This window comes from Arthrobacter sp. NPDC058130 (genome assembly GCF_042884475.1).
Taxonomy (GTDB): domain Bacteria; phylum Actinomycetota; class Actinomycetes; order Actinomycetales; family Micrococcaceae; genus Arthrobacter.
In genome coordinates this window covers 57,006-108,552 of sequence record NZ_JBHVTV010000013.1, presented here as the reverse complement: position 1 = coordinate 108,552, position 51,547 = coordinate 57,006, and the positions used below count along the sequence as shown (strand labels likewise).

Below are 51,547 nucleotides of genomic sequence, written 5' to 3'. Positions count from 1 at the left end.
TTCCCTCCGGGATAAATACACCCCGGCGCCCGCGGGGGGGGGGGGGGCGCCCGCTGGCGGGGGGGGGCGCGGCCCAAAACTTTGGGGCCCCCCGCCGCCCCTCCCCGGCCCGGGCCGAAGTCCAGTTTCTTCGCAGGTCAGCGGCATTCTGCCCTCACCCTGGTCCGCTCGGCGTCGCCGTCGGGCGGCACCCACTCAGCGGCACCGACTCAGTAGCGCCGTCTCAGCAGCACCGGTTCAGCAGCACCGCCCCTGGGGCGAGGTGTCCTGCCGGTCGGTCCGGTCACGCCAGAACTCCCGTTCTGTCAGGGGCGGGCTGGTGTGCCCGGAGGCCTCGTGGTGCTGCAGGTACTTCTTGTAGGCGTCGGCGCCCAGGACTCCGCCGAGGTACCCGGCGAATCCGCGGAACCCGGCGAGTACCGCGTTCACGTCAGGTTCCGCATCAGTGGTGCCCGGACTTTTCGAACCGTTCGCCGGCCGGGAGCTGGTTCCACTCGGTCACGAGTTCGCGTTCGGCCGCTGTGGGAACGAAACCTGCGGGGGCGAAGACGCGGGAGGCCCTGGCGGGGTCTTCATGCTCGACGTTGGGGAGCCCCGCCGCGGTGTTCCGCAGGGCCTTGATGGTCGCCATGACTGCGGTGATGATGACGATGATGCTCAGCACCACGAAGATGATCGACAGCCATCCCTGGATCATGGTGTTGCGGACCACGGCCTCCATGGCGGCCTGGGTCTTGGCGGTTCCGAAGGAGGTCTTGCCGTCCGCCAGCGCCTTGGCGAAGGCTGCGTTGTTGGCGAAGTACCCCACCGCAGGAACGGGCGAGAAGATCTTGTAGAAGCTCGCCGTGATGGTCACGACGGCGGCGAACGCCAGGGGCACGGCCGCGATCCACAGGTACTTCAGGGCGGTGCGTTTGGCGGCAATCGCCAGGCAGACCGAGAGGGCGATGGCCGCGAGCAGCTGGTTGGCGATGCCGAACAGCGGGAACAGGGTGTTGATGCCGCCCAGCGGGTCGGTGACGCCCATGATCAGGACCGCGCCCCAGGCCGCCACCATGACGGCGGTGCAGAGCCAGGCGCCGGGACGCCAGGAGTGCTCCTTGAACTTCGGGACGAAGTTACCGATCGAGTCCTGCAGCATGAACCGGGCAACCCGGGTGCCGGCGTCGACCGCCGTGAGGATGAAGAGGGCCTCGAACATGATGGCGAAGTGGTACCAGAAGGCCATCATCGCGGTGCCGCCGATGAACTGCTGCATGATGTGGGCCAGGCCGACGGCGAGGGTGGGCGCACCGCCCGAGCGGGACACGATGCTCTGCTCCCCCACGTCCTTGGCCGTCTGCGCCAGATCGCCGGCCGTGATGTTGACCCCGGACAGGCCCAGGCTGTTGACCCACGCCGCCGCGGTCTCGACGGTCCCGCCGGTGAGCGCCACCGGGGCGTTCATGGCGAAGTAGATGCCGCGGTCAATGGAGATTGCGGCCACGAGGGCCATGATGGCCACGAAGGATTCCATGAGCATGCCGCCGTAGCCGATCAGGCGCGTCTGGCGTTCCTTCTCAATCAGTTTCGGCGTGGTGCCGGAGGCGATCAGGGCGTGGAACCCGGACAGGGCGCCGCACGCGATCGTGACGAAGAGGAACGGGAACAAGGCGCCGGAGAACACCGGACCGTTGTCGCGGCTGGCGAACTCGCTGAACGCCGGCACGGTGATCTCCGGGCGGACCACAATGATGGCCAGGGCCAGCATCACGATCACGCCGATCTTCATGAAGGTGGAGAGGTAGTCGCGGGGCGCCAGGAGGAGCCAGACCGGCAGGATCGCCGCGATGAAGCCGTAGATGATGAGGCCCCACGCGATGGTGACCTTGTCCAGGTGGAAGAACGCGGCACCCCATTCGGTGCCTGCCACCGCGCCGCCGCCGACGATGGCGGCCATGAGCAGCACGAAGCCGATGAGGGAGACCTCCATGACCTTGCCCGGCCGGATGTAGCGCAGGTACACGCCCATGAAGAGGGCGATCGGGATGGTCATGCCTACCGAGAAGACGCCCCACGGGCTTTCGCCGAGGGCGTTGACGACCACCAGGGCCAGGATGGCGACGATGATCACCATGATGAGCAGGGTCGCGATCAGGGCGGCGGTACCGCCGATCACGCCGAGTTCCTCGCGGGCCATCTGGCCCAGGGAACGCCCGCCGCGGCGCATGGAGAAGAACAGGACGAGATAGTCCTGGACGGCGCCCGCGAGGACGACGCCGATGATGATCCAGATCGTGCCGGGCAGGTAGCCCATCTGCGCCGCGATGACGGGGCCCACCAGGGGACCTGCGCCGGCGATGGCGGCGAAGTGGTGGCCGAACAGGACGTTGCGGTCCGTGCGGACGTAGTCCTTGCCGTCGGCCTTGTATTCGGCCGGGGTGGCGCGGCGGTCGTTGGGTTTGAGCAGGTAGCGCTCAATGACCTTGGAGTAGAAGCGGTAGCCGATCAGGTACGTGCAGACCGAGGCGAACACAAACCAGATGGCGTTGACGGTCTCGCCACGGATGATCGCGAGCATGAACCAGGCGACGCCGCCCAGCAGCGCTATGGCCGCCCACAGCGCGATCTTGGCGGGCGTCCAGGTGCGGTCCGCGGAATCACGGACCGACTCATCCACCGACGTCGGCGGGAGGGACGGGTCCGGATCGATCCCGTCGTCGAGCTGTGCGGTGCCGCGCGTGCTGCTGTAGGTGCTGTTGTTTGTGTTGTCGCGTTGTGTGCCGTCGCCTTGTGTGCCATCTGGCATTGTGCCCATGTCTCCTCCTTGAGAAACCCAGCTGGGCAGTCCACCGGTACAGAGTCCACCGGTACAGAACTGCCCCACGCACCCTACCAATGGGGCCGCGATCTGGAGTCGGTCCTGCGCCAGGCGGCCCTGATGGCGCGACGAGCGGTCGGCCGGTTACCTCTGGAGGTTGCTGAGCTGCATCATGCGGGCCTCGCAGAGGTCCAGCCAGCGCACTTCGGCCTCGGTCTGGAAGATCAGGGAGTCCAGCACCAGGAGTCTGGCCGTGTCGGCAGGGCGCTGGAGCCCGGCGGTATCGCGGCGGGACTTGGTGTAGTCCTGCAGCGCGCGGACGGAGACGGCCCGCTGGGCCTGGATGATGGCGCCGACGTCGGTTCCGGGAATCGTGAGGCCGAGGGAGAGCTTGATGGCCAGTTCATTGCGGGGCGGATTCGCGCGGGACACCGGGGCCGCGAACCAGTCGCTGACTTCAGCCTGGCCGGCAGGGGTGATGCTGTAGATGACGTGCCCGTCGCCGTCGCCGCCGTCGTTGCGGACCAGACCGTCGCGTTCCAGCCGGTCAAGGGTGGTGTAGACCTGCCCGATGTTCAGCGGCCAGGAGGAACCGGTTCGGTCCTCGAATTCTGTTCTGAGCTGGTAGCCATAGCGCGGGCGGTCCTGCAAGAGGGCAAGGAGACTGTGGCGGATAGACATGGCACTCCCGGAGGTCAGGAAACCACACAGCATACACGCGCCCCAAGACGCGTGTATACCGCGTATAGACCCAACCTATCGTGATTGCCGCCCATGCCGCAAAACAGCGCATGCTCCGGACGGAATAAGTCGCCTCCGGCCTGCGGCTTAGGCAGTTCGGTACCGCGGCGGCCGCTACATGACCAAGAGGACCTTGCCCACGTGATCGCCGGAATCGAAGTAGGTGTGCGCGGCGGCGACCTGGTCCAGCGGGAAGGTCTTGGCCACGAGGGGCCTGATCCTGCCATCGGTCAGCATCGGCCACACGGCGTCGCGGACGGCGTTCATGATCACGGTCTTTTCCTCGACCGGGCGCGGACGCAGCGCGGTGGCGATGATGGCGCCCCGTTTCCGCAGCAGCTGCCCAAGGTCCAGTTCCGCCCTGGCGCCGCCCTGCAGCCCAATCACCACAAGGCGCCCGTAGTCGGCGAGCGCATCGATGTTCTGCTCGAGGTACTTGGCCCCGACGACGTCGAGAATGACGTCGGCGCCTTTGCCGCCGTTCTGCGCGCGCAGGCTCGCCGGGAACTCTTCCTCCGCGTAGTTGATGGCGATGTCAGCGCCGAGGAAGGCCCTGGCCGTGCCGATCTTCTCCGCGTTGCCGGCCGTCGTGGCCACCCGGGCACCGACGGCCTTGGCCAGTTGGATGGCCATGGTGCCGATACCGCCCGTGGCTCCATGGATGAGGACAGTTTCGCCCGGCTGCAGCTGCGCCGTCATGATCAGGTTGGAATACACCGTCGCCGCGACCTCGGGCAGCGATGCCGCCGTGACCAGGTCCACGCCGTCGGGGATCCTCAGAACCTGTCCCGCGGGCACGGCCACCTGCTGGGCGTAGCCGCCGCCGGCGAGCAACGCCACCACCTTGTCTCCCACGGAGAATGCCTTGGTCACGCCCGGGCCGAAGCCGGCAATCCTGCCGGAGACTTCCAGTCCGGGGATCTCGGAGGCGCCCGGGGGCGGCGGGTAGAACCCCTTGCGCTGCTGCACGTCCGCACGGTTAAGGCCAGCGGCCACGACGTCGATCAGCACCTCGCCGGGTCCGGCCACGGGGGCCTGGACCTCACGGACTTCCAGGACCTCGGGTCCGCCGGGCTCTGAGATGTAGACAGCCTTCATGGAGTACTCCCGATTCCTAACTGGCTCCGCGCACGTTCGCCGCGGTCACCAGGTCCTATCAACACTCCCCAGAATATGGCGGGGAGTTGCACGCGTCCGCAAGCGAACGGTTTTTCTTGGTTTTTGTGGCAGCCGACCGCCTATGAAAGACTACTCGTTAGGGAAGGTTGTCCGAGCGGCCGATGGAGCTGGTCTTGAAAACCAGTGTGCGGTGACCCCGTACCAAGAGTTCGAATCTCTTACCTTCCGCGAGAGCGCCAGTTTGTGCGGTTCGAAATTGGTGCAGCTTGAGGCAGTGCAGAGGCCGGTTGAGACAATCGAGAGATTGCCGCAGCCGGCCTCACTCGTCCCCGCAGTCCGCCTTTGCGCCGAATTGTGACCGACGGTCGCCTGCTTTCCGCAAGATCAGCGCAGTCTTGGCTCACCCTTAGCATCCTGGCCCGGAAATGGCAAAGCGGTCCTGTACGATCAGCCTCGTGAACAAGACCACCACCAGTATCACCAGCATCTTTGGCCTCAGCCTTGCACTCGCCTTTGGTGCCGCGGCGGTGGCTCCGGCGGCCAACGCTGCCACCCAAACGGCCGCAAGCAGCCCCGCACGCACGGCGGCCGCGCTCACCGGCGCTCCCATGACCAGAGCCGCCTACAACGCAGCCTTCACCATCCTGGCCGCTGACTACCAGGCCGCCGCGCAGCGCTTCGTTGACGGGCAAGCCGCCGAGAGGGCGTTCCAGCAGAACCTGCGGCCCAATCTGGACAAAGCGCTGGCGGCCAAGAAAGCCGGCTTCGCTACCAAGTCCGCCGACTACCAGAAGGCGTCCGCCGCGCTGACCACGGCGAACAGCACGAAACGGCCGGCCCTCGACAAAGCCGTCGAAGCCGAAAAGGCAGCCTACAGACTCAAGGCTGCGGCTAACACGAAAGCCCTGGAAGCGCTCAGCGCGGCCCAGGACAAGAAACGGCCGGCCCTCGACGCCGCCGTCGCGGCCGAAAATGCTACCTTCGACCGCAAGACCCAGGACTACTCCAAAATCGTCTCCGACCTGACCGAAGCGAACAACCGCAGGAAGCCGGCGTTTGATCAGGCCGTCGCCAACGAAATGGCGAACTACGGGGTAAAGCGAGGGGCGTACGACGCCGCCGTTGCGAAAGCGAAAGCCGCGCGCGCCGCCAAGCAGGTTGCCTATGCCCGGGATTATGCCGCTGCGACCACGATGGCCGCCAAGAATGCCTTGAGGGAGGCTTACACGAAGGCGGTAGCCAGCTACGAAGCCGAACTCGCGGCCCTCAATGCGGCGTACGCCAAGGAAGCCCCGGCCAGGGACGCCCGCATCAAAGTTTTGCGGGACGCCTACGTCAAATCCAGGGAAGATTACGTAGCGACCAAAGCCCAGCTGAAGACTCAACACGACGCCGAATACCGCGCCAAGGGTGACCGCATCGAAGCCCTCAGGGTCGCCTACACCCAGTCCAAAGTCGATTACGAGGCGGCCCGGGACCGGCAGAAGAAGGCCTATGCCAAGGAAGCTCCTGCCCGCGACGCAAGAATCGCGGCGCTCCGCGACGCGTATGCCAAGTCCCAGGCCGACTACGCGGTCAAGAAGGCCGAATTGCGGGAAGCCTATGCCAAGGCTGAAGCAGGCTACAAGGCCAGCACGCTCTCGCTTCGCAACAAGTATGCCCGGACCGTCGCCGGGAACGAGGCCCGGTTGGCGGCCACCGTTACGGACTTCGCGGCAGCCGGCGCCAGGTACACCGCCGCCCTGGCCGTGCTGCGCGCCGGCTATCCGGCCTACAAAAGCTAGCCTCCGAAGCGACACGGGCCCGCCACGCGGCGCGGCCCGGGCAACGCCCCGACCTGATGAAGGAACACATGGAACGCCGACAATTTCTCACACTCCCGCTGGCTGCCCTGGCGGTCCCGGGCGCCATCGCTGCCGGTGCCGGGTCGGCCCAGGCTGCCACTCCTGCCCGGGCGCTGAAAGGCGTATCCAACGGCGGCAGCGACGCACTGGCCTTCCGGCAGATCAGGGGCCTCAACCCCGACTGGTACTACACCTGGCAGGCAACCCGGACGTACACGGGCAAACCCTTCGTCCCGATGATCAAAGACGCCAGGCGACTGCTCCAACAGGACGCTCTCGGCTTTGTGAACCGGGAACTGCCCCAGACCAAAACCAGCAACCTCCTCGGCTTCAACGAACCCGACCACCCCGACCAGGCCAACATGTCCGTCGATGAGGCTGTCCGGCTGTGGCCGCTGCTGCAGACCACAGGCCTGCGGCTGGGATCTCCGGCTACCGTCAGCTCGACTTCGCCCTGGCTGGAGCAGTTCATGCTCCGCGCCAAGCGGGAGAACCTCCGCGTCGACTTCATGACCATGCACTGCTACGCCTGGCCCAACTCCGACAGCTTCCTCCGCAAGGTCGCCGCCCTGCACGAGAAGTACCAGCGCCCCGTCTGGGTGACCGAGTACGCCGTCGCCGACTGGAAGGCCACGAAGACGCGCAAGAGCATCTACACACGCCCCATGGTGGAGAAGTTCATGCGCGAGACCGTGGCCGGCATGCGCAAAATGCCGTACGTGGAACGGTTCGCCTGGAAGGTCCGTCCCATCACCGATCCCATCATGGGCACGTCATCCATGTTCAACCTGGACGGAACCATGACCTCAACGGGCAGGCTCTACGCATCGCTCTAGACGCATGCTGTGCGCAAGCCTTCAGCAGTCCGCCCACAGCACTCCGCTGAATTACGCCACGGACGGACGCCTCCCCATTGAAACTGTCCGTGCCCCGTCATAGTCTCTCTGTGTCCCCACCCAGTCTCCACCAACAGTCTCTACCAAACAGCCTCCAGCAAACCGTCTCCATCAAACACAGAGTCCGGCGGCCGCGCCTGCATGGCTGAGCCGCCACAGAGAGCAGGAGCTCCCATGCCTACACCCGACCACTCCAACGGCGCACCGTGCTGGATCGACCTCATGACTTCCGACGCCGAAAAGGCCAAGTCGTTCTACGGTGCACTGTTTGGCTGGACGTACCAAACCGGCGATGAAGAAAAATACGGCGGCTACATCACGGCCTGGAAGGACGGAAAGTCCGTGGCCGGCCTGATGCAGAAGCAGGAAGATCAGGGCGCGTGGCCGGACATGTGGTCCACCTACCTGCGCTCGGAGGACGCCGCGGCCACCGTCAAGGCCGCGACCGAGCACGGCGGCCAGGTCTACATGCAGCCCATGGATGTCCCCGAGCAGGGCAGCATGGCCATGATCGCCGACGCCACCGGCGCGTCGGTGGGCGTGTGGCAGCCTGCCGAAATGAAGGGGTATGAACTGGCGGCCGAGCCCGGCGCCCCGGCCTGGCACGAGCTCCACACCAAGGACTACGCCACCGCCGTCAAGTTCTATCAGGACGTGTTCGGCTGGGACACCGATGTCATGAGCGACACCCCGGAATTCCGCTACACCACACTGGGCGCCGGGGAGGCTGCCAAGGCCGGGATCATGGACGCTTCGGCTTACCTCCCGGCCGAGGTCCCGTCCAACTGGCAGGTCTACTTCGCCGTTGAGGATGCCGACGCCACGATCGAGAAGGCAGTGTCCCTCGGCGCCAAGGTGATCGATGGCCCCGACGACACTCCCTTCGGCAGGCTCGCCACTTTGGCCGATCCGACGGGCGCGATGTTCAAGATCGTGGCTGACACCGGACAGGGAAACCAGCCCGCCGCCGACGCTTAACCTGCCAGGGCCACGGCCCTGCCCAGATAATTACAAAAATTGTTGTAGGAAATACCGGCCAGACCCTTCCCCAAGGGCTACTGGCCGGTATTCTGCTGTGGAGCGTCCGGTGGAGGCACCCGGACACCGCTCACCCGCATCACCAGTCACCGTTGCCCGGGGCTCTCGAGCCGCTCCGGGAAGGCTGCGGTTCGTCTCGCTGGGGGACGTCCCGCCGAATGCACGTTTAATCCATACGTTGTTCATTCACCCCTGTTTGGATGGGCCCGGCGCGACTTGACCAGGAGTTCAGGCCGGCCACTGTCCGCTGCACCCTGCGGACGCACTGCACTCTGCCATTTAACTGCACTGCCCTTACCCGGGGCACCCTAATGAGAGTTAGAGCGGATGAAACCAACACCCTGGAAAACAGTGCTGGGCACGGCCGTATCGGCGGCGCTCATAGCGGCTCCGCTGGCGGCCGTGCCGGCCAATGCCACGGAGGCCTCGCCGGCAGCAACCGGAACCTCGCCGGTGGTCATCAACGAGGCCTACCTCAGCGGCGGAAGCTCCGGCGCGGCCTTCAAGAACAAGTTCGTCGAGCTCTACAACGGCTCCGACGCGCCCGTCTCGCTGGACGGTTGGTCCCTTCAGTACCGCTCGGCCACGGCGGCGGTGGCGCCAAGCTCGGTGGCAGCCCTGTCCGGCAGCATCCCCGCCAAGGGCTACTACCTGCTCAAGGGCGGCAGCAACGGCACGGCCGGCGCCGAGCTGCCCGCCGCGGACGCCACCGCCACCGGGTTCAACCCGGCCGGGGCCGGCGGCACAATCGTGCTGGCCAAACAGGCTGCCGCCCTCAACCCGTTGTCAACAGGCTCGGTCATAGAACCGGCCAACGTCGCGGACCTGCTCGGCTACGGCACGTCAAACACCTTCGAGGCCCAGGCCGCCGCTGCGCCGTCGGGCAACACCGACGTCAAGAGCCTGAACCGCAGCAACGGTGCGGACACCAACAACAACTCCGCCGACGTCACGCTCAACGCTGCCATCACGCCGAAGACCGCCAATGGCGCGGGTCCCGGCCCTGTCGACCCGCCGGTCGACCCGCCAGTGGACCCGGGCCCCGGCACACTCCCCGCCAGCAAGACCATCGCCGAAATCCAGGGCACCGGCGCCGCGAGCCCGCTGGCCGGATCATCGGTCACTACCCGCGGCAGGGTCACTGCGACGTTCCCCACCGGCGGCTTTGCCGGCTACTACATCCAGACCCCCGGCACAGGCGGCGATCTCACGCCGGCCAACCACGCGGCGTCGGACGCTGTGTTCGTCTACTCGCCGTCGACGGTGGACTCCGTCAGGATCGGCGACTATGTCGAGCTCACCGGCGCCGTCAGCGAATTCTTCGGCATGACCCAGGTGAGTGTTGCCGCGGCGGCCGATCTGAAGAAGCTCACCGAGGCCGCCCCCGAGGTCAAGGCCACCGGCTTCGCGCTCCCCGCCGATGAGGCCTTCCGTGAGTCCCTCGAGGGCATGCTGCTCACCCCGCAGGGCCCGGTCACCGTGGCGGACAACTTCTCGCTGAACCAGTACGGCGAGATCGGCCTGGCCGGCGGCACCGCCGCGTTGGAACAGCCCACCGCCGTCGCGCCGTTCGGTTCCGCCGGATACACCGCGACTGTGGCCGCGAATGCCGCCCGCGGCATCAAGCTCGACGACGGCGCCACCACGAACTTCCTCAAGGACGCCGCCACCAAGGCCCAGGTGCTCCCGTACCTGACCACGGCGGACCCCGTGCGGGTCGGCTCACCGGTGACATTCAAAACCAACGTGGTGCTCAGCTACGCGAACAGCGCCTGGAAGTTCCAGCCCCTGACCCAGCTGACGGCCGCCAACGCGGACGCCGTGCAGCCCGCAAGCTTCGGCGCCACCCGCGCGGACGCCCCGGCCGCCGTCGGAGGCAACCTCAAACTCGCCTCCTTCAACGTGCTCAACTACTTCCCCACCACCGGCGACCAGGTTCCGGGCTGCAAGTTCTACAACGACCGGGCGGGCAACCCCATCACCGTCAGCGGCGGCTGCGACGTCCGCGGCGCCGCGAACGCGGAGAACCTCAAACGGCAGCAGGACAAGATCGTCGCCGCCATCTCCAAGTCCGGGGCCGACGTCGTCACCCTGATGGAGGTCGAGAACTCGGCCCAGTTCGGCAAGAACCGGGACGATGCGCTCGCCAAGCTGGTGGATGCGCTGAACATCGCCACCCCCGGGATCTGGGACTACGTCCGCACGCCCGCCAACGCACCGCCGCTGGCCGACGAGGACATGATCCGCACCGCGTTCATCTACAAAAAGGCCGCCGCGGAGCCAATCGGCGAGTCCATCATCCACAACGACACTGTCGCCTTTGCCAGCGCCCGCAAGCCGATGGCCCAGGTCTTCAAGCCCGTGGGCGCCTCCGATGACAAGAAGTTCATCGCGATCGCCAACCACTTCAAGTCCAAGGGCTCGGCCGCCACGCCGGAGGACACCGACAAGGGCCAGGGCGCCTCGAACCTCGCCCGCACCGCCCAGGCCAAGTCACTGCTGGCGTTCTCTGACGAACTGCAGAAGTCCAAGGGCACGGACAAGGTCTTCTTGATCGGTGACTTCAACTCCTATGCCAAGGAGGACCCGATCAACGTCCTCACGGGCGCCGGGTACGTCAACCAGGATGACAAGGCCAAAAACGCCGACGGCTCCGCCAAGCATTCCTACCTCTTCGGCGGCCTTGTGGGCTCGCTGGACCACATTCTCGCCTCGCCGGCGGCCAACGCCGCCGTGACCGGCGCTGACATTTGGAACATCAACTCCGTGGAGTCCGTGGCACTGGAGTACAGCCGCTACAACAACAACGTCACCGATTACTACGCTCCGGACCAGTTCCGGGCGAGCGACCACGATCCGGTGGTGGTGGGCCTGAACTTACCGGTCACCCCGGCCAGTGTGGAACTGAATTTCCTGGGCATCAACGACTTCCACGGCCGCATCGACTCCAACACCGTGTTCTTCGCGGGGACCATCGAGAAGCTGCGTGCCGCCGCCGCCCCGGGCGCCACGGCGTTCATTTCGGCCGGCGACAACATCGGCGCCTCACTGTTCGCCTCGGCCTTCGCCAAGGACCAGCCGACCATCGACGTGCTGAACGCGCTGGAGTTGCGCACATCCGCGGTGGGCAACCACGAGTTCGACGGCGGCTGGGCGGACCTGCGCGACCGCGTCACCGCCGGCGGGACCAACGCCAAGTTCCCGTACCTGGGCGCCAACGTCTACACGAAGGGCACCACCACACCGGTCCTGCCCGAGTACACGGTCCTGGACATGAACGGTGTGAAGGTCGCCGTGATCGGCACTGTCACGCAGGAAGTGCCCTCCCTGGTCACGCCGTCGGGCATCGCGGACCTTGAGTTCGGTGACCCCGTCGACGCCATCAACCGGGTCGCGGCGAAGATCAAGGCGGACAAGCTGGCCGACGTCATCATTGTGGAGAACCACGACGGCGCCGGGTCCGGCGCGCCCGACGGCGCCACGTTGGAGCAGGAGATCGCCGCCGGCGGACCCTTCGCCAAGATGGTCCAGAAGGTCACCCCGGATGTTGCCGCGATCTTCAACGGCCACACCCACAAGCAGTACTCCTGGGACGCCCCGGTCCTGGATTCGTTCGGCCAGCCCACCGGCAAGACCCGCCCGATCGTCCAGACCGGAAACTACGGCGAGTTCATCGGCCAGATCCAGCTGACCATCGACACCAAGACCATGTCCGTCACCGGCTACAAGGCCGGCAACGTCCAGCGCACCACGAGTGCCGCGCAGCCCGCCGCCGATCTCGTGGCGCAGTACCCCCGGGTCGCGGCCGTCAAGACCATTGTGGACAAGGCCCTGGCCGACGCCGCTGTGGTCGGCAACCAACCTGTCGGCAAGGTCACGGCGGACATCACGACGGCGTTCGCGGGCTCCCCGGCCGTGCGCGATGACCGGTCCAGCGAGTCCACCCTCGGCAACCTGGTGGCGGACTCCCTGGTGGATGCGCTGAAGGCGCCGGAACTCGGCGCCGCCGAAATCGGCGTCGTCAATCCGGGCGGTCTGCGCAACGAGCTGTACTACGCACCGGACGGCACCATCACCTACGCCGAGGCCAACGCGGTGCTGCCGTTCGTGAACAATCTGTGGACCACGTCCCTGACGGGCGCGCAGTTCAAGACCCTGCTGGAGCAGCAGTGGCAGACCAACCCGGACGGCACGGTTCCCAGCCGCGCCTACCAGCAGCTGGGCCTGTCCAAGAACGTGAATTACACCTACGACGCCGCCCGCGCCGCCGGCGACCGCATCACCTCGATCCGGGTCAACGGTGCTGTGATCGACCCGGCGAAGTCCTACCGGATCGGAACGTTCAACTTCCTGGCCACGGGTGGCGACAACTTCCGCATCTTCAAGGATGGCGCCAGCACCAAGGATTCCGGGCTCGTGGACCGCGACGCATGGATCAAGTACCTGCAGGCCCACAACCCGGTCTCGCCCGATTTCGCACGCCGCTCGGTGGCCGTTGTGAACTCGACGGCGGCCCAGGTCAAGGGCGGGGAATCCATGTCCCTGGCGGTCTCGAAGCTGGACCTCACCTCGCTGGGCAGCCCGGTGAATGCCTCGCTGCGCGTCGAGTTCACGGATGCCGCCGGTACCGTGACGTCCCTTGGCACGGCTCCGGTGACCGCCGGCGCCGCCACGGTGAGCGTGTTGGTTCCCGCCGGAGCCGCCGCGGGCACGGGCACCCTGGCGCTCACCGCCGTCGAATCCGGCACCGTGGTGAAAGCGGCGGTGAAGGTCGCGGCCGGCACGCCCGTCCCGCCGACCTGCACCGCACCGGTCCCGCCGAAGAAGTGGTACGACGTCTTCGGCTGGATCAGGTATTCGATTGCGTGGATCCAGTACCAGAAGTGCCTGAAGGGGTAGCCGCATAGCCCCACCCGCTGGACATGCCCACCCCTGGCCCGCAGCACCGGACATAAGCACCAGCAGTCCTCTGCTCGGCGCCAAGGGAGGGCATGTCCATTCTTCAGAGACGGGCGAGCCACGGCACATGCCCACCACTGGCCCGCAGCACTGGACATAAGCACCAACTGTCCATTGCCCGGCGCTAAGCGAGGGCATGTCCACTCTTGGGCGGGCGGGCGGTTAGCGGGCCAGGATGTCGCGGGCGATCTCGTCGGCGTCGCGCAGGGTCCGCTGGCCGCTGCGGTAGACGGGGCCCGACTTCGGCAGGGCCTCGGCGGCGATGGCCGTGCCCCATTGCGTGGCGGAGAGCTGGAGCCCGAGCACATACAGTCCCGGGGTCACGGACCCGTTGGCCCCCAGAGGCCGATACGGATGTGCGACCACGTCCAGCCCGGAGGTCTGCACCGGGGTTCCCTCCACGGTCATCATGAGCCGCGGACGCACCAGCCCCTCGGCGAGCAGCTGTTCCAGCAGTGGCGAGGAGTTGACGGCCACACGGTTGGCCGGTGCCAGCGCCTCGATCATCGCCGCCGCGGACACTGCGCCCGGCACGGCGTTCTCGGTCCGCGCCCTCGCCGTTCCCCCGCCCCGTGCACCGGCGCTCAGTATGGCGGCGCCACCCACAGCTCCACCCGCAGCACCAGCAGCACCAACGGAGCCCACGCCCCCAGCGACTGCACCAACAGAGTCCCGTTCCGCACCACGTTTGCCGGCGCCCTCCGGTTCTTCGCCGGCGCTTTCATCGGTTTCGCCGCCCACCCAGGGCGACGCCGCCGTGAACGTCCGGGCCCGGCGGTCCACGCCAAACTTGGGGTCCGGGCCCACGAAACGCACCACCCCCGCCCGAGCCAGTGCCGCGAGCTGCGCTGCGCGCAGCGCCGGCGGGCCGCTCGCCAGGCCTTCCACGAAGGACTCGAACCAGCCGCGGAGGCCCGCGACCCAGGATTCGTCAGTGATGCCGCTGTCGGCCACAGCGGTCTTGAGCACCGCCCGGCCGTGGTGCAGGGCGCCGATCGCCATCTTCACGGGGTCGTCCTCGCCCAGTGCAGAGCGCCGTGCGTCGTCGAGCAGGTAGTCGACGACGGCGGCGTCCAGTTCAGCCCGGGAGCCAAACGAACGCCCGGCCAGGGGCGCCGCGAGGCCGGGCAGGTCCAGGCGGCCGGTTGCCCGGACATGGACAGCAATCACCGAATCCGCGGCGTTCTCCCACTTTCCGGTTGAGTGCGCGTGCGGCCGCAGGGACTCCTCCAGGGCGCGCAGGAACTCGGCCGGGTCGGTCAGGATGGCGTCGGGCTGCGAGCGCGCGAGCGTCGAATAGTAGGCCCAGATCGCGTCCCGGTGCAGAAGGGGCCAGAGGTCGTAGTCGAATGACGGCCGGATTCCGGAGCCAGCGAACTTCGCGATCGCGCGTTCGGTGCAGTAGCGCAGCTGGACTGCGCCGGGGTAGTAGCCGGTGAGGGTCGCCTTCGCCCGGTAGGGGGTTCCGCGGCGTGAGGCTGCGATGATCAGCGGTTCGCGGCCGGACGGCACATACGTCAGCTCACCGTTGCCCTCCCCGGCAAGGAACCGGCCGCCCCGCCCTTCAGTCAGTTGTCCCATCACGTCAAAGAAGTTCAGGCCCATGCCGCGCACCAGGACCGGCTTGCCGGCCGGCACCACGGACCAGTCGACGTCGGCCGGCGCCGCCGGCGGCACGTACAGAAGCCCGAGTTCCTCCGCTGCGGAGAGCAGCTCCCGCTGTTCGGCGTTCAACTGCGCGTCGAGATGCCCCATGGCCAGCACCACGGAGTCGACGGTCAGCACCGTGCCGTCGTCGAGCACGACGTCGAACCGCGCCGGCGGTTCCGTCTGTTCGGCTAATTCCACCGGTTCGGCAAATTCCGTCTGTTCGCCTAATTCCCCCGGTTCGGCCGCCGGACCAGTGGGCCCCCCGGCAGGGCGGACGGACGCCGCCGTCGCCTGGTGGAAGTCCACGGTGACGCCGGCCGGCAGGGCGGTGAGCAGCTCCTCGAGCGTGCACCGCAGGTAGCGGCCGTACAGGGCGCGGCTGGGGAAGTCCGTCTCGCCGAGCCCTGACACCTCGGCCCGTTCCTCGTCAGTAAGTGTTGGAACCGGGCGCCGTTGCTGGAGTTCGCGCCACTGGTCGAACGTGTGCCCGGCCAGCGGCGGGGCAAGCTCCCGGTCCTCGGGGATGACCGTGGGGTAGAAGGATTGCGTGTTCATCAGGTACAGCCGCGACTGTCCGGGCTGCCAGACATGCCCGGGGCCTGCCGGGTAAGGGTCGATCACGTCGATGTGCAGGGTTCCCGCGGAGCCGGCGGAGACCCAGTTCGCGAGCAGCCGTTCCAGCACGCTCGTGCCCCGGGGACCGGCGCCTATCAGTGCCGTCCGGCTGCTTCGCGATGTGCCCACGGCATCCAGAGTATCGGCAACCCGGCCGCTGGCTTGACGCCCGCGTGACTTGCTACTGCCGCACCGATGTTCTTGGATTGAAAAATGACCACCACAGAAGCTGATCACCCGTCCGCGTCCGGCCAAGCCACCGGCGCCCTCCCGACTGGAGGGACTTCCCCCGAACCTGTTGACGAGAACATCTGGCTGGAGGACATCTACGGCCAAGAACAGCTGGCGTGGGTCCGTGAACAGAACGCCCGCACCGAGGAACTCCTCGAGGATGCCGAGTACACCGACCTGGAAGGCAGGATCCTGGAGGTCCTCGACTCCACTGACCGGATCCCCATGGTGGGCAAGCACGGCGAGTGGTATTACAACTTTTGGAAGGACCGCGACAACCCCAGGGGCCTGTGGCGGCGGACCAGCTGGGACAGCTACCGGGCCGGGACTCCCGCGTGGGATGTCCTGCTGGATGTCGACGCCCTCGCCGCCGCCGAGGGCCAGGACTGGGTCTTTCACGGCGCCAACTTCCTCCGCCCGGCCCCGGGCGAACCCCACCGCCGGGCCCTGCTGGCCTTCTCCCCCGACGGCGGTGACGCCAACCGCCACCGGGAGTTCGACGTCGAGGCGCGCGGCTTCGTGGACCCCGCCGACGGCGGCTTCGACCTGCCCACCGGCAAGGGCAACGCCTCCTGGCTGGATGGGGACACCTTGCTCGTCGCCACCACCGCGCAGGGCCTGCCCCGGACCACCTCGTCGTACGCGCGGACCGGTGTAAAGCTGCGCCGTGGAGATTCCCTCGCGCAGGCCGAGCAGCTGTTCGACATCCCCGAGGACCACATGATGGCGATCGTGGCCCACGATTCCACGCCGGGCTTCGAGCGCACGTTTGCGGTCGACTGGATCAGTTTCTTCGAGAAGAACACCTCCGTGCTGCGCGACGGTCAGTGGGTGCAGCTCGACGTGCCCGCAGACGTGAACCTGAGCTCGCACCGCGAATGGCTGCTGTTCCGCCCGCAGCGCGACTGGACCGTCAACGGCACCACGCACCCGGCCGGTTCCCTGCTCGCGGCCGGGTTCGAGGACTTCCTGGCAGGTTCCCGGGAACTCGCAGTGCTCTTCACCCCCGATCCGCACACCTCCCTGCAGTCCTGGAGCTGGACGCGGGACTTCCTGCTGCTGAACCTGCTCCGGGACGTGTCCTCCGAGATCCACGTCCTGGATCCGCGGCGGCCGGGGACGGATGCCGCGTGGGAGGCCACCGTGCTGGACGCCTGCCCGCCCCTGCACGACGTCAATGCCTTCGCCGTGGATGACGAAGACGACGCCGACGGCTCGGACGACGACGGCACCGGGGGCGCCGCCTCGGTGGCCGAGGGCGAGGCTCCAGGCGCAGGGAACGACTTCTGGCTCGTGGCCACCGGCTTCACGACGCCCACTACCCTGACCCGCGGGACACTCGCCCGCGACAGTGGCTCCGGGGCCGGCGTGACCAGCACACACGAGGTGATCCGGACCGCGCCGTCGTTCTTCAACGAGGCCGACTACGAAGTCCAGCAGCACTTCGCGGTGTCCAGCGACGGCACCAGGATTCCGTACTTCCAGGTGGCCGCCAAGGATCTGGTCCTGGACGGCCAGAACCCGACCCAGCTGTCCGGCTACGGGGGCTTCGAGATTTCGCGGACCCCCTCGTACAGCGGCGCGATTGGCCGGGCGTGGCTGGAGCGGCGCACCGCGGAGTCCAGCGGCGCCGAGGGCACGGCCCCGCACCGGCGCGGCGGTGTCTACGTCGTGGCGAACATCCGCGGCGGCGGCGAGTACGGGCCGGCCTGGCACCGCGCCGCGCTGCAGGGCAAGCGGCACCGCGCGTACGAGGACTTCGCCGCCGTGGCGAAGGACCTGATCTCCCGCGGTGTCACGTCAAGGGAGCGGCTCGGCTGCGTGGGCGGGTCCAATGGCGGGCTGCTGGTGGGCAACATGCTCACGCAGTACCCGGAACTGTTCGGCGCCGTGTCCTGCGGGGTGCCGCTCCTGGACATGCGCCGGTACACCAAACTCTCTGCCGGCTATTCCTGGATCGGCGAATACGGCGACCCCGACGACCCCGAGCAGTGGGAATTCCTTCGGACGTTCTCCCCGTACCACCTGCTCAAGGACGGCGTGGACTACCCCGAGACGTTCATCTGGACGGCGACCTCGGATGACCGGGTGGGGCCCGTCCAGGCCCGGAAGATGGCGGCCCGCATGCAGGCCATGGGCATCCCCAACGTCTGGTTCCACGAGGCACTTGAGGGCGGCCACGCCGGCGCCTCGGACAACCGGCAGGCTGCGGCCCTGCAGAGCCGCAGCCAGCACTTCCTGTGGCGTGCCCTGGCCGGCCGGGAGGACTGATCCCGCAGCCCTGACGGCACCCGGCAACGCGGGGTCATTTCGCGCCTGTGGGGCGCTCCGGACGGGCCCGGAGGTGACCCCGCGTTGCTTGGGAGTGGCCGTTTTGCACTGCGTGGCACCTTCTGCGTATCCTTGGTTGGCTAGTTAATAGCAATTGGAGACGTGCCAGAGCGGCCGAATGGGCTTCACTGCTAATGAAGTGTGGGGCACAACTCCACCGGGGGTTCAAATCCCCCCGTCTCCGCGTTTGGCCCCGGTCCTCGGACCGGGGCCTTTTGCGTTCCCGGGCGCCCCAACCCTCGTCCGGTGGCCGGACGCCGCGCGCCCGCCGGCGGATCCGGGTGGCAGGATAGGCCCATGTCGAGCAACCCCGTGTCGGGCAACAAGGAATTTGACGCCATCATCGTCGGCGGCGGCCACAACGGCCTGGCCGCGGCCGCGTACCTGGCCAAAGCCGGGCGGGACGTCCTGGTCCTGGAAAAGCTGGAGCACCCCGGCGGCGCCGCGGTGTCCGCGCACGCGTTCGACGGCGTCGACGCCCGCCTCTCGCGCTACTCCTATCTCGTCAGCCTCCTGCCCCGGCAGATCATCGAGGACCTCGGCCTGCGCATCACGCTGGCGCGGCGCCGCTATTCCTCCTACACCCCGGACCCCGCGGACGGCAGCCGGGCCCTGCTGGTGGACAACGGGGACGAGGCCGTCACCGCGACGTCCTTCGCCGTCGTCGGCGCTCCCGACGGCGAGTTCCGCGCCTTCACCGCCTTCTATGCCGCCTGCCGGAAGCTCACAGAAGCCCTGTGGCCGACCATGACGTCGCCGCTGCTGCCGCGGTCCGAAGCGCGGTCGCTGGCCGCCCGGGCCGGGGCCGCCGAGGCGTGGGAGACCATGATCGAACACCCCATCGGTCAGGTCATCAGCAAGCAACTGGGCAGCGACCTGGTCCGCGGCGTGGTCCTGACGGATGCACTGATCGGGACCTTCGCCCGGGCTGAGGACGAGGACCTGCAGCAGAACATCTGCTTCCTGTACCACCTGATCGGCGGCGGGACCGGCGACTGGGACGTGCCGGTCGGCGGCATGGGCGCCGTGTCCGGCGAGCTCGAGCGGGCCGCCCGCGAAGCCGGCGCGACCATCCTGACCTCGGCCGACGTCACGGCCGTCCGGCCCGGCGGCGCCGTGGACTACCGCCACGGCGGCCAGGACCACACGGCAACCGCCACGTGGGTCCTGTCCAATGTGGCACCCGCCGTCCTCGACAGACTGCGCAGCCCGCAGCCCGGCGGTCAGCCCGACGGCGGCGCGTCCCCGGGAGCCCCCGGCCCCGCTTCGCCCGGACTGGCCGCCGCCGCCGGGAACCCGAACCATCGCCGCGAGGGCGCCCAGGTCAAGGTCAACCTCCTGCTTAAGCGGCTCCCGGAGCTGCTGGACGGATCGGTCAGCCCGGAGGCCGCGTTCGGCGGGACGTTCCACATCAACGAGACGTGGTCCCAGCTCGACGCCGCCTACCGCACCGCGGCCGCCGGATCCGTGCCCTCGCCGCTGCCGTGCGAGATCTACTGCCATTCGCTGACCGACCCCAGCATCCTGTCCCCGGAGTTGCAGGCCGCGGGCGCCCAGACGCTGACGGTGTTTGGCCTGCACGTCCCGGATCGGCTGGTCACGGCGGAGACCAACGATGCCCGGCGCGCCGAACTGCAATCCGCCGTCCTGGCATCGCTGAACTCGGTCCTGGCTGAGCCCATCGAGAATCTGCTGCTGACGGACGCGGACGGGCGGCCCTGCATCGAAACCAAGACCACCCTGGACATTGAACGCGCCGTCGGCATGCCCCGCGGAAACATCTTCCACGGCGGCCTCGACTGGCCGTTCGTGGAGGACGGCGAACCGCTGGACACCCCGGCGCGCCGCTGGGGCGTGGCAACGGATGATCCGCAGATCCTGCTCTGCGGCTCCGGTGCCCGGCGCGGCGGCGCCGTCAGTGCCATCGGCGGGCACAACGCCGCCATGGCCGTGCTGGAATCTGAACCGGCGCTCCGCCATGCGTGAACCGGACGTGGAGGACCCCCGCATGAAAGGCTCCTCCGGCAGCGCCGGGCCGGCCGCGGACAGCTGGAGCCCGCGGCTGGCCCTGCTGGTGGCGGCGACGTTCTTCATGGAATTCCTCGACGGGACCGTGCTGACCACGGCCATCCCCAGCATCGCCGCCGATTTTTCGGTGCCGGCCGCCGACGTCAACATCACCATGACGGCCTACCTGATGACGGTGGCGATGGGCATCCCGCTCAGCAGCTGGCTCGCGGAGCGGCTCGGCGCGCGCCGCGTATTCTGCCTCGCCATCGCAATCTTCACGGCGGCATCACTGCTGTGCGCGCTCAGCCAGGACCTCACCATGCTGACCCTGAGCCGTGTCCTGCAGGGCGCCGGCGGCGCGATGATGGTCCCGGTCGGCACGCTGGTGGTGCTCCGCGGAACTCCTAAGAAGGACCTGCTGCGGGCCACCGCCTTCCTGGTGTGGCCCGGGCTGCTGGCACCGGTCCTGGCCCCGCTCGTGGGTGGGGCGCTCACCACCTACCTGTCCTGGCATTGGATCTTCCTGGTCAACCTCCCCCTGGGCCTGGCGGCGTTCCTGGCCGCGCTGCGCCTGGTCCCGGCAGTCGGCGGCGACCGCACGCGGCGCCTCGACTGGCTGGGCCTGGCCCTGACCACGCTCGGGGTGGGCTCCCTGCTGGTCGGCCTGGAACTGACGGGCGGCCGGGACGCCGGACTGCTCGCGGCGGCCGGGATCGTGGCGGGCCTGCTGTTCCTGGCCGCAGCCGTGACATGGATGCGGCGGACCAGCACGCCGCTGTTCAATCTGTCCGTCTTCGGCGCGCGGACGTTCCGGGCGACGGCGACGGGAGGTTTTGTGTACCGGCTGACCATCAGCGCCGTGCCGTTCCTGCTGCCGCTGATGTTCCAGGCCGGTTTCGGCTGGGATCCGCTGCACGCCGGGGCGATGGTGTCCGCCGTGTTCGTGGGGAACATCGGGATCAAGCCCGCCACGACGCCGCTGATCCGCCGGTTCGGTTTCAAGCCCGTTCTGGTGTTCGCGTCCTTGGCCTCCGCGGCCACGTTTGGGCTGTGCGCACTGCTCGACGCCGGCACGCCGGAGCCGCTGATTGTCGCCGTGCTGGTGGCCAGCGGGGCGTTCCGCTCGATCGGGTTCTCGGCTTACGCTTCGGTCCAGTACGCGGACGTTGTCCCGGCCCAGCTGCCGTCCGCCAACGCCGTCTCCGCCACGCTGGTGCAGCTTTCCACCGCGACGGGGATCGCGGTGGGGGCTCTGCTGCTGCGGGTCTTCGAGGCGGGCAGCCACGTCCTGGGATCTGCCGCTGTCGCCGCCGGTTCCGCCAGCGGTGACCCGGCGGCGCCGTACCGGGCCGCGTTCGTGGCCATTGCGGTCCTGATGCTCCTGAGCACCCTGGACAGCCTGGCCCTCCCCCGCAACGCCGGGGCCGAGGTCAGCCGGCCTGGCCGAGCACCAGCGGCAGAACGGCGCCGGCGCCGGCGAGCCTGAGAGCCCGCCCAGAGACCGTCAGGGTCCAGCGGCTGTCCACGAGGTCATCGACCAGCATCACGCTCTGGCCACGGATTCCCGCCAGCGCGTCCTCGAGCTCGGGTCCCACCGCCAGGCGGTCCCAGACTCCGGCGAGCCGGTAGGCGCTGTTGCCGCCGCGAGCGCCCGTCGGGCCGCCGTGGTTGAGCTGCAGCTGGCCCAGATACGGGATGCGGCCGATCTCGGAGATCCCGCGGGCCAGGGAGTCCACCAGCAGCGGTTTCCCGCGCGAGGGCAGGCTGATGATCGCGGCCGGCCGGCCGGCCCCGCTCCAGCCCGGCGTCCGGGCATCTCCCGTGCCCCATTCCCGGAGCACCTGGACACAGGCCTGCAGCATGCCGGGGCCCACGGCCCGGTCCGGCGCGCCGGCGGCGAAGGCCTCGCGGAGTGCGCCGCCCCAGCCGAGGTCCGTCAGGCGCGCCAGCACGCGGCCGTCCGCGAGGGCCTCGTCCGGCTTGATCTTTCCCTTCACGGGCACGCCCAGACGGTCCATGCCGCTGGGCCACTGCAGCCGCGGCTCAAGGACCACGCCGGCCCGGCGGAGAGTCTGCCCGGCGGCTTCCGTGGCGGCCTGGGCGATATCGGCCCGGAACCAGCGGCCCGCGCAGTTGTCGCAGCGGCCGCACGCGTGGGCTGTTTCGTCGTCCAGCACCGAGGTGATGTATTCCATCCGGCACCCGGCGGTGTCCTGGTAGATGACCATCGAGTCCTGTTCATCCACCCGGGCCTCGGCGATCCGGCTGTACCGCTCGGCGTCGTAGTTCCACGGCTGTCCCGTGGAGCGCCAGCCGCCGCCGACGCGCTCGACGGCGCCGTCCACGGCCAGGACCTTCAACAGCAGCTCCAGCGGCGTGCGGCGCAGGTCCACCCGGGCCTCGAGCGCCACGGTCGACACCGCCGTTCCGGCCTCGGCGAGGGCCGTCAGGACGGCGGCAGCCTTTTCCTCGGACGGCATGGACGCGGTGGCAAAGTACTGCCAGATGTCGCGGTCCTCCGACCCGGGCAACAGCAGGACATCGGCGTTTGCCGCACCACGCCCGGCACGGCCCACCTGCTGGTAGTACGCCACCGGCGAGGACGGCGCGCCCAGGTGCACCACAAAGCCGAGGTCCGGTTTATCGAAGCCCATGCCGAGGGCGGATGTGGCCACGAGCGCCTTGACCTGGTTGTCCTTCAGGAGCTGCTCGGCGCGTTCCCGGTCCGCGGGGTCCGTGCGGCCGGTGTAGGCGAGCACCTCGTGCCCCGCCTCGGCCAGGAGACGTGCGGTGTCCTCGGCCGCGGAGACCGTGAGCGTGTAGATGATGCCGCTGCCCTGCAGGTCCTGCAAATGGGTCAGGAGCCAGCCCAGCCGTTCGCGGGAATCGGGCAGGGTCAGGACGCCCAGCCGGAGCGAATCCCGGCCCAGGGCGCCGCGGATGGTCAGCACGTCCTCGCCGAGCTGCTCCTCGATGTCATGCACCACCCGGGAGTTGGCCGTGGCGGTGGTGGCGAGCACCGGGACGGTGTCCGGCAGCTGGGTGATGAGGTCCGCGATGCGCCGGTAGTCGGGGCGGAAGTCGTGGCCCCAGTCCGAGATGCAGTGGGCCTCGTCAATCACCAGCAGCCCGGTCCGGCGCACGAGCTCGGGGAGCTGGTTTTCCCGGAAGGACGGGTTGGTGAGGCGTTCCGGCGAGACCAGCAGGACATCCACTTCGTCGTTGGCGAGCTGCTCGCGGACGGTGTCCCACTCCATCTGGTTCGCGGAGTTGATGGCGACGGCCCGCACGCCGGCCCGGGCGGCGGCCGCGACCTGGTCGCGCATGAGCGCCAGCAGCGGGGACACGATCAAGGTGGGGCCGGCGCCGCGGCGGCGCAGCAGCAAGGAGGCGACGAAGTACACGGCCGACTTCCCCCAGCCGGTACGCTGCACCACCAGTGCCCGCCTGCCGTCGTCGACCAGTGCCTCGATGGCCTCGAACTGGCCGTCATGGAACTCCGCCTCGGGGTGGCCCACGAGCTCCCGCAACACACCCTGGGCCTGCTCCCGGGTCCGGGAAACACCGGCGGAATCGGCGGCAAGCGCGGCGTCGGAGGCGGGAAGGAGTGCAGCGTTCTGGTTATTGGCCATTGCTTCAGTATCCCAGCCCCCTCCGACAGGCATGAAGCCCGGCCGCCGGCCAAGTGGATAAACCAAAGGACATTCCTGCCGGAACGGCACCGGCACCGCTCCTCCACAGGGCCTTGGAGCCGCAACGTAAGATAAGACGCGTGACTACGGACCAGACAAAGACTTTTGACCTCTCGGCCTCGTTCAAGGCCTACGACGTGCGCGGAATCGTGGGGCAATCCATCACCGCCGAGATCGTCGAAGCCGTCGGTGCCGCCTTCGTCGACGTCCTGGACCTTGCGGGCCAGACCGTGCTGGTGGGCGGGGACATGCGCCCTTCCTCCCCCGAGTTCGCCAAAGCCTTCGCCAACGGCGCTGCCGCCCGCGGAGCCAACGTCCAGCTGCTGGACCTGATCTCCACCGACGAGCTGTACTACGCGTGCGGCGCGCTCAACGCCGCCGGCGCCACGTTCACCGCCAGCCACAACCCGGCCGAATACAACGGCATCAAGATGGCCAAGGCCGGCGCCGTGCCGATCTCCTCCGAGACCGGCCTCAAGGAAATCCAGGCCCGCGCCGAGGAATACCTCAACACCGGCACCATCCCCGCGGCCGGCACCACCGGCCTGATTGGCGTGCACGACGTCCTCAAGGGCTACGCGGAGTACCTGCGCACCCTGGTGGACCTGCGCGGTTCACGGCCGCTGAAGGTCGTGGTGGATGCTGGAAACGGCATGGCCGGCCTCACCACCCCGGCCGTGCTTGGCGATGCCCTGCTGCCCAAGCTGCCCCTGGACATCGTGCCGCTGTACTTCGAGCTCGACGGATCCTTCCCGAACCACCCGGCCAACCCGCTGGAGCCGGAAAACCTGCGCGACCTTCAGGCCGCCGTCGTCGAGCACGGCGCGGACATCGGCCTGGCGTTCGACGGCGACGCCGACCGCTGCTTCGTGATCGACGAAAAGGGTGACCCCGTCTCGCCGTCGGCCATCACCGGCATGGTGGCCCGCCGCGAAATCGCCCGCGCCCAGGGCCTCGGTGAAGCCACGCCCACCATCATCCACAACCTGCTGACCTCCCGCGCCGTTCCGGAACTCGTGGCACGCCACGGCGGCCGGGCCGTCCGCACCCGTGTGGGGCACTCCTTCATCAAGGCCGACATGGCCGCGGAAGGAGCCGTTTTCGGCGGGGAGCACTCGGCCCACTTCTACTTCCGCGACTTCTGGAACGCGGACACTGGCATGCTGGCAGCCATGCACGTCCTTGCCGCCCTTGGCGAGCAGCAGGGCCCGCTCTCCGAGCTCGGCCGGGAATACGAACCGTACCGGTCCTCCGGCGAGATCAACTCGGAAATCGAGGACAAGGCCGCCGCCGTCGAGCGTGTCCGGCAGGACTTCGACAGTGAAGACGTTGAGGTGGACCACCTCGACGGCAGCACCTTCATCGCCGCCGACGGCAGCTACTGGTTCAACCTCCGCCCGTCCAACACCGAACCGTTCCTGCGCCTCAACGTCGAAGCCACGGACACCGCCACCATGGAACGCGTCCGCGACCGCGTCCTGGCGCTGGTCCGGGGCTAGCCGTGGCCGCACACCCCGAAGAGTCCTCAAACGGAAACACTGCTTCCTGGCGCGATTCCGTGCCGGAAGCCAGCGCCACGGACCTGGAGAACCTGCTCGGCACCGGGGTCGGCGCCGCGCAGGAGCAGCTGGAGCGCAACGGCGGCTTCCTGCCGTTCGCCCTGGTGGTGCAGAACGACGGCGAAGTCCGGCTGATTGCCGTGACGCCGGCGGACGCGAGTGACGGATCGGACGCCGACTTTGACGCGGACGCCATGATCCGGGACCTCCACGAGCTGCTCCGGCAGCACAAGGACGAGTTCCGGGCCGCCGCCGTCGTCTGTGACATAACGCTGCTGGAGCAGGACTCGGACGCCATTCACGTGTCGGCCGAGCACCAGGACGGCTCCCTGTTCGCCGCGGTGCTGCCCTACGCCGCGAACGCCGCGACGCACGAACTCGAATTCGGCCAACTGGCCGCCGACACCAACGAGCCCGCCATCTGGGTGGACTAGACCGCCCTAAGGCTGGGATATGAAGATCAATGCGTTCGCCGATGTGAGCCTGCGGGCCCTGCTGGTGCTCGCGGCCGCGCCGGACGGCGAGCTCGTGACAACCCAAAGCATCGCCGACGCCGTCGGCACGCCGTACAACCACGTCAGCAAGGCGATGGCGAAGCTGCGCACCCTGGGCATGATCGACGTCGAACGCGGCCGCAACGGCGGCTCCAGGCTGAGCACCGCCGGCCGGACCGCCACGGTGGGCCAGTTGCTGCGGCAGCTCGACACCCGCCTGGACCCGGCGGACTGCATGGCGACCGGCCGGACCTGCCCGCTCATCACCGAATGCCGCCTCCGGGCCGCGCTTGCCCGGGCCCGCGAGGCGTTTTACCGCGAACTCGACGGGATCGAGATCGCCTCGCTGCCGACCGCCCGGCAGATGGCACCGGTCTTTGAGGCGATCGGAATGCGCCCAGGACTCTAGCCCCGCCCTCTGCCCCGCCTTCACTGCCTCCGACGCCGGCACCCAAGGCGCCCTGCGCCGGGCCCGTCCCGGCCTCCACGCCAGGCCGGGTTCGCACGCCCTTCACGTCCGCATTCCATGGCCGGATTTGCCTCAGTTTTCTACAACGTGTAGAACTTAGGTGTAAATACTCGTATTTTAAATGACAGTATTTGCATCGCGGTCCGGTTGAAGACCCCGGGCCACTACCTCAGGAGTCAGCATGCTCTCGGACAAGTCCTTCCCGGTCATCGAGGCCACCCTGCCGCTGGTCGGTTCCCGGATCGGCGAGATCACCCCCAAGTTCTACGCCCGCCTCTTCGCCGCCCACCCCGAACTGCTGGACGGGCTCTTCAGCCGCTCCAACCAGGGCAACGGCAACCAGCAGCAGGCCCTGGCCGGAAGCATCGCCGCTTTCGCGAGCCACCTCGTGACCAACCCGGGCACTCTGCCGGAAACCGTACTGTCCCGCATCGCGCACCGCCACGCTTCCCTCGGCATCACCGAGCCGCAGTACCAGGTGGTCTACGAGCACCTCTTCGCCGCCATCGCCGACGATCTGGCACTCGTCATCACCCCGCAAATCGCCGAAGCATGGACCGAAGTTTACTGGCTCATGGCCGACGCTCTCATCAAGCTCGAGAAGGGCCTCTACGCAGCCCAGGCCAACGGCAAGATGTGGACCCCCTGGAAGGTTGCCGCCAAGACCCCCGCCGGCACCGGCTCCATGACCTTCACCCTGGAACCGGCCGACGACACCCCCATCACCGAGGCCCTCGCCGGGCAGTACGTCAGCGTCAAAGTCACCCTGCCGGACGGCCTGCGCCAGGTCCGCCAGTATTCCCTCTCCGGCGACGCCGGCACCAGCCGCAGCTTCACCACCAAGCTCGACGACGGTGGCGAGGTCTCCCCCGTGCTGCACAACAACGTGCAGGTCGGCGACATCATCGAGATCTCCAACCCATACGGCGAAATCACGCTCAAGGACGGCGACGGTCCCGTGGTCCTGGCCTCGGCCGGCATTGGCTGCACGCCCACGGCGTCCATTCTGCGCTCCCTCGCCGAGTCCGGCTCGGACCGCCAGGTCCTGGTCCTGCACGCCGAAAGCACGCTGGACAGCTGGGCGCTGCGCTCCCAGATGACCGACGACGTCGAACGCCTCGACGGAGCCGACCTTCAGCTCTGGCTCGAGCAGCCGGCGGCCGGGGCCAAGAGCGGTTTCATGTCCCTGCGCGAAGTGGATCTGCCCGCCAACGCCTCGCTGTACCTGTGCGGTCCGCTGCCGTTCATGAAAAACATCCGCAACGAGGCCATCAACGCCGGCATCCCGGCCACGAAGGTCCACTACGAGGTCTTCGGCCCGGACATCTGGCTGGCCAGCTAAACAGTCATCCATTGCTCCGCAACGGCCCTTATGACGCGTCATAAGGGCCGTTGTGGAGCAATCGATGACAGCACGAGGGCGCCGCTCCGCGGTCAGAGACGGTTCTGGACTAACCCGGTGCTTCCTGACCTCACACGCCCGTAACGGCGGCCCGGTTCCCGACCTCCAGCCAGCCCGCGCCGCCCGGGAACTCCCACCGGGAGCGGGACGTGCTGAGCATTTCGGCGCCGGTGCCTGGCAGCCGCGGTGCGGCGTAGCGGCCGTTGACAACCCGGACCGGCTCGGCAAAGTGCTCGTGGAGATGGTCCACGTACTCGATCATGCGTCCATCCTGGCTGCCGCTGACGGCCGCGTAGTCGAAGAAGGAGAAGTGCTGGACGAGCTCGCACAGCCCCACCCCGCCGGCGTGCGGGCAGACCGGGACGTTGAAGCGGGCGGCGAGCAGGAGGTTCGCGATGTTTTCGTTCACGCCGCCCACCCGGGTGGCGTCCAGCTGGAGTACGTCGATGGCGCCGGCCTGCAGCAGCTGCTTGAAGACCATGCGGCTGGCGACGGCCTCGCCCGTGGCCACTCGCACGGGAGAAACGCCCTTGCGGATCTTCGCGTGGCCCAGGATGTCATCGGTGCTGGTGGGCTCCTCGATCCAATAGGGGTTGAACTCGCCGAGCTGCCTGACCCATTCGATGGCTTCAGAGACTTCCCAGCGCTGGTTGGCGTCGATGGCGATGGGCAGATCGCCGACGGCCTGCCGGGCCAGGGCCAGCCGGCGGCGGTCATCATTGATGTCGCCGCCCACCTTGAGCTTGATCATCGAAAAACCGTCGGCGGCCGCTTCCTTGCTGAGCCGGACCAGCTTCTCGTCGCTGTACCCGAGCCAGCCGGGCGACGTCGTGTACGCCGGATAACCCTCGGTCTTGAGGGCCGCGATGCGGCCGGCCTTGCCGTCCTCGCCCGCGTGCAGGATGTCCAATGCCTGCTCCGGGCTCAGTGCGTCCCGGATGTGGGTGAAGTCGACGACGTCGACAATCTCCTCGGCCGGCATCTCACTGAGCAGGAGCCAGAGCGGCTTGTTTTCGCGCCGTGCGCGGATGTCCCAGAGCGCGCTCACTAGCGCACCGCACGCCATCTGCGTTACGCCCTTTTCCGGGCCCAGCCAACGGAGCTGGGAGTCGTGGATGAGGCGCTTCGAGGCCCCGCCAAGGTCATAGATGAGTTCGTCGATGTCGCGGCCCAGCAGCAGCTTGGCGTAGCTATCGATCGCAAGCGTGAGGATCTCGTTGCCGCGGCCGCAGCTGAAGACGAAGCCGTGCCCCTCGTCGCCCGCATCAGTGCGGATGACGACGTAGGCGGCGGAGTAATCGGGGTCGACGTTGACTGCGTCAGAACCGTCCAGCTCGAGCGACGTGGGGAAGCGGACGTCCTGGGAGTGGATGGAAATGATGGAAGGCACGATGATCTTCTCTCTTCTACTTCAGCTGTAGCGGCTCGGTCTCGGACAAGTTTGCGAGGTAGGCAAAGAGAGCCCTGATCCCGAAGGTCCAAGGTTGCATTTGTTCCGTTTGCCCGGTCCGGTTGATGAGCGCACCAAGCAGGGGGCTGCTGATCGTGACGAGGTCGCCGTCCTTGTGGGTGAAGCCGAGGCCCTCCGTGTCCCGGTCCTGGGTGGGAGCGAACAGTGTCCCTGTGAAGAGCGCGAACCCGTCGGGGTACTGGTGGTGCCTGCCGTGCGCGGCCCGGATCAGTTCCTCGAAGGGGCGGCTGATGCGTGCCAGGCTGTTCCTGCCTTCCAGCCGGTAACCGTCCTCTCCATCCACCGTGAGCGTGATCTCTTCGGTCCGGAGGGAGTCCAGCGTGAAGCCGTCGTGGAACAGCCGGATGAACGGGCCGACGGCGCAGGAGGCGTTGTTGTCCTTTGCCATGCCGAGCAACAAAGCGCTGCGCCCCTCCACGTCCCGGAGGTTCACGTCATTGCCCAAAGTTGCGCCCCTGGCCCGGCCGGCAGAGTCGAGGATAAGCACCAGCTCGGGCTCCGGATTGTTCCAAGAGGAGAAGCTGGGAATGCCTATGCCGGTTCCATACCCAACAGAGGACAGAACCGGGGCTTTCGTGAACACCTCAGGGTCCGGCCCGAGACCCACTTCAAGATACTGTGACCACATCCCTTGGGCCGTCAGTACTTTCTTGGCCTCCTGCGCCTGGTCGGATCCGGGCCGAAGGGAGCGCAGGCTGCCGCCGAGGACGTCGGCGACAGTGTTCCGGACCTCTGCGGCCCGATTGAAATCACCGCCGCACCGCTCTTCGATGACCCTTTCGATCATGCTCTCAACAAAGGTCACTCCGCAGGCCTTGACCACCTGAAGATCGATCGGGGCCAGCAGGTGGGGCCTGCTGCGGTCCTGCTGGACGGACGCTTCCACGACTTCGGCGAGCGTCCAGCGCGGAGTGCCCGCGGCACGCAGCACCCTGTTTGCCGGGTCCTCATGTTCCATGAGTTCAGCGACCGTACGGACCTCGGGCGTCAGATCGTAAACCTCTTCGCCCCGGACATGAACCACCCGGGGGCCTTGAGTGGCCGGGTCCCAGACCCGGCCGATGAGGATCGCGTCCTCCGCGTCGACGGGAAGGATTTGCTGCGGCGTCGTCGTCTGGCTCATTTGCTTGCCTCCCCTGCAGCAGCGGACTCCCAGGCGCCGTCAACCCGGCGGCGGATCCGCCACGGATTGTCATCCCGCAGCGGTTCGGGCAACTGCGAGGACGGAAAGGAGTCGTACGCAACGGGCCGCATGAACCGGCCGATCGCTGCCGTGCCGACCGACGTTGTGGTGGCCGTGGTCGCGGGGTAGGGGCCGCCGTGGTGTTGCGCGTACGATACGGTCACTCCGGTGGGCCAGGCGTTCCAGAGCAGGCGCCCTGACCGTTCACGCAGTACAGAGAGCAACTCATTGACGTCCTCTTCGGGCTCCGCCTGGACGGTGGCCGTCAGCTGCCCGTCCAGCAAGGCTGCGATGCCGGCCAGGTCCGTCCCGGGGGTGTAACGGATGAGCAGGGTCGCCGGGCCGAACATCTCCTGCTCCAGAATTTCGGGCCGCTGCCGGACTTCCTCCGCTGTGGTCACAAGTACAGTGGGCCGGGGCGCCTCGGAATCATCCCCGGCGACCAGCACATCAACCCCCGGGGTCGAGCGCACGGTATTGAGCGCCTTGTCGAATCCCTCGCGCAGCCTCGGGCTGAGCAACGGGCTGGCTTGCTTGGTTCTGAGCTCCCGGTGGAGGACCTCCGCGATGTCGTCGGCGGCATCGACCGGGGCGAAGAGCAGGCCGGGCTTTGTGCAGAACTGGCCCATGCCCATGGTGAACGATGCCGCGTAACCCGTAAGGATCTGCTCGCGCCTCGCGCTCCACGCCGCCTCGGTGACAAAGACCGGATTGATGCTGCCCAGTTCGCCGTAAAAGGGGATGGGACTGGGGCGCCGGGAGGCCCGGTCGAAAAGCGCACGGCCGCCGGCGGTTGAGCCCGTAAATCCAATGGCCTTCACCAGCGGGTGGTCCACCAGCGTCTCCGCCGCCTGGCGGCCGACGACGGTCGAGAAAAGCCCCGCCGGCGCCCCGGCCTTCACGAGGGCTTCCTCAACGACGGCCCCGGTCCGAAGAGCCAGCTGGAGGTGCCCCTCATGCACCTTGTGCACCACTGCACATCCCGCCGCAAGCGCCGAGGCGCTGTCTCCGCCCATCACACTGAAAGCGAAGGGGAAGTTGGAGGCGCCAAAAACGCCCACGACGCCGAGGGGTACGGAGACGCGCCGGATGTCAGGCCTCGGGCCCATACCCCAGGACGGATCTGCGTGGTCGATGGTGGCGCCCAGGTGTTCGCCCTGGATGATTTCCTCCATGAACAGCCGAAGTTGGAACACGGACCGCCGCAGCTCGAAACGGAGGCGGCCCTCGTCAAGATGGGTCTCCTGCTGCCCCAGGGCCACCAGCTCATCGGCGTTGGCTTCCAGGGCAGAGGCAATTTCTGCCAACCAGTCCGCGCGCTGCCGCGGGGAGACCTCTTTGGCCTGCTCATAGGCATTGTGCGCGGCGACGATCTGGTCGTTGGCCTGCTCGAGTGTTGTGGTCATGGCTCTGTTCCTTCCGGGGGCCTGCGGCCCGTAGGTTGTCTGCTCCGCACTGGATGTCACGCTGCCGCATGAACGGTTGCGGCGGCGACTTTCGTTCACTGTGCGAAATTTCGAACTTGGGTTGTATTATGGATTTTCGGCCCTGGAAGATCCGGAGCCTAGAAAGAGGGTTTTGCTGTGGCACGTCTGACTCCCGCTGTCCTTCGGAGTCTCGATGTTTTGGAACTTTTTCTGGATGCCCGCCACGGGTTGACGGCTCCGGAAGTCGTCCAGCGGACCGGCCTTCCGCGGACCACCGTCCACGAGCTCCTCACGACGCTGGCCGAGCGGAGGTACCTCCGACGGGACGACATCACCGCCACCTACCATCTGGGGCTTAGCGTGTTCCGGCTCGGCAACGCCTTCGCCGAGCGGCTTGACCTGCATTCCGTTGGCCTGCGGGTCGCGGAGTCGGTCGCCCGGCAGTGCGACGAAACGGTGCATGTCGGGATTCTTGAAGGACCCGACGTCGTCTACGTCTGCAAAGTCGACAGCACCCAGTCCGTGCGGATGGTCTCCCGGATGGGCGGGCGGGTTCCGGCCAGTTGCACCGCCGTAGGCAAAGCGCTCCTGGCGCATCTGCCGGAGGCCGAACGCAGCCGACTCCTGCGGAAGGGACTGGCCAAGCTGACTCCCCGCAGCATTACGGAGCCGCATGTGCTGGCGAATCAACTCGACCAGATCCGTGCCAGCGGCGTGGCCTTTGAAGCGGGCGAGTCCAACCCGGACGTCTCCTGTGTGGCCGCTCCCATCCGGGACCACACGGGAGCGGTGGTGGCCGCACTCAGCATCTCGGTCCCGGATATGCGCTGGAACCAGCGTTCCCCGGCAGAGTGGGGCGCCTTTGCCTCGGAGGGCGCGGAACAGCTCAGCGCGGAGCTTGGTTACCTCTGACCTGGATGGGCCGGGACCGCGACGGCGGTGCGCGGCACCGGAGTCAGTCCACAAACGAGACATGGTCCCGGCTCACGCCAGCGGTCGTCTTCACGCCCAGCAACTGCATGGACCTGACGTACTGGCCGCGAAGGATCTCCAGCGCGCGGGACACTCCTCGTTCCCCTCCGGCCATCAGGCCGTACAGGTATGCCCGGCCGACCATTGCCGCGTCGGCGCCGAGCCCGACGGCCGCCAGGATGTCGCTTCCGGACATCACGCCGCTGTCGATCAGCACGACCGGACCGGAGCCGAGGCGCTCGCGGACGACGGGAAGAATCCGCAGTACCGTCGGTGAGCGGTCGAGCTGACGCCCCCCGTGATTGGACAGCACGACGCCGTCGCAGCCGAGCTCCACGACGCGCTCCGCGTCGGCCACGCTTTGGATGCCCTTGACCAGGAGCTTGTGGGGCCACACTGTGCGAAGCCAGGCGATGTCCTCAAAGGTGAGCCCCGGGTCGAAAATCTGATCCGCAACCTCCGCAGAGTTACCGGAGAATCCGCGGAGCGAGGCAAACTCGATCGGCGCAGTGGTCAGCTTGTCGAACCACCAGCTCGGGTGGGTCGCCATGTCGGCAAAGGTTCCGACGGACAGCGCCGGCGGAATGGTGAGCCCGTCCCGCAGTTCCCGGACCCTTGAGCCTCCGACCTGGGTGTCGACAGTCACCATGAGGGTGGTGTAGCCGCTCGCTATGACCCGGTCGACAAGTTCGACTGTTTTCGCCCGGTCTTTGGCGACATAGAGCTGGAACCAGTTGTTGCCGTCGGGTGCGGCCTCGGCAAGGTCTTCGACCGTCGTGGTCCCGACCGTAGACAGCGTGTACGGGACGTTGTAGCGGGCAGCCACCCTGGCCACGGCCTTTTCGCCGTCGTTGTGCATCATGCGGGTGTAACCCGTCGGTGCGAGCACGAGCGGGAAGGCCAACTGCTTGCCGAAGATCTCAGTGGTCGGATCAGGGCTCGAAACGTCGCGAAGAACCGAGGGTACGAACTCGATGTCCCGGAAAGCCTGGCGGCAGCGGGCGATCGTGATCTCCTCTTCGGCCGCACCGTCGGTGTAGTTAAACACCGCTCGCGGCGTGGTTTTTCTGGCCCCCTCGCGAAGGTCCGCAATGGTGAAGGCGCGGGCGAGCCTGCGCTCCACCGGGTCCAGCTCGAGCCTGCGGAACTGCAACAGTTCGCGCAGTTCAGACCATTTGGGTATTTGACGATCGTTCATTGGTGCAACTCCTTCGTTGTTCGAAATTTAGTTTAGCGTCCTACTGCTGGAACGATGCAACCATGACGCGGGTCACCGGGTTGGGGTCAAGCATCCCGTTTTGGGCGAGAATGGCACGCCTCTTGACGCGCCCCTGCCGACATCCCTAGACTTTCGGGTGATCCCAGTCACCATGACCTGATAGCAGTTTCGCCATCACTTCGATCAACGTTCGAAATTTAGAACACACAAGGTAGTGTGTCCACGAAAGGAATACGTCAATGACAGACGGTCCGGTTTCTCCCGTGCAGGCGGGTAAAAGAATTGTCCTGCGTTCGGCCCAGGATGTGACAGCACTGATCAACAGCGGTCAGCTGCGCACAGGCAAGTCCTTCGCCATCACCCTGATCGCGCTGGGCGGCATCTTCCTGGACGCGTACGACTTCACTTCGCTGGCCTTTGGGATGCCGTATATCGCCAAAGACTTCCATCTGACGCCCGCCATGCTGGCGGTTGTCTCCGCTTCGATCATGGTCGGCGCGCTGGTCGGATCCGTCGTCGGCGGATACTTCGTGGACAAGCTCGGACGCTTCAAGGTCTTCATGGCCGACATGGTGTTCTTTGTCGTGGCCGCCATTGCCTGCGCCCTGGCGCCGGACGTGTGGACCCTGATCATCGCCAGGTTCATCATGGGCGTGGGCATCGGCGTCGACTTCCCGGTGGCATTCAGCTTCCTCGCGGAATATGCGTCCAGCAAAAAGAAGGGCGGCACGGTCTCCCTGTGGCAGCCCATGTGGTACGTGGCCGTCGCGTCAACGTTTGCCCTGCTGATCCCCGTGTACTTCCTTTTCCAGTCCATGAACTGGGGCGAAAACCACATGTGGCGGATCGTCGTCGGCTTCGGCGCTGTACCGGCCCTCCTGATCATGGTCTTCCGCCAGAAGTATATGGCTGAATCGCCCTCCTGGGCCGCGCAGAACCTCGGACTCCACGAAGCCGCAAAGATCCTCAAAAAGACCTACGGGGTGGACGCCGAAGTTGCTCCTGACGCTGTCGACCCCCGCGCAGAGCGCAAGCAGTTCAAAATGACGATGACCGCGGCATGGGGCAAGCTCGTCAGCAAGCAGTACCGTGCACGCACGGTCCTCGCCGGCGTCATCAACGCGGGCCAGGCCATGGAGTACTACGCCGTCGGCTTCTTCGTCGGGCAAATCGTGCTGGCGATGCTGCACACCCAGAACGTCATGACGAACATTATTTCCTCCCTGATCCTCAACCTTTGCTTCGGCGTCACCGGTGGCTTCCTGGGAGCGAAACTGTCCGGCAAGATTGGGCCCCGCAAACTGTCGCTGTACGGATTCTGCGGCACCTTCCTCTGCATGGTCATCGCCGGCAACCTCAGCAATGTCGAGGGAATCTGGTCATGGGTCGGAGCCATCGTCATTGGCCTGCTCATCTTTTGTCACGCCGCCGGCCCCGGCGCCCAAGGCATGACCATGGCCACCATGTCCTACCCGACGTCGCTCCGGGGCGCCGGAACAGGCTTCACTCAGATCGGCATCCGCCTCGGCGCCATTGCTGGACTCGTGTTCTGGCCGCTCGCCACCGCCGCGTGGGGCACCCGGGCGCTGCTCGTCCTCGCAGTCGTCCCGGCAATTGCCATCGTGGTCATCCTCGTCAACAAATGGGATCCGCACGGCCGGGACGTTGACGCCGAAGACTACGAGACGGAGCTGGCCCCCGCGCTGGCCAAGTCCTGACGTGACACTCAAGAGCAAGGAAAACACCACACCATGAGCGTCATCAAGGGCGTAATGCCAGTAGCACCCACCATATTCACCGACAATGAAGAACTGGACCTCGAAGGCCAGCGCCGGGTGGTGGACTACCTGGTGGACGGAGGGTCCGACGCTGTCTGCATCCTCGCCAACTACTCCGAACAGTTTTCCCTGACGGACCAGGAGCGCGAGCTCGTCCTGGCCGCGACCCTGGACCAGGCCGCCGGCAGGCTCCCCGTGTGCGTGACGACCAGCCACTTCAGCGCCCGGATAGCCCGTAAGCGCAACCTGCGGGCCCAGGAAATGGGCGCCTCCCTTCTCATGCTCATGCCGCCGTTCTTCGGCGCCACGATGAAGGTTGACGACGAGGCGATCGTGGAGTACTTCCGGCGCGTGTCCGACGGCGTGGAGATCGACATCATGATCCAGGATGCGCCGATGAGCCCAACGGTGCTGTCCGTACCGTTGCTGGCACGCTTGGCCCGGGAAATCCCCCAGGTCAAGTACGTCAAAGTCGAAATGCCCCAGTCTGCGGACAAACTGCGCGCCCTGATAGCGGCAGCGGGCAATGACCTGCCCGGACCTTTCGACGGAGAGGAAGCAATCACCCTCATCCCGGACCTTGAGGCCGGAGCCCAGGGCACCATGAGCAGCTGCATGGTGCCGGATGAGCTGGGCCAGATCGTCAGGGATTTCCATGCCGGACGGCGGGACGAAGCGGTTCGTCACTGGGAAGACCTGCTCCCCTTCATCCACTTCGAAAACCGGCAGTGCGGGCTGCGGGCGACAAAAGTGCTGATGAAGGAGGGCAACATCATCGGCAGCGACAAAACCAGGGCACCAATCGGGGAGCTTCATCCGGACACGCGTTCCCAGCTCATCGAACTGGCGAAACGCCATGATCCGCTGGTCCTCCGCTGGGCTTAAAAGATGAGGGCCGGGACCAGCGTGCCACAGCGAGCCATCCTGCTGATCCCGGCCTTCGATAGTCCCACCGGTGCCGCCGGCTGACCTCGAAATTCACGTAGCAGAACCCAAACAAGGACAATTCACATGCAGCTCATGCGGCTCGGCGAGCCCGGTCAGGAAATTCCGGTTGTCACGCAGCACGGAAAGTACTTTGACCTGCGCTCGGTGACAACCGATATCGACGGCGCCTTCCTCGCCGCAGACGGGATAGCCAGAGCCCGAAGGGCGCTGAATGCCGGGCTGCCGGAGCTGGCCGGCGCCAACGCCATGCGCGTCGGGGCCCCTGTCGCAAAACCGGGGGCTGTGCTCTGCATCGGTCAGAACTACGCTGCGCACGCCGCAGAATCGGGCGATGCTGCCCCCTCCGTCCCGATCCTCTTCTTCAAGCACCCCAACACCGTCATCGGTGCCTACGACGAAGTCGTGATCCCGAAAGGAGCGGACAAAGTGGATTGGGAGGTGGAGCTCGCCGTCATCATCGGAAAAGAAGCCTCCTACCTCGCTTCCCCTGAGGAGGCGCTGGAGTACGTGGCCGGCTACGCGGTGAGCAATGATGTCTCCGAGCGCAGCTACCAGGTGGAACACTCCGGGGGCCAGTGGTCCAAAGGCAAGTGCTGTGCAACGTTCAACCCCCTGGGCCCGGCCCTGGTGCCCGCGGACGAAGTGGGAGATCCACAGCAACTCTCGCTCCGTTCCACCGTCAACGGCGAGACGCGGCAGGATTCCAACACCTCGGACATGCTCTTTTCCGTGGCCCACATCATCTGGCACCTGTCTCAATATTTGGTGCTTGATCCCGGCGACGTCATCAACACCGGCACACCAGAGGGAGTGGCGCTCTCCGGGAAATTCCCCTACCTTCGTGACGGCGACCGGATGGAGCTCTCCATTGAAAAGCTGGGCAGGCAAGAACAGAAACTGGCCCACTTCCGGAGGTAGGAAATCCGGCCGCGGCACCGGCTCCCAGCTCTCCGGCCTCTGGTTTATCGCCGGCCCGCTCAACCCGTCCCACCATTTCAAGGATTACTCGTGGATTTCAGCTCAAAAGGGTCTTGGTCTGCATCAAACATGGCCTGCCGCTGCCCCGGCGCCGTCAACGGCCCCCGGTCCGCCTCCGCGGCGTGACCACGCCGGAGGCAGCCGTTCCGGCACCAGCACCGGAACGGAATAGAACCCGCGGATGTGGCCCAGCGACTATCGGGGGTGGGCCACATCCGCGGACACCCTCCGTCCGCCGCCGCCGCGGGCACTGGCTGAGTTGGCAGAGGACTCCCGCTCGATCGATGCGCGGCCGAGGCGTGCTACGGCCGTGGGCGCCAAAAAGCAGAATTCCGGTGTTGTGGTCCTCGCCCCCTGTCTCTAGATTGAGGACATGGTAGCCGAGGAGTTAGCGGACGATTTCGAGCAGCTCATCAACCTGATAGCCGGCAGTGCGGACATCAAGTCCGTCCTGGACGGCATGACCGCTTTCGCGGCCGCCTCGATGACCAGCGCCACCGGCGTGAACATCGAATGCGCGGTGACATTGCGCAGGCACAAGCGCGCCGCAACCATTGGGGGCAGCAGCGACAGAGCCGTCGTGTTGGACAGAATCGAGCAGGCCCTGGGCGACGGGCCATGCGTAGATGCTTTGGAAGGGGGCGTGCCGGTCCTGCTCGGTGATGTCTCCTCCGATCCGCGCTGGCCCGAGTACCGCACCGCGCTCACCGCCGCCGGTATCAGCAGCGCGCTGGGTATCCCCATGAGCACGGACGACAGCTGGGGAGCGGTCCTGAACTTCTTCTCCCCGGTCCCCGGGGCGTTCACCGGGGAGGTGGTTGCCGGTGCCGCGCTCTTCGCCGAGATGGCCAGCAAGGCCCTGCGACTTGCCATCAAGATCGCCGCCGCGGAGCAGCGCGGCCATGATCTCAAAGCCGCCATGGAAAACAGATCCGTCATAGATCTGGCCTGCGGGGTGATCATGGCGCAAAACCGCTGCAGCAAGGACGAGGCCTTTGAATTCCTCACCCGCGCCTCCAATGACAGGAACCAAAAGCTTTACGTCATCGCACAATCCATAGTGGACCGCGCCGCAGGGCCGCCGCAGAAGGCCCCCGGCTTCGACGCCTAGACCTGTTTAAGCCCAAATCCGGCGGGTCCACGACGTGCCGGCCATTTGAGGAGAGTTGTTAGCATTGAGCGAACACTTTGATGTCGTGTGTCTCGGCGGCGGCCCGGGCGGCTACGTCGCGGCCATCCGCGCCGCTCAGCTCGGTTTGTCCGTGGCTGTCGTGGAAGAGAAATACTGGGGCGGTGTCTGCCTGAACATTGGTTGCATCCCCTCCAAGGCTTTGCTGCGCAACGCAGAACTCGCCCACATTTTCCACACCCAAGCGAAAACATTCGGAATCTCCGGGGACGTCACCTTCGACTTCGGCGCGGCCGTCGACCGCAGCCGCGAAGTCGCCGATGGACGGGTCAAGGGCGTGCACTTCCTGATGAAGAAGAACACGATCTCCGAATACGACGGGCGCGGCTCCTTCATCGACGGACACACCCTTGCGGTGGCCCTCAACTCCGGCGAAACGACAACCATTACCTTCGAGAACGCCATCATCGCCACCGGGTCGACCGTGCGGCTGCTGCCCGGAGTCGAACTCAGCGACAACGTCGTCACCTACGAGCGCCAAATCTTGGACCGCACCTTGCCCCGGTCGATCGTGATTGTCGGGGCCGGCGCCATCGGGATGGAATTCGCGTACGTCCTACGCAACTACGGGGTGGAAGTAACCATCATCGAATTTCTCGACCGCGCCCTTCCCAACGAAGACTCGGACATCTCCAAGGACATCGCCAAACAGTACAAGAGGCTGGGAGTGAAGATCCTCACCTCGACAAAGGTCGAAAAAGTGACCGATCACGGTTCCGCCGTCACCGTCACCTACACCGGAAGCAGCGGCGCCCCCGGAAGCATCGAAGCGGACCGCGTACTGATGTCGATCGGATTCGCGCCAATGACCACCGGCTTCGGCCTGGAAAACACGGGCGTGGAGCTCACGGACCGCGGGGCGGTCGCGATTGATGACTTTATGCGCACTAACATCACGCACATCTACGCAATCGGCGACGTGACAGCCAAACTCCAACTCGCTCACGTCGCCGAAGCGCAGGGCGTCGTCGCGGCAGAGACCATCGCCGGAGCTGAAACCATGACCATCGGTGATTACCGGATGATGCCGCGGGCCACATTTTGCCAGCCACAGGTTGCCAGCTTCGGCCTGACCGAACAACAGGCACGCGAGGAGGGCCACGACGTCACGATCAGCACCTTCCCATTCAGCGCCAATGGCAAAGCTCATGGCCTCGGCGACACCACGGGATTCGTCAAACTCGTCGCCGATGCCGAACACGGCGAACTGCTCGGCGCACACCTCATCGGACCCGATGTCTCCGAACTGCTGCCAGAACTGACCCTTGCCCAGAAATGGGACCTGACAGCCACCGAACTCGCACGCAACATCCATACACACCCGACCCTTAGCGAGGCCTTGCAGGAGTGCTTCCACGGACTCACCGGGCACATGATCAACTTCTAAACCGCATCGGAACCTTCATTACCGATCTCGGCCCGATCCCAGCCGTGCGGCCAGACTCGACGTCTGCCAGCTATGTGACGACGGCGGCCCCGCATCTTGGGGAAGATGCGGGGCCGCCGTCGCTATTGCACTGTTATAGGTGCTGTTGTGCCGGCTGCTACTGCTCGGCAGCCATGCGCTCCTTCAGTCCTGCGAGTTCAGCGCGCAGCGCCTCAGGCAGCGAGCTGCCGAAGTTGGCGAACCAGTCTTCGATCGAGGCCAGCTCGGTGGTCCACTCCGCGGGGTCGACACGGACGGCCTCTTCAACCTGGGCCGGGGTCATGTCCAGGCCCTTGAGGTCGATCGCATCAGCGGTGGGGACGAACCCGATGGGGGTCTCCACGGCGTCGGCCTTGCCCTCGAGGCGTTCGATGGCCCACTTCAGGACCCGGGCGTTGTCACCAAATCCGGGCCAGGCGAATCCGCCCTCGGAATTGCGGCGGAACCAGTTGACCAGGAAGATCTTGGGCAGCCGGTTCTGTCCAAGGGAGTTGGCCTTGGCGGACAAGTTGACCCAGTGGTTCAGGTAATCGCCTGCGTCGTAGCCGATGAAGGGCAGCATGGCCATCGGATCCCGGCGGACAACGCCGACGGCGCCGGCTGCGGCTGCGGTGGTCTCGGAGGACAGGGTGGAACCCATGAATATGCCGTTGGACCAGCTGCGCGCTTCGGTGACCAGCGGGATGGTGGTCTTGCGGCGGCCGCCGAAGAGGATCGCTGAAAGCTCGACGCCGTCCGGGTTGTAGTACTCCTCGGCGAGCATGTCGATCTGGTCGATCGGCGTGCAGAAGCGGGAGTTCGGGTGGGCGGCGGGCTTGTCCGAATCCGGCGTCCAGGAGTTGCCCTGCCAGTCGGTGAGGTGCGCGGGCACTTCCTCGGTCATGCCCTCCCACCACACGCCGCCGTCGTCGGTCAGCGCCACGTTGGTGAAGATGCTGTGGCCCTTGGCGATGGCGCGCATCGCGTTGGGGTTGGTGCCCCAGCCGGTGCCCGGAGCGACCCCGAAGAGTCCGGCCTCGGGGTTGACGGCGCGGAGCTCGCCTTCCTTGCCGAACCGCATCCAGGTGATGTCGTCACCGAGGGTCTCCACCTTCCAGCCCTCAATAGTGGGATCGAGCAACGCAAGGTTGGTCTTGCCGCAGGCCGAGGGGAAGGCGGCCGAGACGTAGTACGTCTTCTTCTCCGGCGAAGTCAGCTTCAGGATGAGCATGTGCTCGGCGAGCCAGCCTTCGTCGCGGGCCATCACCGAGGCGATGCGCAGGGCGAAGCACTTCTTGCCGAGCAGGGCGTTGCCGCCGTAGCCGGAGCCGAAGGACCAGATGGAGCGTTCCTCCGGGAAGTGGACAATCCACTTGTCCGGGTTGCAGGGCCACGGGACATCAGCCTGGCCGGGGGCCAGCGGGGCGCCCAGGGAGTGCAGTGCGGGGACGAAGAACGCGTTGGTCGCGGTGATCTTCTCGAGGACCTTGGTGCCGATAGTGGCCATGATGCGCATGGAGGCCACAACGTAGGCACTGTCGGTGATCTCGACGCCGAACTTGGGGTCCTCGGCGTCCAGGTGGCCCATGACGAACGGGATCACGTACATGGTGCGGCCGCGCATGGAGCCGGCGAACAGGCCGCGCAGCTTTTCCTTCATCTGCGCCGGGGCCATCCAGTTGTTGGTGAAGCCGGCGTCGTGTTCCTTCTCGGAGCAGATGAAGGTCTGCTCCTCGACGCGGGCCACGTCAGCGGGGTCGGAGAACGCCGCGAAGGATTTGGGGAACAGTTCCTCGTTGAGCCGGGTCAGGGTGCCTGCGGCTACGAGCTCGTCGGTGAGCCGAGTGTTTTCCTCGTCCGACCCGTTAACCCAGTAGATCCGGTCCGGCTGGGTAAGTTCAGCCACCTCTTCTACCCATGCCAGCAGACCGGCATGTGTGGTGGGTGCTTTTTCAAGCAACGGCAGTCGCGCCAGATCTCCCATTACGGTTCCCTTCCTCGGGTTCAGTGGTGTGCCTAAATGCTAGGGCGAGCCGGGGGTCCGATTTCTGGCCCGGACATGGGATGACTTGGGTGGTGTAAATCAAAAACCGCGGAAATTCAAGGAACTTGCCGGCCGAAACTGCCCCTTTTTGTGACTAAGGTCACGTAGACCGGTCTAGTCGGCTAAATTACACCCCCCTCGATTTGTAACTGGGCGCGGCCTCGCGTAAAGTAATTCGAGGTTCGGGGAGCGAGAAGTTCTCCAGAGCCGAGAATGCGCCCATAGCTCAGCTGGATAGAGCGTCTGTCTACGGAACAGAAGGTCAGGGGTTCGAATCCCTTTGGGCGCACAGAAGAAAAAGATCCGCCCCGGTTCGCCGGGGCGGATCTTTTGCTTAAGCGCTTCGCGCACACGCGGGGGCAACCGCAGCCAGGGCAGCGGGGATCAGGCCGACGTCTGGGTAATGATGGTGCGGATCCCGTCGAAATGGGTGCTGAGCCGCTCGGCGGCGAGGGCCTTGTCCGCGGAGGCGACGGCCTCATAGATCCCCCGGTGCTGCGCGGCCGTTGCCACGAGGTCGACGGCGTACGGACCGCCAAGTTCGAGGTGGATCCTGCGGTAGACCTTCCAGAAGACATCCATCAGGCTGATCAGGAGATCGTTGTTCAGCGGCTCGAAAAGCCTGCGGTGGAACTCCGCGTCGGCCTCAATGAACGGCTCCCCGGCAGCGGCCAACGCCTCCATCCGGACTACGGATTCCTCCACGGCGGCCAGCTGTTCCGCGCTGATCCGATCCATGGCGGCGCCAACCAGGCCGGATTCGAGCGCCTGCCGGACCTCCACGAGCTGCAGGGCCTCCTGGCCGTGATGGCGCAGCGACAGCCGGGCCCGGAACGTGAGCCCGTCGGTCAGGGCTTCGAAATTGCTGGGCGCCACGAACATGCCGAAGCCGTGGCGGATTTCAATCACCCCCAGCGCCTGGAGGGCCTTCAGGGACTCCCGCAGCGTGTTGCGGCCAACTCCCAGGGCGGACGTGAGCTCGTTCTCCGTGGGCAACGGGTCCCCGGGCACAAGATCGCGCTCCAGTATCAGCTCCAGGATGTCGGACTGCAGCGCACGGAGCCGCGTCTGGGCACTGAATCTCGCCAGCGGTACTGTGCCGCTTTTTGCTGTGCCGCCTTTTGCTGTACTGCCTCTCACTGCGGCGCCCGTTGCAGTTGCGCCGGTTGTCATAGTGCCTATTGTCATGTTGCCTGCGGCCATGGCCGCCTCCTCCCCCAATATGGTCCCAACAGTAGCGACCGCGCCCGGTCCTGCAAAGGGCATTGCCCGGCACATTACACCGGAACCCGGCACCGGCAGGGCCCGGAGCGCCAGTCCGGATCCGGCCGTCGCCCCGGCGTAGGCTGTTGCCATGACGGCACAGCCTGAGCGGGAATTCGATGTCATTGTGATCGGCGCAGGCGCTGTGGGCGAGAATGTGGCGGACCGTGTGGTCCGGGGCGGCCTGACGGCGGTACTTATCGAGGCCGAACTGGTCGGCGGCGAGTGCTCGTACTGGGCCTGCATGCCGTCGAAGGCACTCCTGCGGCCGGGCACCGCGCTGCACGGCGCCCAGACCGTCCCCGGCGCCCAGGAAGCTGTCACCCGCACCTTGGATCCGGCAGCCGTCCTGAAGCGCCGGGACTATTTCACCTCGAATTGGCAGGACGACGGCCAGGTCAAGTGGGTGGAGGATACCGGGATCGAACTGATCCGCGGCCACGGCTGGATCACCGCACCGCGGCAGGTGGAGGTGGCAGGGCTGGACGGCAACAGCTACACGCTGACAGCCCGGCACGCCGTGGTGGTCGCCACGGGATCCACCCCCAACCAGCCGCCGGTAGAGGGGCTTCACGACGTCGAATACTGGACCACTAGGGAGGCGACCTCCGCCCGCACGGTTCCGGCGCGGCTTGCGATCCTCGGCGGCGGGGTTGCCGGCGTCGAACTCGCCCAGGCCTACGCCCGCCTTGGCGCCTCCGTGACCCTGGTGGCCCGCGGCAGCCTCTTGGGTGCTTTCCCGGAGCAGGCCGCCGAGCTGGTGGCGGCCGGGCTGCGCGCCGACGGCGTGGACCTTCGCCTGCACACCGGCACGCGGAGCGTGCGTGAGAACGACGACGGTTCCCTCACCGTTGTGCTCGACGGCGGCCCCCAAGGGGACCGCCCGGGCAGCACGGACGCGGGCTCCGCTGACGGTCCGGCCGCCGGCCCGGCCCACGGAAATACGGTCACGGCGGACAAGCTGCTTGTCACCACCGGACGGCACCCCTCCCTCGAAGGGCTCGGCCTGGACAGCGTCGGGCTCTCCGCGCCGGAGGGCAAGCCCCTCCGGATCACCACCGATTCCACCGGACTAGTCCACCGCGCAACTGATAACGAGGTGTCCGGCAGCCCGTGGCTCTACGCCGCCGGCGACGCCGCCGGACGAGCCTTGCTGACCCACCAGGGCAAGTACGGCGCCCGGGCCACCGGAGACGCCATCGCGGCCCGGGCCAAAGGCGAACTCACCGGCGAGCCGGCCCCGTGGACCCCCTTCGCCCAGACCGCCTATGACCACGCGGTGCCGAATGTGGTGTTCACCGACCCGGAGCTGGCGAATGTCGGCCGGACCTTGGCGCAGGCGGAAAAGGACGGTTTCCGGGCCTCCACCGTGGAGCTTCCCATCCAGGTGGCCGGCTCCTCCCTGCACGCCGAGCACTATGAAGGGTGGGCGCAGCTGGTCATCGATGAGGACCGCAAGGTGCTGCTGGGCGCCACGTTCGCCGGCCCGGATGTGGCTGAACTCCTGCACGCGGCCACTATTGCGGTGGTGGGGGAAGTGCCGCTGGACCGGCTGTGGCACGCCGTGCCCTCCTATCCCACCATCAGCGAGGTCTGGCTCCGCCTACTGGAGGAATACGGCCTCTGAAGCGGCCCAAGACGCATCCGGCACAGCAGCCCAGGCCGCGACCCGGTCTGCAGTTTCGGCCTGCCGCACGGGCTGCCGGCACGTCTCGTTCATCACCCCCGGACCATTCTATTTGAACTGACTGGTCAGTTCAGTTAGCCTTGAGGCAGACATCGTTTCTGCGAAAGGCCTGCTTTGCTCTGCGTACAACAGCTCTCCGTGACCGGCCGGAGGGATGACCTGCTGCCGCCCACCTCGTTGGAGGCCGCACGGGGTGAGCTCCTGCTCGTCGAGGGTGTGCGCCAGGATCAGCGGACGGCCCTGGCCCTGGCCCTCAGCGGACGCATGAGGCCCTCCTCCGGGATCGTGAACTGGGACGGAAACGCCCGGATCAAGGTGCTCCGGCAGGCCAGCACCGTGGTCGACTCCCCCGGCGTCAACGAGCCCGAACAGCACCTGAGCGTCCGCGACCTCGTCACGGAAGACCTGTCCCTGCTGCCGCGCCGCCGGCGGGGCATTCTGCGCAGCACGCCCTGGCTAAAGCTCAACAATTTCGAAGATATCGCCGGGCTGTGGACCGAGCAGCTGCCGGCCGGTCGGCGGACCGGGCTCCTCACGGCACTCGCCCTGGCCAATCCGGACACCGATCTCCTGGTGGTGGACTCCCCCGACCGGCACAGCGGCGATGCCGGCGACTGGCTTCCGCGGCTGCAGGAACTCGCGCAAGACGCCGGCCGGCCGCTCGCCGTCGTCGCCACCGTCACCCGCATCCCCGACGGCTGGACCGGGCCCGCCGCCGCGATCGGAAACGCCGTCCTGCGGGCCGAACCCCACACAGACGAGCTACCTGAAACCCCCGAAACCCTCCTACCTGAAACAGAGGACGCAAAGTGACTGTGCTGCGGCTGGCCCGCTCCGAGCTCAAACGCATGACCGGGGGTCTGCTGCCCAAGCTGACTATCCTGGCCCTGGCCCTGGTTCCCCTGCTCTACGGTGCCGTCTACCTCTACGCCAACTGGGATCCGTACGGCAAGCTGAACCAGATCGATGCTGCCCTGGTGGTCCAGGATTCCGGCGCGGAGTCTGCGGACGGCACACGGCTGGAGGCCGGCCGAAAGGTGGCCGAAAGCCTCGTGGACGGCCACGTCTTCAACTGGAAGACAGTCGCCAGCACGGAGGAAGCGGACCAGGGCGTCAGCAACGGCACCTATGCGTTCGCCCTGAAAATCCCAAAGGACTTCTCCGAAAACCTGGTCTCCCCCGGCAGCTTCGACGCCGCCAACCAGGCCATGCTCAATGTCACCACCAACGATGCCAACAACTACCTCCTGAGCACCATCGTGGACAAGCTGACCACCGCCGTGCACACGACGGTCGCCAAGGAGGTGGGCGAGGAAACCGCCAACAAACTCCTCACCGGGTTCGGCACCATCCACACGCAGATGCTCAAGGCCGCCGACGGCGCAGGCCAACTGGCCGACGGCGTCGCCCGGGTCCACGACGGCACTGTCACCCTGCACCGGGGCACGGGCGAACTCAAAGCCGGCGCCGCCGAGCTGTACAACGGCCAAGTCAAGCTGCGGGACGGCGCCAACTCGCTCAGCAACGGGGCCAGCCAGCTCAGCAGCGGCCTCACCCAGCTCAACAACAAGACGGCAGCGCTGCCCGCCGACGCACAAAAGCTGGCCGACGGCGCCGCCCAGGTGGCCGCGGGCAACGCCGCCCTCAACACCGCGCTTAACAACACAGTCCAGGCCATCCCCGGACAGCTCGCCGCCGCGGAACAGGCCGCGCAGCAAGCCGCCGCGCAAGGCCAGCGGAGCAGGGTGGTTGCCTCCACCGGCCGCCTGGTCGCCGCCGGCGTCCTGAGCCAGGAGCAGGCCGACAAGGTAGTGGCCGACGTCGACGCGACCGCCGCGCCGCCCGCTCCGCCCGCCGCGTCCACGGCGGCTTCTGCAGCCGCCGCCAAATTGCAGGCTGCCGCTGCCCAGGTGCAGAAGCTGGCGGACGGGTCCGCCGCCGTCAGCGACGGCGCCGCGCAACTGGCCGGCGCCGCGCCCGCCCTCAGCGACGCCGTCGGCAAGGCCTCGGCGGGGGCGGACCAGCTCGCCGGCGGTTCGGCGGCCCTCGCCGCCGGCGAGCAGAACGCCGTCGATGGCACCGGCAAGCTGGCGCAGGGTGCCCAGAAACTCGACGACGGCGCGGCGCAGCTGGAAAGCGGCGCCGCGACAGCCGCCGACGGGGCGGGAACGCTCGCCGCGGAACTCGCCCAGGGCGCCGGCAAGGTCCCCAACCCCGACGACGCCCAGAAGGACAGCCTCTCCAAGGTCATGGCCGACCCCGTCGCCGTCAGCAACGTCTCGCAGGCCAAGGCCGGGTCCTACGGCGCCGGGCTGGCACCGTTCTTCCTCACGCTGGCCCTGTGGATCGGCATCTTCATGCTGGTCCAGGCGATGCGCCCGGTCACCCAGCGCGCACTGGCCTCCAATGCACCGGCCTGGAAGATTGCGGCCGGCGGTTGGCTTCCGTTCCTGGCGGTGTCCGCCGTTCAGGCGAGCCTGCTGACCCTGGTGGTGGATGTGGGCCTCGGACTGGACCCCGCGCACCCCGTGCTGATGTGGTTCCTCATGCTGGCGGCCGCAATGGCGTTCAGCGCCATCATCCAGGGCGTGGTGGCGCTGCTGGGCTCGCCCGGCAAGCTCGTGGTGCTCATCCTGCTGGTGCTGCAGCTGGTCTCCTCGGGCGGCACGTTCCCGTGGCAGACCACGCCCGAGCCGCTGCATGTGGTGCACCAGGTCCTGCCAATGGGCTACGTGGTCAGCGGTATGCGGCACCTGATCTACGGCGCGGACCTGGCGATCATCCTGCCCACCATGCTGGGACTGGTTGGCTACACTTTGCTGGGACTGGCAATGTCCACGATTGCCGTCCGCAAGAACAAATACTGGACCCTCAAGACGCTGAAACCGGAGATCGCCGTATGACCACCAGCCACAGCGGCGGCAGCCCGGCAGGCTCCGGGGACGCTGAGAAAAAGCTCCGCCCCGCCCGCACGAACGCCACGAAGCAGAAACTGTTCGAGGCGTCCATGGAGCTGATCGGAGAGCGGGGCGCGGCGGGCGTGACGGTCGACGAGATCGCCACGGCGGCCGGCGTGTCCAAGGGAACGGTGTATTACAACTTTGGCAGCAAGTCGGACCTGATTGCCCAGCTGCTGCGCCACGGCGTGGACATCCTCATGGCACGGCTCCTGAGCGTCCGGGACGACTCCGCCGATCCCCTGGCCGCCATGGAGGAGATGATCGGCCAGGCCATGGACTTCATGGCCGAGTACCCGTCCTTCGCCCGGCTTTGGGTCAGCGAAAACTGGCGGACCCCCAGCGAATGGCAGGACACGTTCGCGGAGCTCCGCGGACGCCTGCTCGCGGTGATCGGCACCGCCATAGACGGTGTGGCCGCCGTCTATCCGGTGGACCCCGCCGTATCCCGGGGCAGCCTTGAGACGGCCATCTTTGGGGCCTGCTTCGTGGTGGGCCTGGACCGCCAGACGTACAACCCGGAGCGGACCAGGCAGCAAAGTGTGGCGGCAATTATGTCCTCCATGCGCGGCTACGTCGTGAAGCAGCCGCCCGCTCAGGCATGATTGTTCACATGCGTCACATGGGTACCAACGGAAAGATCGCCATCGGAGCGTTCCTCACCGCCCTGGCACTCCTGGTCCTGACCGGGGTCACCCTCCACGAATGGGTGCTTGTGTGGTTCATTGGGGCTGCCGCCACGGCCTATGTGGCCTGCGTGGCGGAGGTGGTGGTCCGGCGCCGGCACAAGACGCTGGTCGCGAGCGGGATCGGCAGCACCCTGTTCATCGCATTCGGGGTCGCATTCCTGCGCCAGTGGGGACTGGCCTTCAACCCCGATCCCGATGCCCTGTCCACACGCGTTGATTCCGCGCATCCGGATTTGTACTTCTATCTCGCTGCGGCCGCAGGAGCCGTCACGTTGCTGCTGCTGTTCGCCGGCACCGTCCTGCCCGGAAGGAGCCATGGCCGGCGTACCCCGGGCTATGCTCAGCGGCGCCGCCCGGCGGCCGCCGCGCGGGGCGCGGGAGCCAGGTCCGCCAGCCCGCGGCCGTCCGCGTCACGTCCCACGCCGAGGGGTACAGCCCCGCGCCCGGCGGCTCCGCGGGCCCCCGCCCGGCCCGCAGCCAAGTCAGCGGTGCAGGCACCAGTGAAAGCACCGGTCAAGGCCCCAGTCAGGGCGCCTTCCGGAAAGTCGCCCGCGGCAAAGTCACCCGCGAAGCCGCCCACCGCCAAGTCTCCCGCCCGGACCTCCGCCCGCCGCTGAGTCCGGGCTCCCGGAGGCTTAGAGGTTTCTTGGCCGGTCGTCCCGGGGGGTGGTATCCGGCCCCGGGGTGGTGTCGCTGCGGGTCACGTCCTCGCGGCTGCGCTGGTCGCCGGACGTGTGCTCGCCGGGCACCTGATCGCCGGAAACCGGGCTGGCGCCTGCCCTGTCTGAGCGCAAGTCCGCCCGGGTTGTCGGCGTTTCCCCGGCCGCGTCGTCTCGTTCGGATGTGACGACGTCGGGGTCGATTTCATCGGCCTTGCGCAGTTGCTCCTGTGCGCCGGAGCGGACGTTTTGGGCTTCTTCCTTGGTACCGAGGGCTTCCTTCCGCTTGCGCTCGGCCTCGAGGGCGGCCTCCTGCGCGTCGGCCTCGGCCCGCGCTGCCTTGGCCTCACGTTCCCGCGCGGAGAATTCGTCAGCCTTGGCCTGTTCACGCATCTCGGCAGCTTTGTTCCGGTCCGCGGCCACCTTGCGCTTGCGGCTGATCATGACTGCCACCGCAACAATGGCCAGCACCACAACGATGCCGATAACAATTCCTATGAGCTGCCCTGAATCCACGTTGACCCACCCTCTTCTCCGGTTGCCTAACCTGCCCCTATAACCGCTGGACAAACCACGTCAGCAATCAGCAACAGTAAACCGCAGAACGGGGCCGGTAGCCATGGTTTCCGGCACCCTAGTCCGGCCGGCCGGCGGCTATTTGGCGCGGGGAACCTTGAAATGGGTCAGCTTGGCATCCTGCCCGTCCAGTTCGGCCCATGACTTCTCCGTTTCCAGGATGGTCAGCCCGCTGGTGGGATAGCGCGTGGCTGCGTCCATATAGGCGTCGTGATCGGAGTCGCGGGACGCCAGATGCATGGCGAGGTCCTGCACCCCGGGCATGTGCGATATCACCATGAGCGTGTTCACGGTGTCCGGGACGTGGTTGATGACCGCCAGCATGCGCAGGGCGGACGCGGCATACAGGCCGTCCTCGAGCTTGGGTGTCGGAGCCTTGTCCCCGAGCGCGTGGCACACCCACGTGCAGGTCTGGCGGGTCCGCAGCGCGCTGGAGCAGAGGATGAAATCAGGGACCACGCCGTGTTTGAGCAGCCATTTTCCGGCGACGGGGGCATCCTTGTGGCCGCGCTCTTCAAGCGGCCTTTCGTGATCGGCCACCCCGCCGGGCCAGTCGGACTTGGCATGCCTCATGATCACAAGTCGCTTGATGTGATGCTCGCTCATGCCCCAATCCTAGTGCGGCGCCTGGTCCCCAGGATTGCCTCCGGCCAGCGGCTGCTCAGTCTTCGAGGACGAAGGTCACCTCCAGCACGACATGCCAGGCAACCACCACGCCGCCGCTGATTTCAACCTTCTGTTCCTTCACCCACGCGCCAGTGACATTGCGCAGGGTCTTGTTGGCCCGGTCGATGCCCTCCTTGATGGCAGCATCAAACGAGGTCTTGGAGTTCGCACTCAGGGTAGTGATCCGCGCAACAGACATCTCTTCCTCCAATAGTCGGCTCAACGCTCAGAGACTACGCCGGACCCCACCGCGCCAACAGGGTCCAACGACCACCCCAAGCGGCGGAGACATATGCAGGACAACCCAGCCGCGGAGGCACATGCCCGTCAGCCAGCCCACGCACAAGGGCAGGTTCCGGGGAGTCAGGGCGCCGCAGCACAGCGGCACATCAAGCAAGCGCGGAGGGCGGCACTTTGCGTAGTGCCGCATCGCCGACTGAGGAACGAAGGAGGAAGAGAGCTGGCCGGATTCCTTGTCCGAGCTTGCGAGGTCAAGGGAGCCAGCGAACGCTAAGGCACGGCAAAGTGGCGCGCGGAGCGCGTGCAGCGAGCACGGGAGACAGCGAAAGCGGCCGCCCCAGTTCAG

The 51,547-nt window shown here is 66.9% G+C and carries 37 protein-coding genes and 3 tRNA genes; 25 read left to right on the top strand and 15 right to left on the bottom strand.

From position 1 onward, the window contains the following. Window positions 1-237 precede the first annotated feature (237 nt). The 4 genes from ACFVTM_RS19030 to ACFVTM_RS19015 form a co-directional block, all read right to left on the bottom strand. Entirely contained in the window at window positions 238-429 is a 192-nt protein-coding gene (locus ACFVTM_RS19030; RefSeq protein WP_390205478.1) for a YbdD/YjiX family protein, read from the bottom strand. Window positions 430-442: 13 nt separating this feature from the next. After that, window positions 443-2,797 (bottom strand): carbon starvation CstA family protein, encoded by a 2,355-nt coding sequence (locus tag ACFVTM_RS19025; protein ID WP_390205477.1) that lies wholly within the window; start codon window positions 2,795-2,797, stop codon window positions 443-445. Between the two features lie 147 nt (window positions 2,798-2,944). Further along, a complete protein-coding gene (locus ACFVTM_RS19020) occupies window positions 2,945-3,481 on the bottom strand; it encodes a PadR family transcriptional regulator (protein ID WP_390205475.1) in 537 nt (178 codons plus the stop codon). Between the two features lie 174 nt (window positions 3,482-3,655). Further along, entirely contained in the window at window positions 3,656-4,639 is a 984-nt protein-coding gene (locus ACFVTM_RS19015) for an NAD(P)H-quinone oxidoreductase (protein WP_390205474.1), read from the bottom strand. A 161-nt stretch (window positions 4,640-4,800) separates the two neighbouring features. Here ACFVTM_RS19015 and ACFVTM_RS19010 point away from each other — a divergent pair. The 5 genes from ACFVTM_RS19010 to ACFVTM_RS18990 all read left to right on the top strand — a co-directional run bounded on the left by ACFVTM_RS19010 (window position 4,801) and on the right by ACFVTM_RS18990 (window position 13,337). After that, window positions 4,801-4,888: transfer RNA gene (locus tag ACFVTM_RS19010), tRNA-Ser, on the top strand. Window positions 4,889-5,115: 227 nt separating this feature from the next. After that, window positions 5,116-6,444: a hypothetical protein gene (locus tag ACFVTM_RS19005; protein ID WP_390205473.1), complete on the top strand. Its 1,329-nt coding sequence runs from the start codon at window positions 5,116-5,118 to the stop codon at window positions 6,442-6,444. A gap of 68 nt (window positions 6,445-6,512) precedes the next feature. After that, entirely contained in the window at window positions 6,513-7,340 is an 828-nt protein-coding gene (locus ACFVTM_RS19000; protein ID WP_390205472.1) for a glycosyl hydrolase, read from the top strand. Between the two features lie 234 nt (window positions 7,341-7,574). Beyond that, window positions 7,575-8,378: a VOC family protein gene (locus ACFVTM_RS18995; RefSeq protein ID WP_390205470.1), complete on the top strand. Its 804-nt coding sequence runs from the start codon at window positions 7,575-7,577 to the stop codon at window positions 8,376-8,378. 387 nt (window positions 8,379-8,765) lie between these two features. Further along, complete coding sequence (locus tag ACFVTM_RS18990; protein ID WP_390205468.1) at window positions 8,766-13,337, top strand: ExeM/NucH family extracellular endonuclease; 4,572 nt, start codon at window positions 8,766-8,768, stop codon at window positions 13,335-13,337. Between the two features lie 222 nt (window positions 13,338-13,559). Here the strand turns inward: ACFVTM_RS18990 and ACFVTM_RS18985 are convergent, their stop codons facing one another. Continuing rightward, window positions 13,560-15,791: an FAD/NAD(P)-binding protein gene (locus tag ACFVTM_RS18985; protein ID WP_390205466.1), complete on the bottom strand. Its 2,232-nt coding sequence runs from the start codon at window positions 15,789-15,791 to the stop codon at window positions 13,560-13,562. 84 nt (window positions 15,792-15,875) lie between these two features. On the opposite strand from ACFVTM_RS18985, the gene ACFVTM_RS18980 reads away from it, so the two are divergent. From ACFVTM_RS18980 to ACFVTM_RS18965, 4 genes are all read left to right on the top strand, one after another. After that, a complete protein-coding gene (locus ACFVTM_RS18980) occupies window positions 15,876-18,164 on the top strand; it encodes a prolyl oligopeptidase family protein (RefSeq protein ID WP_390205465.1) in 2,289 nt (762 codons plus the stop codon). Between the two features lie 156 nt (window positions 18,165-18,320). Continuing rightward, window positions 18,321-18,408 (top strand) — tRNA-Ser (locus ACFVTM_RS18975). Window positions 18,409-18,521: 113 nt separating this feature from the next. Then, complete coding sequence (locus tag ACFVTM_RS18970; RefSeq protein ID WP_390205464.1) at window positions 18,522-20,210, top strand: phytoene desaturase family protein; 1,689 nt, start codon at window positions 18,522-18,524, stop codon at window positions 20,208-20,210. 22 nt (window positions 20,211-20,232) lie between these two features. Continuing rightward, on the top strand, window positions 20,233-21,720 hold the full coding sequence (locus tag ACFVTM_RS18965) for an MFS transporter (protein WP_390205463.1): 1,488 nt from the start codon (window positions 20,233-20,235) through the stop codon (window positions 21,718-21,720). Here ACFVTM_RS18965 and ACFVTM_RS18960 read toward each other — a convergent pair. Further along, entirely contained in the window at window positions 21,665-23,866 is a 2,202-nt protein-coding gene (locus ACFVTM_RS18960; RefSeq protein WP_390205461.1) for a RecQ family ATP-dependent DNA helicase, read from the bottom strand. The genes ACFVTM_RS18965 and ACFVTM_RS18960 overlap by 56 nt on opposite strands. 140 nt (window positions 23,867-24,006) lie before the next feature. Here ACFVTM_RS18960 and ACFVTM_RS18955 point away from each other — a divergent pair, with 140 nt between their 5' ends. The 4 genes from ACFVTM_RS18955 (at window position 24,007) to ACFVTM_RS18940 (ending at window position 27,790) form a co-directional block, all read left to right on the top strand. Further along, window positions 24,007-25,425 (top strand): phosphomannomutase/phosphoglucomutase, encoded by a 1,419-nt coding sequence (locus ACFVTM_RS18955; RefSeq protein WP_390205460.1) that lies wholly within the window; start codon window positions 24,007-24,009, stop codon window positions 25,423-25,425. 2 nt (window positions 25,426-25,427) lie between these two features. Continuing rightward, the gene (locus ACFVTM_RS18950) at window positions 25,428-25,919 is read left to right on the top strand and encodes a hypothetical protein (protein WP_390205458.1); all 492 of its coding nucleotides are present in this window, start codon (window positions 25,428-25,430) and stop codon (window positions 25,917-25,919) included. A 19-nt stretch (window positions 25,920-25,938) separates the two neighbouring features. Continuing rightward, window positions 25,939-26,388 (top strand): RrF2 family transcriptional regulator, encoded by a 450-nt coding sequence (locus tag ACFVTM_RS18945; protein ID WP_390205456.1) that lies wholly within the window; start codon window positions 25,939-25,941, stop codon window positions 26,386-26,388. A gap of 241 nt (window positions 26,389-26,629) precedes the next feature. Further along, the gene (locus ACFVTM_RS18940) at window positions 26,630-27,790 is read left to right on the top strand and encodes a globin domain-containing protein (protein WP_390205454.1); all 1,161 of its coding nucleotides are present in this window, start codon (window positions 26,630-26,632) and stop codon (window positions 27,788-27,790) included. A 130-nt stretch (window positions 27,791-27,920) separates the two neighbouring features. Here ACFVTM_RS18940 and ACFVTM_RS18935 read toward each other — a convergent pair whose 3' ends face one another. The 3 genes from ACFVTM_RS18935 to ACFVTM_RS18925 are packed head-to-tail and all read right to left on the bottom strand — an operon-like array spanning window position 27,921 to window position 31,910. Further along, window positions 27,921-29,240 (bottom strand): enolase C-terminal domain-like protein, encoded by a 1,320-nt coding sequence (locus ACFVTM_RS18935; protein ID WP_390205452.1) that lies wholly within the window; start codon window positions 29,238-29,240, stop codon window positions 27,921-27,923. A gap of 16 nt (window positions 29,241-29,256) precedes the next feature. Further along, the gene (locus ACFVTM_RS18930) at window positions 29,257-30,444 is read right to left on the bottom strand and encodes a fumarylacetoacetate hydrolase family protein (protein ID WP_390205450.1); all 1,188 of its coding nucleotides are present in this window, start codon (window positions 30,442-30,444) and stop codon (window positions 29,257-29,259) included. Beyond that, a complete protein-coding gene (locus tag ACFVTM_RS18925; protein WP_390205449.1) occupies window positions 30,441-31,910 on the bottom strand; it encodes an aldehyde dehydrogenase (NADP(+)) in 1,470 nt (489 codons plus the stop codon). The genes ACFVTM_RS18930 and ACFVTM_RS18925 overlap by 4 nt, the downstream gene beginning before the upstream one ends. Before the next feature lie 177 nt (window positions 31,911-32,087). Here ACFVTM_RS18925 and ACFVTM_RS18920 point away from each other — a divergent pair, with 177 nt between their 5' ends. Further along, window positions 32,088-32,843, top strand: coding sequence for an IclR family transcriptional regulator (locus tag ACFVTM_RS18920; RefSeq protein ID WP_390205448.1), 756 nt, complete (start codon window positions 32,088-32,090; stop codon window positions 32,841-32,843). 43 nt (window positions 32,844-32,886) lie between these two features. On the opposite strand, the gene ACFVTM_RS18915 is transcribed toward ACFVTM_RS18920, so the two are convergent. Then, window positions 32,887-34,101 (bottom strand): alpha-hydroxy acid oxidase, encoded by a 1,215-nt coding sequence (locus ACFVTM_RS18915; protein WP_390205447.1) that lies wholly within the window; start codon window positions 34,099-34,101, stop codon window positions 32,887-32,889. 260 nt (window positions 34,102-34,361) lie between these two features. On the opposite strand from ACFVTM_RS18915, the gene ACFVTM_RS18910 reads away from it, so the two are divergent. The 5 genes from ACFVTM_RS18910 (at window position 34,362) to lpdA (ending at window position 40,402) form a co-directional block, all read left to right on the top strand. Next, entirely contained in the window at window positions 34,362-35,840 is a 1,479-nt protein-coding gene (locus tag ACFVTM_RS18910) for an MFS transporter (protein ID WP_390205445.1), read from the top strand. Between the two features lie 33 nt (window positions 35,841-35,873). After that, window positions 35,874-36,785 (top strand): dihydrodipicolinate synthase family protein, encoded by a 912-nt coding sequence (locus tag ACFVTM_RS18905; protein WP_390205443.1) that lies wholly within the window; start codon window positions 35,874-35,876, stop codon window positions 36,783-36,785. A 126-nt stretch (window positions 36,786-36,911) separates the two neighbouring features. Then, window positions 36,912-37,766, top strand: coding sequence for a fumarylacetoacetate hydrolase family protein (locus tag ACFVTM_RS18900; protein ID WP_390205441.1), 855 nt, complete (start codon window positions 36,912-36,914; stop codon window positions 37,764-37,766). Window positions 37,767-38,199: 433 nt separating this feature from the next. Next, complete coding sequence (locus ACFVTM_RS18895; protein WP_390205440.1) at window positions 38,200-38,937, top strand: ANTAR domain-containing protein; 738 nt, start codon at window positions 38,200-38,202, stop codon at window positions 38,935-38,937. Window positions 38,938-39,001: 64 nt separating this feature from the next. Next, complete coding sequence (lpdA, locus tag ACFVTM_RS18890; protein WP_390205439.1) at window positions 39,002-40,402, top strand: dihydrolipoyl dehydrogenase; 1,401 nt, start codon at window positions 39,002-39,004, stop codon at window positions 40,400-40,402. Window positions 40,403-40,559: 157 nt separating this feature from the next. On the opposite strand, the gene ACFVTM_RS18885 is transcribed toward lpdA, so the two are convergent. Further along, entirely contained in the window at window positions 40,560-42,404 is a 1,845-nt protein-coding gene (locus ACFVTM_RS18885) for a phosphoenolpyruvate carboxykinase (GTP) (protein WP_390205437.1), read from the bottom strand. Between the two features lie 275 nt (window positions 42,405-42,679). Between ACFVTM_RS18885 and ACFVTM_RS18880 the strand changes: the two genes are divergently transcribed. Continuing rightward, a tRNA-Arg gene (locus tag ACFVTM_RS18880) sits at window positions 42,680-42,753 on the top strand. A 95-nt stretch (window positions 42,754-42,848) separates the two neighbouring features. Here ACFVTM_RS18880 and ACFVTM_RS18875 read toward each other — a convergent pair. Continuing rightward, the gene (locus ACFVTM_RS18875) at window positions 42,849-43,604 is read right to left on the bottom strand and encodes a FadR/GntR family transcriptional regulator (RefSeq protein WP_390205436.1); all 756 of its coding nucleotides are present in this window, start codon (window positions 43,602-43,604) and stop codon (window positions 42,849-42,851) included. A gap of 214 nt (window positions 43,605-43,818) precedes the next feature. Between ACFVTM_RS18875 and ACFVTM_RS18870 the strand changes: the two genes are divergently transcribed. The 5 genes from ACFVTM_RS18870 (at window position 43,819) to ACFVTM_RS18850 (ending at window position 49,677) form a co-directional block, all read left to right on the top strand. Continuing rightward, window positions 43,819-45,354 carry a dihydrolipoyl dehydrogenase family protein gene (locus ACFVTM_RS18870; protein WP_390205434.1) on the top strand — a complete coding sequence of 512 codons (1,536 nt, stop codon included), beginning with the start codon at window positions 43,819-43,821 and terminating at the stop codon, window positions 45,352-45,354. 174 nt (window positions 45,355-45,528) lie between these two features. Then, window positions 45,529-46,227 carry an ABC transporter ATP-binding protein gene (locus tag ACFVTM_RS18865; protein WP_390205432.1) on the top strand — a complete coding sequence of 233 codons (699 nt, stop codon included), beginning with the start codon at window positions 45,529-45,531 and terminating at the stop codon, window positions 46,225-46,227. Continuing rightward, a complete protein-coding gene (locus ACFVTM_RS18860; protein WP_390205431.1) occupies window positions 46,224-48,317 on the top strand; it encodes a YhgE/Pip family protein in 2,094 nt (697 codons plus the stop codon). The genes ACFVTM_RS18865 and ACFVTM_RS18860 overlap by 4 nt, the downstream gene beginning before the upstream one ends. Next, on the top strand, window positions 48,314-48,976 hold the full coding sequence (locus ACFVTM_RS18855; protein ID WP_390205429.1) for a TetR/AcrR family transcriptional regulator: 663 nt from the start codon (window positions 48,314-48,316) through the stop codon (window positions 48,974-48,976). Before ACFVTM_RS18860 ends, ACFVTM_RS18855 begins: the two co-directional genes overlap by 4 nt. 8 nt (window positions 48,977-48,984) lie before the next feature. After that, the gene (locus ACFVTM_RS18850) at window positions 48,985-49,677 is read left to right on the top strand and encodes a hypothetical protein (protein ID WP_390205428.1); all 693 of its coding nucleotides are present in this window, start codon (window positions 48,985-48,987) and stop codon (window positions 49,675-49,677) included. An 18-nt stretch (window positions 49,678-49,695) separates the two neighbouring features. On the opposite strand, the gene ACFVTM_RS18845 is transcribed toward ACFVTM_RS18850, so the two are convergent. From ACFVTM_RS18845 to ACFVTM_RS18835, 3 genes are all read right to left on the bottom strand, one after another. Further along, complete coding sequence (locus tag ACFVTM_RS18845) at window positions 49,696-50,235, bottom strand: hypothetical protein (RefSeq protein WP_390205427.1); 540 nt, start codon at window positions 50,233-50,235, stop codon at window positions 49,696-49,698. A gap of 138 nt (window positions 50,236-50,373) precedes the next feature. Continuing rightward, entirely contained in the window at window positions 50,374-50,901 is a 528-nt protein-coding gene (locus tag ACFVTM_RS18840) for a SixA phosphatase family protein (protein WP_390205425.1), read from the bottom strand. 55 nt (window positions 50,902-50,956) lie between these two features. Next, window positions 50,957-51,160 (bottom strand): dodecin family protein, encoded by a 204-nt coding sequence (locus tag ACFVTM_RS18835; RefSeq protein ID WP_390205423.1) that lies wholly within the window; start codon window positions 51,158-51,160, stop codon window positions 50,957-50,959. Window positions 51,161-51,547: the final 387 nt, after the last annotated feature.

What these genes read in the sequence shown, in the direction of transcription:
- ACFVTM_RS19025 (WP_390205477.1), bottom strand. Translation starts at nt 2,797, where the DNA reads ATGGGCACAATGCCAGATGGCACACAAGGCGACGGCACACAACGCGAC.
- ACFVTM_RS19020 (WP_390205475.1), bottom strand. Translation starts at nt 3,481, where the DNA reads ATGTCTATCCGCCACAGTCTCCTTGCCCTCTTGCAGGACCGCCCGCGC.
- ACFVTM_RS19015 (WP_390205474.1), bottom strand. Translation starts at nt 4,639, where the DNA reads ATGAAGGCTGTCTACATCTCAGAGCCCGGCGGACCCGAGGTCCTGGAA.
- ACFVTM_RS19000 (WP_390205472.1), top strand. Translation starts at nt 6,513, where the DNA reads ATGGAACGCCGACAATTTCTCACACTCCCGCTGGCTGCCCTGGCGGTC.
- ACFVTM_RS18995 (WP_390205470.1), top strand. Translation starts at nt 7,575, where the DNA reads ATGCCTACACCCGACCACTCCAACGGCGCACCGTGCTGGATCGACCTC.
- ACFVTM_RS18990 (WP_390205468.1), top strand. Translation starts at nt 8,766, where the DNA reads ATGAAACCAACACCCTGGAAAACAGTGCTGGGCACGGCCGTATCGGCG.
- ACFVTM_RS18980 (WP_390205465.1), top strand. Translation starts at nt 15,876, where the DNA reads ATGACCACCACAGAAGCTGATCACCCGTCCGCGTCCGGCCAAGCCACC.
- ACFVTM_RS18970 (WP_390205464.1), top strand. Translation starts at nt 18,522, where the DNA reads ATGTCGAGCAACCCCGTGTCGGGCAACAAGGAATTTGACGCCATCATC.
- ACFVTM_RS18965 (WP_390205463.1), top strand. Translation starts at nt 20,233, where the DNA reads ATGAAAGGCTCCTCCGGCAGCGCCGGGCCGGCCGCGGACAGCTGGAGC.
- ACFVTM_RS18960 (WP_390205461.1), bottom strand. Translation starts at nt 23,866, where the DNA reads ATGGCCAATAACCAGAACGCTGCACTCCTTCCCGCCTCCGACGCCGCG.
- ACFVTM_RS18945 (WP_390205456.1), top strand. Translation starts at nt 25,939, where the DNA reads ATGAAGATCAATGCGTTCGCCGATGTGAGCCTGCGGGCCCTGCTGGTG.
- ACFVTM_RS18940 (WP_390205454.1), top strand. Translation starts at nt 26,630, where the DNA reads ATGCTCTCGGACAAGTCCTTCCCGGTCATCGAGGCCACCCTGCCGCTG.
- ACFVTM_RS18930 (WP_390205450.1), bottom strand. Translation starts at nt 30,444, where the DNA reads ATGAGCCAGACGACGACGCCGCAGCAAATCCTTCCCGTCGACGCGGAG.
- ACFVTM_RS18925 (WP_390205449.1), bottom strand. Translation starts at nt 31,910, where the DNA reads ATGACCACAACACTCGAGCAGGCCAACGACCAGATCGTCGCCGCGCAC.
- ACFVTM_RS18915 (WP_390205447.1), bottom strand. Translation starts at nt 34,101, where the DNA reads ATGAACGATCGTCAAATACCCAAATGGTCTGAACTGCGCGAACTGTTG.
- ACFVTM_RS18910 (WP_390205445.1), top strand. Translation starts at nt 34,362, where the DNA reads ATGACAGACGGTCCGGTTTCTCCCGTGCAGGCGGGTAAAAGAATTGTC.
- ACFVTM_RS18905 (WP_390205443.1), top strand. Translation starts at nt 35,874, where the DNA reads ATGAGCGTCATCAAGGGCGTAATGCCAGTAGCACCCACCATATTCACC.
- ACFVTM_RS18900 (WP_390205441.1), top strand. Translation starts at nt 36,912, where the DNA reads ATGCAGCTCATGCGGCTCGGCGAGCCCGGTCAGGAAATTCCGGTTGTC.
- ACFVTM_RS18895 (WP_390205440.1), top strand. Translation starts at nt 38,200, where the DNA reads ATGGTAGCCGAGGAGTTAGCGGACGATTTCGAGCAGCTCATCAACCTG.
- ACFVTM_RS18885 (WP_390205437.1), bottom strand. Translation starts at nt 42,404, where the DNA reads ATGGGAGATCTGGCGCGACTGCCGTTGCTTGAAAAAGCACCCACCACA.
- ACFVTM_RS18870 (WP_390205434.1), top strand. Translation starts at nt 43,819, where the DNA reads ATGACGGCACAGCCTGAGCGGGAATTCGATGTCATTGTGATCGGCGCA.
- ACFVTM_RS18855 (WP_390205429.1), top strand. Translation starts at nt 48,314, where the DNA reads ATGACCACCAGCCACAGCGGCGGCAGCCCGGCAGGCTCCGGGGACGCT.
- ACFVTM_RS18850 (WP_390205428.1), top strand. Translation starts at nt 48,985, where the DNA reads ATGCGTCACATGGGTACCAACGGAAAGATCGCCATCGGAGCGTTCCTC.
- ACFVTM_RS18840 (WP_390205425.1), bottom strand. Translation starts at nt 50,901, where the DNA reads ATGAGCGAGCATCACATCAAGCGACTTGTGATCATGAGGCATGCCAAG.
- ACFVTM_RS18835 (WP_390205423.1), bottom strand. Translation starts at nt 51,160, where the DNA reads ATGTCTGTTGCGCGGATCACTACCCTGAGTGCGAACTCCAAGACCTCG.